General features: G+C 34.2%; 36 protein-coding genes, 2 pseudogenes and 1 riboswitch. Of the genes and pseudogenes, 5 read left to right on the forward strand and 33 right to left on the reverse strand.

The window, feature by feature from the left end; all coding sequences use genetic code 11:
* Positions 1-312: 312 nt before the first annotated feature.
* The 12 genes from ACIQZG_RS20545 to ACIQZG_RS20600 form a co-directional block, all read right to left on the reverse strand.
* Positions 313-519, reverse strand: coding sequence for a hypothetical protein (locus ACIQZG_RS20545; protein ID WP_402757367.1), 207 nt, complete (start codon positions 517-519; stop codon positions 313-315).
* 699 nt (positions 520-1,218) lie between these two features.
* Positions 1,219-1,992, reverse strand: coding sequence for a CPBP family intramembrane glutamic endopeptidase (locus ACIQZG_RS20550; RefSeq protein ID WP_402757369.1), 774 nt, complete (start codon positions 1,990-1,992; stop codon positions 1,219-1,221).
* A gap of 15 nt (positions 1,993-2,007) precedes the next feature.
* A complete protein-coding gene (locus ACIQZG_RS20555) occupies positions 2,008-2,667 on the reverse strand; it encodes a TetR/AcrR family transcriptional regulator (RefSeq protein ID WP_402757371.1) in 660 nt (219 codons plus the stop codon).
* 313 nt (positions 2,668-2,980) lie between these two features.
* Positions 2,981-4,441, reverse strand: coding sequence for an alanine/glycine:cation symporter family protein (locus tag ACIQZG_RS20560; protein WP_402757373.1), 1,461 nt, complete (start codon positions 4,439-4,441; stop codon positions 2,981-2,983).
* Between the two features lie 370 nt (positions 4,442-4,811).
* Positions 4,812-5,726 (reverse strand): S-layer homology domain-containing protein, encoded by a 915-nt coding sequence (locus ACIQZG_RS20565; protein WP_402757375.1) that lies wholly within the window; start codon positions 5,724-5,726, stop codon positions 4,812-4,814.
* Positions 5,727-5,932: 206 nt separating this feature from the next.
* Complete coding sequence (locus ACIQZG_RS20570) at positions 5,933-6,622, reverse strand: YjjG family noncanonical pyrimidine nucleotidase (protein ID WP_402757377.1); 690 nt, start codon at positions 6,620-6,622, stop codon at positions 5,933-5,935.
* A gap of 323 nt (positions 6,623-6,945) precedes the next feature.
* Positions 6,946-7,383, reverse strand: a complete 438-nt coding sequence (gene dut, locus ACIQZG_RS20575; protein WP_402757379.1) for a dUTP diphosphatase — start codon at positions 7,381-7,383, stop codon at positions 6,946-6,948.
* A 12-nt stretch (positions 7,384-7,395) separates the two neighbouring features.
* A complete protein-coding gene (gene nrdF / locus ACIQZG_RS20580) occupies positions 7,396-8,364 on the reverse strand; it encodes a class 1b ribonucleoside-diphosphate reductase subunit beta (protein ID WP_402757381.1) in 969 nt (322 codons plus the stop codon).
* Positions 8,352-10,445, reverse strand: a complete 2,094-nt coding sequence (nrdE, locus tag ACIQZG_RS20585; RefSeq protein WP_402757383.1) for a class 1b ribonucleoside-diphosphate reductase subunit alpha — start codon at positions 10,443-10,445, stop codon at positions 8,352-8,354. Before nrdE ends, nrdF begins: the two co-directional genes overlap by 13 nt.
* On the reverse strand, positions 10,442-10,801 hold the full coding sequence (nrdI, locus tag ACIQZG_RS20590; protein WP_402757385.1) for a class Ib ribonucleoside-diphosphate reductase assembly flavoprotein NrdI: 360 nt from the start codon (positions 10,799-10,801) through the stop codon (positions 10,442-10,444). Before nrdI ends, nrdE begins: the two co-directional genes overlap by 4 nt.
* Positions 10,801-11,022, reverse strand: a complete 222-nt coding sequence (locus ACIQZG_RS20595; RefSeq protein ID WP_402757387.1) for a glutaredoxin family protein — start codon at positions 11,020-11,022, stop codon at positions 10,801-10,803. The genes nrdI and ACIQZG_RS20595 overlap by 1 nt, the downstream gene beginning before the upstream one ends.
* Positions 11,023-11,140: 118 nt before the next feature.
* A riboswitch (cobalamin riboswitch) is annotated at positions 11,141-11,318 on the reverse strand.
* 381 nt (positions 11,319-11,699) lie between these two features.
* Positions 11,700-12,590 (reverse strand): PhzF family phenazine biosynthesis isomerase, encoded by an 891-nt coding sequence (locus tag ACIQZG_RS20600; protein WP_402757389.1) that lies wholly within the window; start codon positions 12,588-12,590, stop codon positions 11,700-11,702.
* 168 nt (positions 12,591-12,758) lie between these two features.
* Between ACIQZG_RS20600 and ACIQZG_RS20605 the strand changes: the two are divergent.
* Positions 12,759-12,845 (forward strand): annotated as a pseudogene (locus tag ACIQZG_RS20605) (DUF3888 domain-containing protein); the annotation flags it as partial.
* Between the two features lie 52 nt (positions 12,846-12,897).
* Here the strand turns inward: ACIQZG_RS20605 and ACIQZG_RS20610 are convergent.
* From ACIQZG_RS20610 to ACIQZG_RS20620, 3 genes are all read right to left on the reverse strand, one after another.
* Positions 12,898-13,383 carry an Imm26 family immunity protein gene (locus ACIQZG_RS20610; protein WP_402757390.1) on the reverse strand — a complete coding sequence of 162 codons (486 nt, stop codon included), beginning with the start codon at positions 13,381-13,383 and terminating at the stop codon, positions 12,898-12,900.
* A gap of 465 nt (positions 13,384-13,848) precedes the next feature.
* The gene (locus ACIQZG_RS20615) at positions 13,849-14,658 is read right to left on the reverse strand and encodes an aminoglycoside adenylyltransferase domain-containing protein (RefSeq protein ID WP_402757392.1); all 810 of its coding nucleotides are present in this window, start codon (positions 14,656-14,658) and stop codon (positions 13,849-13,851) included.
* Between the two features lie 153 nt (positions 14,659-14,811).
* Entirely contained in the window at positions 14,812-15,048 is a 237-nt protein-coding gene (locus tag ACIQZG_RS20620) for a hypothetical protein (RefSeq protein WP_402757394.1), read from the reverse strand.
* A 405-nt stretch (positions 15,049-15,453) separates the two neighbouring features.
* On the opposite strand from ACIQZG_RS20620, the gene ACIQZG_RS20625 reads away from it, so the two are divergent.
* Both ACIQZG_RS20625 and ACIQZG_RS20630 read left to right on the forward strand, forming a co-directional pair.
* Positions 15,454-16,881, forward strand: coding sequence for a serine hydrolase domain-containing protein (locus ACIQZG_RS20625; RefSeq protein WP_402757396.1), 1,428 nt, complete (start codon positions 15,454-15,456; stop codon positions 16,879-16,881).
* Between the two features lie 547 nt (positions 16,882-17,428).
* Positions 17,429-18,667 (forward strand): IS110 family RNA-guided transposase, encoded by a 1,239-nt coding sequence (locus ACIQZG_RS20630; protein WP_402757398.1) that lies wholly within the window; start codon positions 17,429-17,431, stop codon positions 18,665-18,667.
* Between the two features lie 711 nt (positions 18,668-19,378).
* Here ACIQZG_RS20630 and ACIQZG_RS20635 read toward each other — a convergent pair.
* The 6 genes from ACIQZG_RS20635 to ACIQZG_RS20660 all read right to left on the reverse strand — a co-directional run bounded on the left by ACIQZG_RS20635 (position 19,379) and on the right by ACIQZG_RS20660 (position 24,424).
* Entirely contained in the window at positions 19,379-19,864 is a 486-nt protein-coding gene (locus ACIQZG_RS20635) for a GNAT family N-acetyltransferase (RefSeq protein WP_402757399.1), read from the reverse strand.
* Positions 19,865-20,368: 504 nt separating this feature from the next.
* A complete protein-coding gene (locus ACIQZG_RS20640) occupies positions 20,369-20,728 on the reverse strand; it encodes a YhjD family protein (RefSeq protein WP_402757401.1) in 360 nt (119 codons plus the stop codon).
* A complete protein-coding gene (locus tag ACIQZG_RS20645; protein ID WP_402757403.1) occupies positions 20,721-21,062 on the reverse strand; it encodes a YolD-like family protein in 342 nt (113 codons plus the stop codon). The genes ACIQZG_RS20640 and ACIQZG_RS20645 overlap by 8 nt, the downstream gene beginning before the upstream one ends.
* Before the next feature lie 15 nt (positions 21,063-21,077).
* Positions 21,078-22,334 carry a Y-family DNA polymerase gene (locus tag ACIQZG_RS20650; protein WP_402757405.1) on the reverse strand — a complete coding sequence of 419 codons (1,257 nt, stop codon included), beginning with the start codon at positions 22,332-22,334 and terminating at the stop codon, positions 21,078-21,080.
* Positions 22,334-22,510 carry a transcriptional regulator gene (locus tag ACIQZG_RS20655; RefSeq protein WP_402757407.1) on the reverse strand — a complete coding sequence of 59 codons (177 nt, stop codon included), beginning with the start codon at positions 22,508-22,510 and terminating at the stop codon, positions 22,334-22,336. The genes ACIQZG_RS20650 and ACIQZG_RS20655 overlap by 1 nt, the downstream gene beginning before the upstream one ends.
* An 84-nt stretch (positions 22,511-22,594) precedes the next feature.
* A complete protein-coding gene (locus ACIQZG_RS20660; RefSeq protein ID WP_402757409.1) occupies positions 22,595-24,424 on the reverse strand; it encodes a DNA ligase D in 1,830 nt (609 codons plus the stop codon).
* 113 nt (positions 24,425-24,537) lie between these two features.
* Between ACIQZG_RS20660 and ku the strand changes: the two genes are divergently transcribed.
* Positions 24,538-25,356, forward strand: coding sequence for a non-homologous end joining protein Ku (ku, locus tag ACIQZG_RS20665; protein WP_402757411.1), 819 nt, complete (start codon positions 24,538-24,540; stop codon positions 25,354-25,356).
* Positions 25,357-26,045: 689 nt separating this feature from the next.
* Here the strand turns inward: ku and ACIQZG_RS20670 are convergent.
* From ACIQZG_RS20670 to ACIQZG_RS20690, 5 genes are all read right to left on the reverse strand, one after another.
* Positions 26,046-27,698 (reverse strand): ATP-dependent nuclease, encoded by a 1,653-nt coding sequence (locus ACIQZG_RS20670; protein WP_402757414.1) that lies wholly within the window; start codon positions 27,696-27,698, stop codon positions 26,046-26,048.
* The gene (locus tag ACIQZG_RS20675; RefSeq protein WP_402757416.1) at positions 27,691-27,879 is read right to left on the reverse strand and encodes a hypothetical protein; all 189 of its coding nucleotides are present in this window, start codon (positions 27,877-27,879) and stop codon (positions 27,691-27,693) included. Before ACIQZG_RS20675 ends, ACIQZG_RS20670 begins: the two co-directional genes overlap by 8 nt.
* Before the next feature lie 173 nt (positions 27,880-28,052).
* On the reverse strand, positions 28,053-29,186 hold the full coding sequence (locus tag ACIQZG_RS20680; RefSeq protein ID WP_402757418.1) for a helix-turn-helix domain-containing protein: 1,134 nt from the start codon (positions 29,184-29,186) through the stop codon (positions 28,053-28,055).
* Between the two features lie 31 nt (positions 29,187-29,217).
* Entirely contained in the window at positions 29,218-29,898 is a 681-nt protein-coding gene (locus ACIQZG_RS20685; protein WP_402757420.1) for a hypothetical protein, read from the reverse strand.
* Positions 29,899-30,220: 322 nt separating this feature from the next.
* Entirely contained in the window at positions 30,221-30,571 is a 351-nt protein-coding gene (locus ACIQZG_RS20690; RefSeq protein WP_402757421.1) for a helix-turn-helix domain-containing protein, read from the reverse strand.
* Positions 30,572-30,703: 132 nt separating this feature from the next.
* Between ACIQZG_RS20690 and ACIQZG_RS20695 the strand changes: the two genes are divergently transcribed.
* Positions 30,704-31,702 carry a DGQHR domain-containing protein gene (locus ACIQZG_RS20695; protein ID WP_402757423.1) on the forward strand — a complete coding sequence of 333 codons (999 nt, stop codon included), beginning with the start codon at positions 30,704-30,706 and terminating at the stop codon, positions 31,700-31,702.
* 270 nt (positions 31,703-31,972) lie between these two features.
* On the opposite strand, the gene ACIQZG_RS20700 is transcribed toward ACIQZG_RS20695, so the two are convergent.
* The 7 genes and pseudogenes from ACIQZG_RS20700 to ACIQZG_RS20730 all read right to left on the reverse strand — a co-directional run bounded on the left by ACIQZG_RS20700 (position 31,973) and on the right by ACIQZG_RS20730 (position 41,605).
* Positions 31,973-32,473, reverse strand: a complete 501-nt coding sequence (locus ACIQZG_RS20700) for a DUF6262 family protein (protein ID WP_402757425.1) — start codon at positions 32,471-32,473, stop codon at positions 31,973-31,975.
* Positions 32,474-32,476: 3 nt separating this feature from the next.
* A complete protein-coding gene (locus ACIQZG_RS20705) occupies positions 32,477-34,135 on the reverse strand; it encodes a site-specific integrase (protein ID WP_402757427.1) in 1,659 nt (552 codons plus the stop codon).
* Positions 34,132-36,339: a tyrosine-type recombinase/integrase gene (locus ACIQZG_RS20710; protein WP_402757429.1), complete on the reverse strand. Its 2,208-nt coding sequence runs from the start codon at positions 36,337-36,339 to the stop codon at positions 34,132-34,134. The genes ACIQZG_RS20705 and ACIQZG_RS20710 overlap by 4 nt, the downstream gene beginning before the upstream one ends.
* Entirely contained in the window at positions 36,326-37,501 is a 1,176-nt protein-coding gene (locus ACIQZG_RS20715) for a tyrosine-type recombinase/integrase (protein WP_402757431.1), read from the reverse strand. The genes ACIQZG_RS20710 and ACIQZG_RS20715 overlap by 14 nt, the downstream gene beginning before the upstream one ends.
* 136 nt (positions 37,502-37,637) lie before the next feature.
* Positions 37,638-37,976: pseudogene (locus ACIQZG_RS20720) on the reverse strand (Y-family DNA polymerase); the annotation flags it as partial.
* A 487-nt stretch (positions 37,977-38,463) separates the two neighbouring features.
* On the reverse strand, positions 38,464-40,917 hold the full coding sequence (locus ACIQZG_RS20725; protein WP_402757433.1) for an ABC transporter permease: 2,454 nt from the start codon (positions 40,915-40,917) through the stop codon (positions 38,464-38,466).
* Positions 40,886-41,605, reverse strand: a complete 720-nt coding sequence (locus ACIQZG_RS20730) for an ABC transporter ATP-binding protein (protein WP_402757435.1) — start codon at positions 41,603-41,605, stop codon at positions 40,886-40,888. Before ACIQZG_RS20730 ends, ACIQZG_RS20725 begins: the two co-directional genes overlap by 32 nt.
* Positions 41,606-42,084 lie beyond the last annotated feature (479 nt).

A 42,084-nucleotide genomic window follows, 5' to 3' on the forward strand; every position in this document is an offset into this window, starting at 1 on the left:
AGTCGCTTAAATTATACCAAAATGGGGAGGTGCCCTTTTTTTATTGTTTGAAAGCCCTTGATACCGAAGGGATCGGAATTATGAAATCAACTCAAATATAAAAATATCACTTCAAAGAATAAAGTAAGAGCATTATTAAATGAACTAAACACCATATTATTTAGAATTACGAACAAAGTATGGTCCGTAGTCCTCTTTTTCATGAGGAATAAGGGTACTTCAATTGAAACCTTTATCTACAAGCATATACAACAGAATAATCTCCTTGTTCATACCGTAAATACCCTGTATTGAACTGACTCTCCAAAATGATTAAATCTTCACTTTTTCAACTTCCGCAACAACCATGGATTCTTCCTTAATTTTTACATATAGATTCTTTGATTCCTTACTAAATCCCTCTTTTTGCAAAAAATCTTTCAGTCCTGATTTTTTAGTAAATACAATTTCCTTAGCCTTCCGCTCACCTTCTTGACCATCTATTTCTTCCCTGATCGATACCATATAAATTTTCGTCAAGCTACATCCCCCCTACAATCACTTACGTATAATTGGTTGGAAAGTTTCATAATAAAAAGCCAAACCTCATTTGAGTGCGACTTCTATGTATGGATATTAACTAGTTAACTGCCCTTCAATGACCTGATATCATTCACATTTTCCCTTCATCCATTTGCCAATCACATGTGCTGACCATTTCATTTTCAATTACCTCAGCACCAATTGAACCATCTAAACGTATTATTCTTCGCGCTAAGATTTGAATGTCCGTGAAATTTAATACGTCCGAACGATATTGCCAATAAGTTTTGCTTCAATACACTTTTCCCTTTGTTTAAAGACAATTATTCTCATTCTTTCTCCATTTGTAATAGTTATAGGCCATTTGTATAAGGAAAAGAAATACCAAAGATATAAAAATAAACTGTTTCTCATAAGAATGCATAATAATTGATGAATTTAATATAACGAATACAGGAATCATTAGAGGTAAAGACCACATAGTCCGGATCATCTTTCTTCTATAACTCAATTTAGCGAAAGCAAATGTAAATCCTTTATCAAACTTTTCTTTGTTCTTATAAATTAATGAAAGAATACCGTTAATAAACAAACTCACAACCATTAGCATTATAAAAATTAATAATATTGACATTGCTCCACTCCCCAATCTTAAAGTACCTTTTATCAATTATTATCTCAGACGTGGGAAAATCGCTATTTTTGAAGTGAATTTTTCCCTTTGATGTTATTCTTCTTTCGATATAGCTCAAATACAGTAAAAATAAACAACGCAAACAAAAGTGTAAATAGACCAGACGCGACATGTGTATCTGGAATATATACCACCCAGAATGAGTTAATTAAGGCGTGGAAAATAATGCACAGAAAAATACTTTTGGTTGATGTATAAATGACTGTCAGCAGAAAAGATAATGCCAAAGCACTTAAAGTGAACCAGAGAAAGTTCATACTCATTTGATTTGAGCCCACGACGAACCACAATGGCAGATGCCATATTGCCCAAATACCACCCACAATAAGCGTACTTGTGAATGACGACCATTTCTTTTCTAACGTAGGCTGTAAATAGCCACGCCAGCCGATTTCTTCCAAACCTCCCCCGATAATCATAATCGGGAATAAAAGCAATGCTAGATATAACGGATTCTCCGTCGATGCCCCACCCCAAAGAGTCGGCAAGAAACAAGCAGCAAACGCAAGTCCGATTGTAAACAAGTACCATGATAATGGGTGTCTAGGATTTTTTATACTATTAATAAATGATTGAAACTCTTCTTTAGAACTATATTTCTGTTTCAGCCATACCTCACAAACGGCAGGTGTAACACCGCCCATAATAAACAATATCATTGAAAATGCAGTTCCAAACTTGATCACATTTAGCTGTGTTAATACCGCTAAGCCACCCCATAGTATCCACGACGAAACAAAGGTATAGAATAGAAACCTTCTTATCTCTTTCCACATTTGTGAACCTCCCCCTTATTTAGACCCCAATAATAATAGTACGGACTTGGATAAAGTATTCATAAGACGAATTTCGTCACATTGCACCTGTTCATTTTCGAACATACCATAACATTTTTGTAAAACAACATCTCTTACAATGCCGTCAATAGATGTAATAATAAAAGTAAATATATCTTCTGGTGACACTTCTGGTTGAAAGCTCCCTGAAGAAATCCCCTGTTGAATAGTACTAAATAACTGCTCGACCAAATATTGTCCACTTTCATTTTCAGTGATATTCGATAAAATTTTCTTTTGTCTCTCTGGATTGTTCGCAAATAAGATTGTAAGTTCAAATTGAATCTTGCCAACCGTTGATAGGTTTTCTTTTATGTAGTTACCGAGAAAAGTAAATAGCTTTTCTATTTTCTCTTGAGGAGCCTTGCTATTTTCAATGATTGCATCTACGGCCTGCTTATAGTCTGCATTCGCATTAGTTTGATTAATGATTTCAACAAGTATTTCATCTAAATCCGCATAATAGCGATAAATCCCTCCTTGACTTATACCTGATGCTTTAATGATATCTCTCATCGTAATTTCATGGAGTGGCTTAACTTTACATACCGATAACGCAGCCTCTAATATGCTACTTTTCTTTCTGATTACATACTCATGACTTACCTTTGGCATAATTAACACCTCCTTTTTAAAATGACACCATTGTCATCTTTATTGTATTTCATTACCTATTACTTTTCAACAACAAAATGACACTATAGTCATTTTAACCCAATTACATTTCACCCTTGTAATTACTATCTTTCTTTTAGACATACCCCACCGTACTAACTTGAAATAAAACCATACTTGATTTAGTTATTGTGGAAGACAAGACAAATCATTTATAAAGATGTTTTTATACTATGCTCGCAAAAATATCCACCTTCCTAGCCAATAGAATCTTAAAAGCCGATGCTTGACATAGCATCGGCTTCGTTCTTAATTATTTATTTTTACGTTCTTCATTGTACGCTATCCAAAATTCTGCGCCTTTAATGCCTAGTTTTTCTGGATGGAATGTTGGATCCTTCCCTTCTTTACGCTGCGCTTCATAGTCTTTTAACGCAATCATTGCTGGCTTCACCATCAATAACATCCCTAAAATATTGACCCACACCATTAAACCAAGACCAACGTCTCCGAATGCCCATGCTAAATCTGATGTCCGCACCGTACCATAGAAAGATGTTCCCATTACAGCCGCTTTAATAAACCAAGTCGCCATAACTTCCTTCTTCCCTTTAAATAAGTAAGCCACATTTGTTTCTGCAATATAGTAATATGAAAGAATAGTTGTAAAAGCAAAGAAAAATAGAGCTATTGCTACAAATGCTGAACCAAAGCTTTGGAAATTCGGGAATGCACTGCTCACCGCTGCTTGTGTAAAATCAGTGTAAGTAATACCGGCTGCATTTTCTTGTACTAATGCCCCCGTTGCACTACCTTCTTGCACGTTATATGTCCCCATGAACAACACCATTAATGCAGTAGCTGAACATACTAGCAATGTATCGATATAAACTGAGAATGATTGTACTAAACCTTGTTTAGCTGGATGAGAAACTTCTGCTGCCGCTGCTGGGTGAGCACCGTTCCCTTGCCCTGCTTCATTTGAGAAGATTGCTCGTTTAACCCCCCATGCAATCGCAGATCCGACCATTCCCCCAAATACCGCATCAGCGCCAAATGCACTACGGAAAATAAGACCTAAAACTTCTGGTATTTGCGAAATGTTCATCACAATAATAACGAACGCCATGAGTAAATAGGCAACTGCCATAAATGGTACAAGTATTGTTGCTGTTTTCGCAAAACGTTTAACCCCACCAACGATGATAAAGCCTAAAATCACAACTAAAAATGCACCCGTAATCCATGGCTCAATGCCAAATGCATTGTCAATCGCACTAGAAATCGCATTTGCTTGTACACCTGGAATTAAAAATGCCGTTGCTAAAATTGCAGCAATGGCAAACAATGTTCCAAACCAACGCTTACCTGTTCCTTTTTCTATATAAAAGGCGGGACCCCCACGATATACACCATTTTTCTTTTCTTTATAAATTTGTGCAAGGGTTGACTCAACAAATGCTGTTGACGCACCAATAAATGCTGTCACCCACATCCAAAACACTGCACCTGGACCACCAAATGCAATTGCTGATGCCGTCCCAATAATATTACCTGTTCCAACGCGACCTGATAACGCCATTGAAAGTGCTTCAAAAGAAGAAACACCACTTTCTGATTTTTCACCTTTAAACATTAACATTACACTATCTTTAATAAGGCGCACTTGCACAACACGTGTCATAAATGTGAAAAGCAAGCCAACTGCGAGAATACCGTACACAAGCCAAGGACCCCACAAAATGCCATTCACTATCTCAACAAATCTGTCCACTGTAAAAAACCTTCTTCGCTGTAGTTTGATTATTATATATCACTATAATTTATCCACCCTAGAAACACAAGAACTTTTTTTATATTTCATCAAAAATCGAAACTAAATAAAGAAAGAACACGTACTCCCACGCGTTCCCAATACACAAAGCACTATTTAATACACATTTTTTATACCAACACCTATATTAACAATATTTTTTAGCTAGTTGTAATATCTAGTTTATTGGAAGAGTACACTAAATTTACCCTAAAAAAAATACATTCCTCCTGAAAAATACATTAATATGTCCTTTTCAGAAGAACACAAAATGATAACAAAAAAATAACCACTCATTTTTAAACATAAATGAGTGGTTATTTTACCTTTATTATAATCTTCCTGATTCTTGTAATACTTTATACAGCATTTTGGCAAATTGACCACGTGTGATCCTTTGCGTCGGCTTCATTATTTCATCATAATCAATAGCCCCTAATGCATATAGCGTTGATGTATGTTGATCTAGTTCTTCATCGAAATTCAAAATATTACTATATGGGAAAGCTTCAATTTCTTCATTTGGTACAAAGTCAACAGCATCTAACATACGACCAAGTATTAATATCGCTTGTTGGCGTGTAAGCTTGCCGTTCGGATTAAATTCGTTATGCGACTTTCCTTTCATAACATCTAATGAAGTTAAAGCCCCTACATACCCGCTATACCATGATTTTTTCGTCTCTATATCCTTAAACTGCGTTGAGCTTACTTGCTGAAGACTAAAGGCACGTACTACTAATGCACTTACCTGTGCTCGTGTTAATGTTTCGTTTACACCAAAATAATCTGGTGTTCTACCATTCACAATTCCTCGCTCCGCTAATGCTGTAATATACATTGCATATGACGAATTCGCTATATCCTGAAAATTATTTACTGGTGGATGAACAAATTGCAAATCAGCATTACCGTGAATTGTAGCAATGACACGGTCCCCTTCATCACGATACGCTACTGGCTCCATTGTTTTTTTCATTACTTGCTTTAATACACCTGTATGACCGTTTTTAAAAATCTCCACTTCTAGCGGCTGACGATTACTCACAATATTGGCTTTCACACTGAATTTCCCATCTTTTTCAGATGCTGAAATTTTTGCCCCATACTTTGAATACACAATCATATTGTCAGTTTTCGTATGTACATAATTTGTTGGCAGTTGATATGCATATGTTTGCATCGGCGCACTAATCGCTGTGCCTAGCAATGCAACCATCGCTGCCATTTGAATTGTCTTTTTCATATCTCCTCTCCCTTCAGTATGTCTATTACTATCATAATAGATTCAATTACATAAAAATATAGTATTTTTAGCGCAGACCTTTCTACTCTCTATATCAATAAGCGGCGTTTATCCGTCTATTTATGATTTCTATCCGTCACTTTTCAACTTTTATCCCTTTACACAAATAATCCCCGTAAAGTATCTTGTACACACGGGGATCGTTTTTATTTTGCTAATACAGTATGTAATTCGTACAACTTTTTAATCTCATAGTGTGGCTGAACATCACTTGTATTGTCAATGTCACGAATGTTAAACCAGCATGTATCAATACCTGCTCGTAAGCCACCTTTTATATCAGACGTCAGTGAATCCCCAACAATCAATGTTTTGTCTCTATCAAGTCCATCAATACGTGTAAATACATAATCAAAAAACTCAATCATCGGCTTTTGATAACCTGTTTGCTCCGATACAAATATATCCTCAAAGTATCCCGCTAAATTTGCATCCATTAATCGTTTATTTTGCGTTATTGTCTTACCATTCGATACGACATACAAATCATACTCTTTTGACAATCGCTCGATGACTTCGTAAGCACCCTCGACATAATAATGAGCTTCTTGCAAATATTTTTGGAACTCGCCTTCAAAATACTCACCATCTACATCAATGCCATATTCCTTAAAAAATTTCGAAAACCGTGTGTTATGAAGTACGTTTTTAGTTACTTCCCCACGTTCAAAGGCACGCCACAAGTCTTCATTAATTTCTTTATAACGTGCAAGCATTTCGGGTGTTACTGTAATATTTTCTTGTTCAAATAAACGAGTTAACGCAGCATTCTCAGCTACATCAAAATCTAGTAATGTGTCATCCACATCAAATAATAGTGTTTCATACTTACCCAATATATCTTCCTACTTTCTTTCGTACGGTCTTGCCGCCTTGCTTTCTCTATCATATCGCGTTTTCTCAAAAATAACAGTAGAAAAGTACTTGCCGTTTCTCCTTCTCCATTTGACAAAAGTAACTCTGCACTATTTATGTGCAGAGTTACTATGTACCAACAAACGCTTTTGCACCGCTTCTTGCACTTCATGTTTTAGCGCTTTCGCGGAATATCGCAACTCTATACCTTCCCGGTGCGTTATAATTCCAGTAGCGGAAATCAACTTTTCACTTTAATAGTGGTAGTAAAATTTACTTAATCAACATACCTGTTTTATTAATATTATTTCGTTCCACTCGCTCCAAATCCAGATGTTCCACGAACCGTTTGCGATAATTCATTTACTTCTATTAGTTGAACGGAAGGGACAAATTGAATAACCATTTGAGCAATACGCATTGATTTTTCAACTATAAATGATTCTTTACCATGATTAATTAAAATAACACCAATTTCTCCCCTGTAGCCTTCATCAATTGTGCCTGGACTATTTAGCACTGTTACACTATGTTTTAATGCTAGTCCGCTTCTCGGACGAATTTGGGCTTCCGTTCCTTTTGGTAATTCAATTTGTAAACCTGTTTTAATTAGTTTGGCTTCTCCCGCTGGAATCACTACTTCTTCAATTGAATAGAGATCCATTCCAGCATCACCTGGATTGGCTTGCATAGGGAGTAATGCTTCAGCGTGGATTCTTTTGATTTTTACTTCTAAGTTCATTGTTATTCATCCTTAACGATTAAAATTAAATGTGTCATCTGTAATCGGTGCTACTTTTGCTTTTGCATACGTAGAACCCTTTTGTGAAAAGAAGTCATATGTGGAGCCTTCATTGCGAATACCATTCATCACAATTGGGTTAACTTCTTCTTCTGGGAACATCGGATCAAATCCGATATTCATGAGCGCCTTATTAGCGTTATAGCGAACATACGCTTTTACCTCAGGAGATAAACCTGTTTCGGCATAGATATCATCTGTATAATTCATTTCATTTTGATATAAATCCAGTAATAATTCATAACCCCATAAATTTAACTCTTCTTGTTTTTCCTTTGAAAACTGCTTAAATAAATTTTGAGCAAAAAAGCCTACTGCCACTCCATGAATGGATTCGTCACGTAAAATAAGCGAAATGATTTCTGCACTATTTCGCAGGAAACCTTGTCCTCCTAAGTACAATGGGTAGAAAAAGCCAGAGTAGAAAAGGAAAGATTCGAGCATAACAGATGCGAACATCGCTTTCCATAAGCTCTCTGAATCTCCTTCTTCAATACTATTGTAAATATCCCCAATTTTATTCGCCTTATACTGAAGGTATTCATTTTTCTTTACCCATTCAAATAGCTCGTCTATTTCTTCGTTCGTACAAAGCGTTGTGAATATATAAGAATAAGATTTGGCATGTATCGCCTCAAATGAATCAAAAACGGTTAAAACAGCCTTTTCTTGTAAATCTGTTGTATATGCAGCAACACGATTCATCCCGATATTTGTCTGAACTGTATCAAGTAATGTTAATCCAGCAAATACTTTTTTATACGTATCTTGATGTTCAAAACTCTTCCACTGTTTAATATCTTTACTTACTGCAATTTCTTCAGGAAACCAAATTTGCTTCCATTGCTGGTCCCAAAATACTTGTGCAAGTTCACTAGTTGGCTTATTCCAATTGACCGCCTCGTAAATTAAATTTGACATGCTACACACTCCTCTAAGCTTTGTAATCGTTGGCGTACATAGTAAACGGACTTAATCCCCTTTACCCATGCATAAATGTAGATTTTAGCCAATTGTTCTGTTGTCCAATTGTCAGTCACATAAAGTGTCATCGAAATGCCTTGGTCTACGTGCTTTTGAGAAGCTGCATATAAATCGATTAAATCATAAGGATTAACATCATATGCTTCTACATATAAATGGCTATTCTCATTCGTTAAATGCGGCATTGGATAAATTGTTCGACTATCCGCATAGTCACGTACCTCTACACGCTCTGTACTTGGAGCAATTGAAGCTGTACAACTACGAATATATGAAATACTACCAGTTGGTGCAATAGCTAAACGATATGAATGGAATAAACCGTATTGCATAACATCCTGCTTTAATGTTTCCCACATCTTTGTCGTAATGATTGGAATATTACCAAGTGCTTTTAACACTACAGGAGATAATTCTTCTTCGAGTTTATTTACATATTGACCAAAATAAATGCCTGAAGCGTAATCACTATCCTCAAATCGGTAGAATGTTTCGCCACTTTCTTTGGCAATCTCCATTGATGATTTGAGTGAATAATAGTTCATCGCTTCCATAAAATGATCCATAAAATCAATCGATTCCTTCGAGCCGTACATGATTCCCTCTGTAACCAGGTGGCCATGTAGATTCATACAACCAAGCCCTACTGAATGCATTAATTTATTCGCTTTTACAACAGACGGTACATTCTTGATGTTCGTCATTTGTGACACATTCGTTAATAGGTGCATAGCTGTATCAACTAACGTTCCAAAATCATTTACTTTACTTGCTGCATGGATATCAATTGACCCTAAGTTACACGATACATCTAACCCGTATTCATTCGGTTCATCTTGGTCAGTAATTATACTTGTTTGCTGTACTTGTAAAATTTCTGTACATAAGTTTGACATTTTTACTCGACCGATATTTTTGAGTGGATGCACATCGTTGACATTATCATCAAAAATTTCAAATGGATAGCCTGATTCAAATTGTGCTTTTTTCACTTCTGTATAAAGCTTACGCGCATTCAAACGCTTAATTTTACGGATATTCGGATTATCAAGGAATTCATAGTACATCTCTGAAATCGAAATATCAGACATACGCTTTCCATATTCTCTAAATATATCGTATGGACTAAACAACACAATATCTTTATCACGTTTCATGAGTTCGAAGAAAATACTTGGGATAATAATTCCCGTTGATAGCGTTGCGAGACGAATTTTATCATCGGCATTCGGTTTTTTTGATGAAATAAAATTTTCAATGTCTGCATGGAAAATATTTAGATAGACAACTCCTGAGCCATTTCGTTGTCCGAGCTGATTTGAATAACTGAAAGAATTTTCTAAAAGTTTAGCGACTGGGATTACGCCACTTGCACGATTTAAAATCTCTTTAATCGGATCACCTAATGGACGTAAATCTGTTAGGTTTACCCCCACTCCACCACCAAGGCGTGATAGCTCCAAACAATAACCAATATTTTCAGCAATACTATTCATGGAGTCATCCATTGATAATTTAAAACAGCTTACTAATTCGCCACGTGCTTTCTTCCCACTATTTAATGCTGTTGGCGTTGCAGGTTGATATGCTTCCATCATAGCTTCTACCGAACGTTCAGCTAAGACCGTGTCACCTTGTGCTAAATATAAAGCTATGATGACAATTCGGTCCTCATATTTTTCTAAAATTTCTTCCCCATCACGACTTTTCATTGCATAGCTATCATAAAACTTACTCGCACTCATAAAGGATGGGAAACGAAAATTATAATCATAGGCTTTCTTGTATAGCTGTTTAATAAATTCCATATCATACTTGTCGATAAATTGTTTTTCATAGTAACCCTCATCGACTAAATAGCGAATTTTTTCTTCGATATCAATAAAATAACGTAGACGCACATTTACATATTCTAAAAAGTAACGGCGCGTTGCTTCACGATCCTTTTCTAACTCTAGTTGACCTGTTGTGCTATAACGATTCAGTACATCATTATTAAGCTTTAAATATGTTTTCATCCCAACACTCTCATTTCATAAAACATTTGTATTGCATCATAATCAGCTTGATATCCTCGTAAATCTAATTTACGCACTAAGGGAACATCATACGTTGCTGCAATTTTTTCTCCGGCACCGCCAAATACTGTATGCCCAAAGTTACTATTGCCACTGACAACTACTCCCTTACAAAACTCCTTGTTTTGTTCTAAAAAACGAGTCACTTTTTCAGGGACATCACCTAATCCGTCTGTGTATGTTATTAAAAGATAGGACTCATCTAACAGTAATCCTTCAGAGATTTCAATCGATTCCACCCCTAATTTAGAAACAACACTTCGAACATTCCCTGTACGACTAGCAAAAACTATCATTAGGCAATCATCTCAATTTGAGAAACTATTTCTTTTACATCTCCTATAAATGTTCCTTTTACTTCAAGAACAGGTACGCTTAAAAAGCCTGCTTCAATAATTGTTTGCTTTGCTTGTTCGTCGTGATCAATGTTCACAATTTCCGCTTCAAGTCCTGCACGTTTTAATTCCGATTTTACCCAAAGACATTTTGGACAGATTGTTTTCGTATACAGTTTCATTTAAATCCCTCTTTTCAAAATATAAAAAAGGCTATCTCTTAGAGAGATAGCCTGAAATAGAAACGTTTAAAATACCCAAAAAGGTGACGTCCCCATTTCTTATTCCCCGAAGAAATGATTGATTTGTTTTATATAGGCAGGTCTCCTGGCTTTGCTTCATCCTCTGATTTCCTTCCCATGCAGATGCACAGTGGCTTTAATCATCGTCAGCTTCACAGTTGCGGGGACAGCGTCGGTATTGCACCGAACTTCCCTTTTAAACTACATATAGTAGTACCTTGATAAAACGAACACAATATATTGTTTTTTCAATAGAACTAAGTGTACCATCCTTCAAATAAAAAGTAAATCTAGAAAAGGGAATTCCTTAAAATCAAACTATTCTATATTTTTCGTCAAATGACTCAATATAATAACTTGCTAATAATCTACTCTTTAAATCCCTATCACTCTAGTACAATGGTTCGCTAACAGCCAATATAGTATAGCATAAGCAAAAGTAACGATATATTATCGGACACCAAAACTTTATGCGAGGCCACTGACAAAGAAAGTACCTCATAAATTCCCTTATTAGAATTGTTGTCGTATACATTCTCATTTCACAAGGTAAAGCCTAGCCAACCCTGCTACCCTGATGGCAGGCGAATCTTTAAAGAATGTCCCCATATGATGGATTATTCTATTTCAATCTCAATATTCTTCACAAAAACAGCCGTACCTGAGATAGAGATGTCTAGTTGCTCTTTTTCTTCTTTTACATGTACATATACGCGTCCATCTTTATTGATTTCATGTCCTTGTTCAACAATAAGTGTCGCAGGCAAACTAATATTTTCATTTACATACTTTTTATAATACGCGCCCATCACACCTGAAGCTGTTCCTGTAATTGCATCTTCAATAGTACCCGAATAAGGAGATGAAAAATGACGAGCATGCAGATCACTTCCCTGATCTCGCACTTCAAAACAGATAGGGTGTATAGAAGCTTTTGGCATCTCAAATAATACCTTCGGAAATTCTTCGGTGTTGGGTGTCATTTTTGAAAAGCTTGATAACTCTTTAATCGGGATAATTAAAGTCCAAATGCCTGTACTTCCGTAAACAATTGGATATTCTGAATGTAAATCATCTTCTCGTAATCCAATGGAAGCTGCTAAATCAGACTTATAACCACTAAATGATTGAAACTGTGGTTTTGCATGTTGCATAGTGATTAGTAATTGATTATTTTTTTCACAAGTCTGTATCGGCAATACACCTGCATTCGTTTCAATTGTAAAAGCTGATTTTTCTAAAAGTCCATTCATTCTTAGAGCATAAATCGTTGCCATTGTCGCATGACCACATAAATTCATTTCATGTCCAGGTGTAAAGTAACGAATTCGAAAATCAGCAATGTTCGAAGAAACAACAAAAGCTGTTTCATTAAATCCAACTGTTGCAGCAATAGTGAGCATTTGTTTTTCTGTATAATCCTCGCCATTCAATACAACACCAGCTGGATTCCCTTTCTCTGGAATGGAACTAAACGCGTCAATGTGCTTTATACTTACTTTTGCCAAAATACGTACCTCCTTCAATCGTAAAAATCATGCCTTACTTTAACTATTCGATACCCCATTCTTTTACTGCATCGTAAATGACAAGAGCCAATACTATTCATTTTGAAGTATCAGCTCATTTTTTTAAACAACTTTATTTACGGTGAAACACTATTTACAAATATCCATCGAATGACCTATGAAATTTCTTCTGGACCTACAATTAAATCGATAAATCACACACACCTCAAGACGTATGAATATCAATCGGAATAATTGGCACATTAAAAGCAAAAAGACGCAAATTCAACTTCTGAAAATGTGACCTTTAGCTTAATAACTTTGATTCTGCAAGTACCCTTATGTAATCCATACCCCAAATCCCCAAGGTTTCACATTTTTCCCATTCCTCTTTTGTAATTGGTCTTATTTCTTCTAACCCTTTCATTAATTTACAATATTCAGGTTGGTAGCTTGTTTGAGAACGAAAATAATTAGGCTCAATAGAGTCTAACTCCAATGGACGGTACCCAGTGATCATACAGCCTAATCCAGTTTCGTATATGCAATTAATGTGTGCTACTCCTTGAATTAAAGTTTTTGACCCTGCAATTGCTTCTGATGTAGGAGGAACACTTTCTATCCAATCCATCAAACCAGCAAGGAAAGTCCTTGTTGGCGGGGCACTATATTCTCCCGTAACCTGTATAACCCTACCGCAAGCAAACATTCCATTATGTAAAGGAATCGCCCAGAATTGACCTGGTATCAGTTTTTTATTTGATTTTGGTTTAAAAGGATAGTTAATTTTCAAATCGATTCTCCAATCATCTTTATTACATTATAACAAGATTCTTATTCAGTTATATGGCCCTTTAATGAAAACGAGCGCTGATCCTTATTACAGAATCTCTCCCGATTGCGGAAGATAGTTTTTCAACTATAGCCCCTGTAATTGAAGTAGAAGAACGATAAAAAAATGCAGGTATACAGCTTAATAAATTGTCTCTATATACAGGTTTTTATTTTTATTTTTATTAAGATAACATACTCTGAAAAATCTCGAAAAGTCCTATCGTAGCTATGTTTATATAGCTTTACATAAAAAGCTGTATAAACAATAGTCCTCGTAAAAAGGCACGAACGTTGATTTAACAACATTCGTGCCTTTTTGGTGTGTTTCCAAACTTGCGTTTGGAAACGTTATTAGGTGTAGTTATGTATACGTTATAAATCCTTGTTGTACTAAAAACTCTCCGTTAGTTCAAGAAGCAAATACTTAATCAAAAAGGTTATTACATTCTTGAATCATAAACTCAATGTAGTTCAATGCATCTTTTCGTCTATTGAAAACGGATTTGTATAAAGACTTTTTGTTGTCATTCCGTAACCTCATAGACTCATTAATAATCTTATGCCATCTTTGAGGAACCACCTTTAATGCATATTCACCTGCTCCAACTTTCGAAGTAATATCTTTTTCTTTAAATGTATAATAAAGACGAGAAACTCCCAAAACTCCCCACTCAACCATATGTAAACTAAATAATAAACCTATGTTATTGATGGTAGGGAACCGCTTACAATCACTCCACCAACTAAGCCAATAAGTATTAAGATTATCTCTCATATTATTAATTAAGATATTCCAATCAACCGTATAGCAGACATCCTCAATTTTTTGTCCTTTTATAGTTATCCCGTATTTCTTTAATTGATAAGCGTCTATTGAGTTTTTATCGAACTCTGTAAACCCATTGAACTTTCCATCATTAAAGCGAATACATAAAATATTGACTTTGTTTAAAGACACCATATCATCCTTCTCTATATAAAACCCGTCTAAATTTGTTTTTGGGTACTCTCTTTGCATATCCTTATGAATTTCTTTAAGAATATTTACCTCTGTTTCAACTAATTTTCGGTTTATTACCGCAATAAAATCAATATCACTAAATCCATCCTTAAATGCACCTAATGAGGCTGAACCAAAAAGATAATAAGCTTCAAGTAAATTGGGTAATTTCAATTCAATGTAATCAAAGTATGTATCTAATACTTCATCAATTTTTTTAGGAATATTCCTCATCTAATTTTCTCCCTTAAAACCCACTTTAATATAATAATTACAAATTTTCTTATATTTACCAAATTGATTATACCATATTATTTTGTTCAACTATCCTGCGCCGTTCGAAGTAAAAATGTCCCCAAAGCGGTGTTTGGTAACTTTCCTGGAATTTTAGTATGAAGGTGAATAAATTCTATCTGTATCAGTATCTAAAACAAAATTAACTTTAATATCCTCTGAATAAGGGACTTGCTCAAAGTTATGAAGTCTAAAAAAAATGTTAGGAAGATTACGTGAGTCCAAGGTCAATTCTTTTGCTTGGAGGTACATTTGTTTCAATTGTTGTTTTGAACACTTTCTTCCTGTAAGTAGAGCTTGGTTAAAGAAACCGTCAATTTCAATAATCATAAATATCACTACTGATTGCTAATCAGTCATATAGCTCCGATTTTTTATATTATTTTAACACATATAGTTTCTAGATAATTTTCTAGTTAAAGAATTAACATTCCCAAACCTTCGTTTGGGAACAATTCTTTGTTTACCGTTGTAAATCCGCATAAATCTGACTAGACCCCTTATTCCACAATCTGGCCCTTTAATGAAAAAAGCACTTTCCTTATTTCAGGAAAGCGCCCGATTGTGGAAGATCGTTTTACTTATTGAACTAACGCATCCGTTCGTTATGTGTAACTCTTCACAATTACTTGATATTATATAGGTGAATAGAAAGATAAGTTAAAATTTAGTTTAGTAGTTGTAAAAATAGCTTATTTATATTATTCCCTTATAACTTTTCAAAAAGGAGGGTTTATGAAAAAGATTATTGTTTTTGTATTAACGATATTTATATTATTCTCAGGATTCGCAACACAAAGTTATGCTTTGTCAGTTTCGAAATCTGCGGCAATACAAGCGTTGCTAGATGATGCCCGTCTTATATCAGGTGTACCGGGAATGTCAATCTCAATACTTGCTGATGATGAAGTGCTCTACTTTTCTTCAGGGTATGCAGACCGTAAAAAGGGTTTGTCTGCAAGTGAAAATACACTCTATGAGTTAGCCTCGGTCAGTAAAGCTTTTACCGGTATGGGTATTATGCTATTGGAAGAGCAAGGGCTGCTCTCGATGACTGACCCTGTCCAAAAATATTTACCTTGGTTTACGTTAAAGTATCAAGGGAAACTTGTTGATATGCAAAGTCTTACACTAAATAACTTTCTTCACCATACCAGTGGTCTAACAAATATTAGACATACTCAAAATATTCCACAAGGCAATACACCGGATATGTTGCAAAAGACTGTGGAAATGCTCGTAGATGCTGAATTGGAGTTCCCTCCCGGTGAACAGTATAACTATGGAACCGTTAATTATGACGTATTGGGTTTGGTTATTGAGATTGTGTCGCGACAAAGCTATGAAGACTTTATGAAGGAACAGGTATTTCAGCCGTTAGGTCTTCACCAGACGTATGTTTATAAAGAAGATGCTCAAGCCACTGGACAGTTGGCACAGGGCTACCGTTCTTCCTTTTTTATGACAACTCCATTTAATGCTCCGGATTATGCTGGGAATAAACCCGCAGGCTACATCATTTCTAATACAAAAGATATGGCGCGTTGGATGGGCATACAGATGGGTATCGTGCAGAACATACCCGAAATATTTCAAAGGGTTATCGAAAAATCACATAGGGGTGATATGTCTGTTTCGTCTGTCAACGATATGTATTATGCGGCAGGCTGGTCGGTAAACGCCGACCAAACGATTATAGAACACACTGGGGGCAATCCAAATTTCAGAACCGAAGTAGTCATACTGCTAAATGAACGAACAGCTATCTGCTTGCTGAGTAACGGCGCAAATACCAATATAAACCTGGTACTAAAAGTTAAAGATATATTAGACGGCAATCTAACTCAGTCATATCAAATAAGCGGCACACAGCTTTTGGATATTATTTTTTCGTCTATCACAATTATTCTTTGCCTATTGGCCGTTTTGCTATTTCTTGTAGGCTTACGCAGAAGGAAAACGAATGAGCGGCATCCAATGACAAAAAAGAGAATAATCGTAACAGTTATTTTCCTGATCGCTACGATTGTCCTGGGTATACTGTGCTGTGCTTTCGATTGGTCAACGATACTTATTTGGCGAACATATAGCGTTCTTACAGCTTTGATTTCGTCAGCATTATTAACAGCAAGCATTACATGGTTTGTATACACTCACCGATAAAATACCTCACTCCCATGATAAGCATAATGTTAAGTAATTAAATTTCAATTTATCGGTATGCTTAATTTGAAAAACATAAGACACTTCGGTGTCTTTTTTAATATCATCGACAATTTCCCCAGTCAAACCTAATTACTATTGCTTCCACTAACCTGCTCTGTTCGTAGAATAAGGATTTTTAAACAACTATATTATTTTTCAAATGACTTTATTGTAAATTAAACAACTATATTATTTTTGCACAAGCGTCGTTAGGTAACATTTCTTAAAAAAGTGTTATTCCACAATCTGGCCCGTTCGTAATATGAGGTTAGCCAGATTTTTCTGGTTGACCTTTTTCTTTTAGGTCTTATTATAACGGTAGTCGGGGTAGAACGTCTGGCCCGTGGGACTTGATCCCGTCCGCAAAACTGTTCACCCCCCACTTGTATAAACATGTTTCGAGCTGGTTGGGACAAGGATCCCGTTTAACAAGCGAACCTATGACATTACAAGCAGCTTTAGGGGTTACCGACGAATTTAGTTTTCTTAAGGAGGAGATTTGATTATGAATCCAGTCGTAGGTCTGGATGTTTCAAAAGGAGAAAGTCAGGTTCAAGCCTTTTTAGATAAAGGCAAACCATATCATAAGAGCTTTAGTATTAAACATACTCTTGATGGTTTGGATGGTTTATTAGGATTTCTAAGGGATATAGAGAAAGTGGCTGATGGTAAGCAACCTTCGGTTATTTTAGAATCTACAGGTCAATATCATATGCCTATCATTCAATTTTTGGAGGAGCAACAATACGTCTATATTATTGTAAACCCACTTATCTCTCATCGTGCTAGAAGTACAAATTTACGCAAAGTAAAGACCGATGCCATTGATGCCTATCATCTATGTGAACTATATTACAAGGAAGAGTTAGAACCATATAAAAAAAGAGGCATACAACTCTTAAATCTTCGTAATCTCACTAGACAACAAGAAACCGTATCAAGTACGGCTGCACAAACAAAATTACAGCTACAATCAATATTAGATCAGGTATTTCCTGAATATAGAGGTGTCTTTGGGAATCTCTACTCAAAAATCTCGTTACAGATTCTATCAATCTTCCCAACCTCCAAAGAGGTTTTAAGTGTTAACGAATTAGATCTTACTAATAAAATTGCGGAATTATGTACAACCCGTTCAGAAAAATGGGCAAAAGAAAAAGCAATTAAATTGAGAGAAGCTGCATTACGTAATCCATTTCAAAACAACTTATACCAAAGCCATATCTTTAACCTAAGAATGTTTATTAACATTGTTCTTCAATATCAAGAGCATCTATCAAAGTTAGCAGCAGAAATAGATGCCCTCGCTAAAGAAATTGAAGAATATGAAATAATCCAGTCTATCCCTGGAGTTGGAGAAAAGATTGCGGCAACAATCATCTCCGAAATTGGAGAGATAGAGCGGTTTAATCATCCTAAAAAGCTAGTAGCATTCGCTGGGATAGATCCTAGCGTTTACTCTTCTGGTAGGTTTACTGCTTCAATAAATCGCATAACCAAAAGAGGTTCTAGCAGGTTAAGGCAAGCGTTGTTTATGGCTGTACAATGCGGTATAAGAGATGCACGTAAGCAAAAAACAAGTGATGAAATAATCCCTAGAAATAAGAAATTAAGAGAGTTCTACGTTAAAAAACGCGAAGAAGGAAAACCTTTTAGAGTAGCAATAATTGCTTGTGCTAATAAGCTTTTACATTGGATTTATGCCCTACTTAAAAGGAAGATGGCTTTCCAAAATACAGATTAAAAAGAAATAACTAATTACATTAAATAAAACCTTCCAATTTTATAGGAAGGCTTATTTGGTATACCCTTTTTTTAGTATATCATGTAGGTTTTAATTTTTTTATTGAAAAATCTTGACAACTATTAGCTGGTTTTGTTGAAGAAAAAAAAGCCCCAAAGCGATGTTTGGGAATAATGTTGAAATGCTTGTTGCAGAAAAGAACTTCGTTCGTTTTATAATTTCTATCCGAAGTTTCTATCCAAAAACAGAAGTAAATAACTACCTGCGCAAAGAAAGATGGATATTTTAGTAATAATATAAATTGAAGTTTCAAATGAATTTAGTTTTCTTTCCCTCTTAATTTTTTTAAAAAATCTATAATAGTAGAGTGAACATAGAAACAATATTATTGCCGATATTTGGAATATGTTTTCTAATAGATTAACCAAAATACTATCTCCTCACATTAATATTACAGTCTTTTCTAAATTTACTATTCTGTTTTCACTTCAATAAAGAAAGCCACTTCTCCTTCTTGAACAAAACTGCTGTATTAGTTGAGGTTCCCAAACCGTCGGTTGGTAACATACCTTAAAAAATTGTTATTCAATAATATGGCACTATTACTGAAAAAGACACCATTCCAATTCAAGGCGCCCGATTGCGAAATAGTAAGAATAGTAAAACCACCTTATCCAAACTAGAATTTAGCAGCCATTTAACTTGAGAATATTAACTTTTTAAAACCATTCGTACTGTTTTTAAAATATGTCCATCGAAATCATCATCAAACTCTTTAACAACTTCAAAACCTTTTGCTTCATAAAAAGTCTTTCCTATTTTATTGTCCTTTTCTACGTTGATATAAATCTCTTTTATACCGTCTAATTCATCGATTCCTTTTTGTAATAACGCTGAACCTATTCCTTTACCTTGTACTTCCGGATAAATATAAATAGCACCTAATTCAGCTTTACCATCTTCTCTTACTGGAGAAAAGTTAGCAAAACCCACAATTTCGCCTGCTATTTCTGCCACAAAGAGAAAAGAGCGCTCTAAACGTTGTTTCATCCTTTCATCATTGTAAGCAGTTTTTAAGAAGTTTTCTTGCACCTTTAAAGGAATTATTCCTTCATAAGTAGCATTCCAACTTGTTTTTGCTACGTCTTGTACTTGCTTTGTATCTTCTGGTTGCATCTTACGAATTGTAAAATCCATACAAGCCCCCCTGTTATTTAATGGTATAACTTATTATTCAAGATGTATCTTTTAATATCCTTTTTATTCCACAAAATGGCCCGTTTGTTGAATAGAGTTACTAACATTTTTAAAACATTTCAAACGATTTTATTGTAATTTAAACAACTTTATTATCCTCTGTACAATTACGGGCTTACTGATTACCTACCTTAGTCAAAAACTATCCAAGTCACATGTGCAAAATAGCTGCTCATCTGAAATTTTTTAGATAACCGGCTATTTCTTGGGCGTAAGACGCCGTCCGTTCTAGACAATAACAATCCACCATAAAAAAGGCCACCCCAAAATAATTTGAGATGACTTTTGCATTTATATATTAGAATAGCTCTAATGCATGCCGGTTGTCGTTTTCAACGTCCATACGTAGTGCTGTTGGAACTTCTGGTAAGTCTGCATGGCTCAGCTAGACTTCGGCATATACTTTACACAGCATGAAATCACTTCGAAGATAATCGCGAAGTTTTATTTGATTTGTTTACACAGTTGACAATGAGCCTGGTTGAGCAATTGCTCTACTTCAGTTTTAAGTGCTTGGTTCGCATAACGAAATATTTCATCTTCACCCGCTGTAGCTATACGCACATCACTAAAATATTTATCGATTCGGTGCCATCCAACAACACGTATTTTTTGTTTAGCTAGCATTCGCTTCAAATTGAAATAATCCTGTCGTACACTTTTCATTAAATTTTCCACGAAAGGTAAGTAGATTGCTTTCATCTTCAACTGCTCCAATGTTTTATAATCACATTGTAAAGACTGAATCGCTAAATCTAAAATAAGATACTGGTGTAAGAGCTGTCGTTGTTCGGCGTTAATCATAGCTCTCATCCTCTAATCGTGCTGCGTGTATTGTGTGAAATGGAATGCATTTTACAGCAGTTAGAGTCTCCAGTACTAGTTGTTGTAATTCAATATCTAATGCAGTGATTGCACCAGTCCATTGTACGTACTTAGCCTCTTGCCACGTAGTAATCGTTACTATTTTATGCTGTTTAAAGGCTTGATTAATTGTTTGTTGCAAGTCCTCTAGCTCCCATTCAAATAAAGTTCGTGGAGCTTCAGCATAAGCTTCCCTTTTCCACTGTTTTATTTTTTGTATATGTTCAGGAAGCATCATCGCCGTCCATTTAATCGATCCTCTATCTCTTATCATAAAATATCACTCCTATTATGCTAAATGACCTCCAACTAATTTATCACGTTTTAAAGCTGTACCAGCATCAGTAAATGAAACTGCTCGTAACAATGCCGTAGCACCGAACTTTCGCCTAATAGAGTCCATTGTGTGCCCTAAGATTTGGCGTTGTTCTTTTTTGACATCAAACAGATCGAGTTGAATGCTGTGTTCCGGCTCAAGATTAGATATACGTACTGAGAGCTGCCTTGCTGGCTCGCCAGCAAAATACTCATCGAGTAATTCAAGACAAACATTATACATAACAAGGGTTTCACTAGTTGGTACTTTTATCGTTTTTGATCGTTGGAAACCTTTTGTCATAGCACTACGGCTATAAGACAAACCTAGTGTAATTGTCCGACCAACATAGCCTGCTTCGCGTGTTCGTCGCATAACGTCCTCACACATTTCTAGTAACGCCACAGATATTTCTTTCCTAGTATGGTAGTCACGCATTAACATCTGGCCTTTCCCAAAGCTTAGAGCTGAGTTTTTAACTAGAGGCTCTCCAAGTGTGGAAAGGTCAATCCCATGCGCATGGTGGTACAGTTGATTACCCATGATGCCAAATTTTTTCTCTAATTCATTTAAATCAGCATTTGCTAATCCACCGACTGTTAATATCCCCATTGCATTTAATTTGGATTCCATCTGTTTTCCAATACCCCACATCTCAGATAAAGGACGCACAGGCCAGAGTTTCTTCGGCACATCTTCATAGGTCCACTTTGCAAAACCTGACTTTTTAGCTTCAAGGTCTAAAGCAAGTTTTGCCATCAACATGTTAGGACCCATCCCAATAGCACTCGGGATACGAAACTGATCATATATCGCTTTTTGAATTTCCTTTGCTGTATCTTCAGGAGGTCCCCAAAGCTTTGCTGTTTCAGTTAAGTCCACCCAATTTTCATCGACACTATAAATATGTATGCACTCTGGCGGCACATACTTTGAAATAAGACGAATAATAGCCATAGACATATCGATGAAGAAACTCATCTTCGGTTCAAATAGTTTTATGTCTGGATGCTTTGGTATTTCAAAACGACGATTTCCCGTTTTTATCTTGAATCGCTCCTTCATAGGTGGCGATGCAGCTAAGACAACGCTACCAGGTTGAGTGAAATTAGCTACGATTGCGATTGGGGTTGTCATGACATCCAAACCTTCAAGCATTGCCATGCAACTAGCGTAAAAACTTTTCATATCTATACATATAATGGAACGCTCAGGCAGATTTTCATACATTAAACGATTCCTCGCTCTTTATAGACAACTGGAACAATAGCAAAATCATTATCGATAATAAAAGTACGCTTTGCCTGATCCGGGATACACTTTTTCGTGATGACTCCAGACTTTGAAATGTATATCATGGATACTAGCTGATTGCGTTGCATCGCTTTTATTAACTGATATTTCATTGTTTTTTCTCCCTCCACAACAAAACAGAACACTTGTTTGTATATATTATACGCACAAACGTTCTGTTTTAAAAGTGGTAATTTTTATATCAGTCCTTTTAGTTGATCAAGAACTGATTTAAAATCCTGTATTCCTCCTATTTCTCGAAAGTTTCTAAATGGATTCCCCACAGTTCTTATTCGTTCCATTACAGCTGGCATTGTAAATTTATCTGGACTTAATGATTCATTTACTTCATCCCAATATAGTGGTGTTGCAATTAGACCTTTATCGTTCCCCCTAGCCGAATACGGAGCAATAATAGTTTTCCCTTCACGGTGTTGTACATAATCCAAATATAATTTATTTTTCCGATTCTTTTTCAATCGTTCTGTTGTAAACCATTCTGGATACTGTTCAGCTAAAAATTCACATACAAACTTTGTGAAAATACCTGTTTCATCATACGAAAATGTATCTAGCGGTAAGGGAATATAAATTTGCATCCCCTTACCACCTGAAGTCTTTATAAAAGACTTTAATTTAAAGTGATCAAAGATAGCTTTCATTTTCAGAGTAGCACTAACAGCTAAATGAAATTCATTAACTGAAGGTGGATCTAAATCAAAAACAATCTCAGTTGGGCTCTCCGTACGAATCGATTGAAATGGGATATGGAATTCTAATGCAAGCTGATTACCTAACCAAAGCAAAGTTTCAATATTATTGCACAGAATAAAATTAGTGTCCTCTACCCGTTTGGTTGTAACATACTCAGGAATGTTAGCTGGGCTGTTTTTCCGATAAAAACTTTCACCTGGAGCACCATGTGGAAATCGTATAACCGTTAATAGACGTTCACGTAGGAACGGCATCATGTATGGAGCTATGCTTTGCAAATACAATAAATACTTATCTTTATTAATGCCTATTGCTGGCCAAATAAGCTTGTCAGGATGTGTCATTGATACAGACTCTGGTATCGGTTGTAGCTGTCGTTGCATTTGTTGCCAATTACATTGTTTTGGGCCAATATTGAACTTAAATGCGTGGAATCTTGGCTCTCTTAATTTACTTCCATCAAAGTCAATGCACGCAATATCTACATATACTGAAGGTTCAATTGACCATGTTTCATTCACTTTTCTCCCATTGGTTTGAAAGAAAGTAACAAGTATTTTCAGCTCTTCATCCTTTAAACCATGTCTAAATGTGACAACCTCAATCAATTTATCCTCTTTATAAACACCTCCATGAAAATAACCATTCCCTTTGTCATACTTGAACACAATTACCGTAATGTATCTCCAATTCTTTATCTTGAGCCAGTTTTTTGACCGAGTATCACTAACCCATTTACTCGTCTTTTTCTTAGCAATAATTCCTTCACCGTTATTAACTTTAATCTTATTTAACAAAGGCGCACTATCCTCAAAGACATCAATTGCTTGGATTCTTCTTGTGGCTTCATAGCTGACTGAAACAGGTAGTCCAATACCACTAAAAATCTTCTCTAGTAACTGTTTACGAGTTGTTAAATACCGTTCAGATTGGTCCTCACCTTTATATTTCAAAAGGTCGAATACTACATAATGACAAGGGAATGCCTTAGCATGTTCCGAAATAACTTCCTTACTACGCATTCGGCCTCTTTGCTGGACAATAGAAAAATTACTTTGAAAATCATTTGCTAGATAGACCAGTTCGCCATCTAGGAATAAAGGTAAATGAGCTTTAATCGATTCATATATTTCAATACAAAAATCTATAATCTCGGGAAACATTTTATTCAATTCATTATCATTTCTACTTTTTAGAATAGGTACTTTTTCTACCCACTCTAATGTACACCGAAAACCATCATATTTTGTTTCATAAAGCCACTCATCCCCAACAGGAGTTTCAACCGTGTCCGTTAAAAGCATTGGTTTCATTTAAGTAAACCTCTTTTTTATAATAGTTTTTGACTAACTAACAACACTAATACATAAATTCTGCTGAAAAATTAAATAATAAGCAGATAAATAATTAAAAAAGAAGGTGCAACATGCATACAGTTTGGAAAGGCAGTATCAGTTTCGGGCTTGTAAATATTCCAGTAAAATTGCACGCAGCAACTGAAAATAAAGATATTAAGTTAAGGCAGATCCATAAGGAATGTAATACACCGATTAGCTATAAAAAAGTCTGCGAAGGTTGTAACAAAGAAGTAACTGACGAGGACATTGTAAAAGCCTATGAATATGCGAAGAATAAATTTGTTGTATTAGACGATGAAGAGCTAGAAAATTTACGGAAGGAAAATGAGGATAAGGCCGTAGAAATAATTGATTTTGTAAAATTAGAGGAGATAGATCCAATCTATTTTGAACGTACCTATTTCTTATCCCCCGATACAACAGGTGCTAAGGCATACGCATTGCTACGTAAAACATTAGAGGAATCCGGTAAAATTGGCGTTGCTAAGATTATTATACGTTCAAAAGAGCAACTGGCTGTAGTCCGTGTATATAAAGAAGCTTTGGTTATGGAGACAATACATTTCCCCGATGAAGTTAGAAGTGTTAGTGACGTCCCGAATGTACCTAGCGTTGATGCCGTCGTACAAAAAGAACTTGATACAGCACTGATGTTAGTTGAGCAATTAACAACGGTCTTTGATCCAACCAAATACACCGATGAATACCGTACAGCATTAATGGAACTAATAGAGGAAAAAAAAGCAAACAGTACAGTTACAGTTAGTGATAAACGACCTCTACCTGATAATGTGACTGATCTTATGTCTGCTCTTCAAGCTTCATTAGACAAAACTAAAAAACCTACTAGAAAAAGAACGTCTACACGAACAAAGAAAAATGCTTAATAAAAAGACCGTAATTACATGCAATTAGACATTATCAATTATTTAAGTCACTAGGATAACTTTTGAAATAAAAAACCAGGTACTCACTTGAACGTAAGTATCTGGTTGAACTTTATACTCCGTGACCACTCGCTTGTATAAACTTTGTCACTCGAAAAAAATTGCATTAATACAGGAAATGAGGCACCTGTCCCGATGCATCTAAAAGCCTTACAAGGTACCTAAATTAGTAGATTTAATTACATCTGATGAGTTAACTAATAAGCTAACATCTTTAAATACCTGTAGCTTAGATTACAGAATCTACAAGTCTTTTTTCCCGTTCGCCCAAATAACTCCTCTTTCAAAAAAGGATGTAACATTGATTGTTGAATTGGATTTCCTCCAGTTATTCATTTGTATCAAACACGGAATTTGGTCGAGGCAGTTTTCCCGAATCGCAAGATAAGTATTGATAAACATAATTATTTTAAATTATCTTCAAAAAAATCATGAATATAACGACGGTCTTTTATTTAATGTGGAATCTTCCTTTCATAGTTGAACAATATGTAGATAAAAATTAGAATCGTTGGATAACTAATCAGTTTGATGAGGTCAAATAAATTAGGATGGATAAGTTTCCTTTTCCATCCTGAAATTAATGGTTTAAGTTATTATGTCGTTAGCAACTAAATAATTCAATTTCATTAAATCTCCAAAAATTCAATCAATTTTTCAGGAAATAAATTTTCACCAAAAGTATCAATTTTATTTATTGTATCCCATATCCCTAAACTATCTTTATCATTATTATTATACCCAATCACATACTCTAGTTTAGGTATATTAAAATGAATTTGGTTAGGCTTAGATTCTTTAATTAACCTCCAATTAGTTGTAACCATTCCTTTTTTTGTTTTTTCACTTAATTCTTCACCTTTAATGTTAAATACTTTAATTTTGCTAATATCATTTTGGTAAAAATCACTGTTTTTATATTCGTCTTCAGTATTAAAATCTAATTTACTGATAAAATCTTCATTAAAATCAAAATCATTAATCACAAAGAAATCTAGACCTAAGTGTTTACATAATTTAATAAGAATTAGTGCAGTGATTTTACCATGATGTGGAATTATGGCGATATTATTAAAATTAAGATATGCATCAGCAAATTTAGCATCGCCTGTTTTTTCAAGTACTTTTTTTCTAATAACTTCTTTGTATACCAACAAATCATTAGGACCTTCTACAAGAAGCACCTTTCTACTAAAGATTATCTTATTTAAATTTGGTTCAATAATTTTAATGTAATTGTTATAGTCTCTAACTTTTTCTACTAACTCATTATTTTCAATCTCAGAAACTGTAACTTCTGATGAAAAAGCCAAGCTATGATTATTATATTTTACTTCGGTTTGCTTCTTATTCTCATCGAATTCTAACTCTTGATGATTTTCATGTAAAAAACTTTCAGGCTCTTCAAATAAAAATAGGCACTTATCTTCAGAATTATCTTCTGCTATTGCTTGTATCACAGCCATTACAAACATTGATATGTAACCATCACCAAAATGTTCGATTGGTATTAAGTTGTCGGAATCGCCATTTAACCCAATTTTGAACATCATTTCTAAAAAAATATCTTCATATTCTGGCAATCCAAAATCAATATTACAATTGTTATCTCTAAGATTTTTTGAATAATTTGATTGGATTTTTTTTATAAATGTATTTAGTTTGGAATTTGTAAGAATTCTTTCAGTAGACTCTTTTATTTCATCTTTAAAAAAGTTTTTTTTGTTTAGCATTTCTATATCGGAATCTACAATACTTTTAATATGTTTTGCGAGGAATGAAGTAAGATTTCCCCAGCTGGTTTTTTTAGTTGAAATTTCCTTTTTTATCTCATGGAAATTAATATAGAAAATCTTATAGTATTTTGAGGCTCCAAATGCATTCCAATTTTTCTCGTTTTGATCGTAATCTTTGAATGATACAATTTTTGCACCTTCAATCTCTGTTCCATCTAAATCAATGTTGAGAAAATGATATCCTGTTAAATCAGCACATTTACCATCACTTTTCATTTCTACACTACTATCTAATCCTGTAAAAATATTTGGTATATTATTAAACTTTCTATTATGAAAATCATCTCTAGTAAAAGTATTCTTGCTGACGTATTTCTCAGTAATACCATATAATATAGCGTTTAATAAATTAGTTTTCCCTGAATTATTATAACCCACAATTGCAATAGGTTTTTTATAATCTTCTTTTGGAAATACAATACTCTTTCTTTCTCCAAAAGAACGATAATTTTCGATTGATATTCCATTTATTCTAATATTACTCATACAAGAACCTCCATAAATTCTGCTGGGAGCTTTGAAACAATTTCATATGTGCAAAGTTCTTCTTTGCTACAAAGCCAACATCATAACCGTTCGTGGCTAATTCCTTTAATAATGAATTTTTGTCCATCGATTGTACTTGCTCTTGCTGTTCTGCCAGTACTTCTGTTTCTGATTGCCCCATATATCTTCCTCCATTCTCCAAACAGAAAATATCCAATACTACAATATTTCAAATTCTAATAAATGATTTTCAAAAAGGGGTCCCTGCTCTCTTCTAAGAATTTTAACAATACGACTATACGCTTATCCTATCAAGACAAAAAACCCCGCTTTTAATAAGAGGACTTTGAATCATTACCTTTGAACTAATCTAATGGTTGGTTCTGGTTCCTTAAAATTCAAAGTACCTTTATCCAAATTACACAACATTTCAATGTACTCTTGTGGTACTGAAACTTCTTGAATAAGTTGCAATTCATTTTTCACATCATTTTCAAGTAGCATCAGAATACTTTTCTTTAGTACAACAGGCTCCTGTAAAGGAAAAACATCATCTAATGGCTCTTTTGTCCTCATTTTTTTCATAGATATTTGCTTTTGTAAAGACGTATATCTGCTTTCATCTATAAGGTTCAACTCCTTGCATCTGTAAATCATAGCCCCTATAGATACCTGCCAGTATTTTTTTAACTCTACAAAGTGCAACAACGAAGTAGATGTTACTGTCTTAGTAAATGCATCTGCAGGTAACAAAAATGAGGAAGCAAAACGATTTGCTTGATATTCTAAAATTTTATTTTCTTCTCTGTTTAGGATTTCTTGATTGTCTATATCAGCATGCATTAATATATGCCCTAACTCATGTCCACCATCAAATTGTCTTCGGAATGCTGACTGCTTATCATTCCCAAGGAATACAAATGGCCTACCAGTTCGATGCTGACAATATGCATCCACTTTCTGGCTATCTGTATCAACAGAAAAAACCATAATTCCGTTCCGTTCTAATAAATGGACAATATTAGCTATTGGTTTGTCCCCAATACCCCATTGTTCTCTCACTCTTTTTGCTAAATTTTCTATTAAATCGTTATCCCAATCCGCATTAGCATATATATTATCTGGAAGATTCAATTCAGGAAACTCAATAAAATCAGATAGATAATCATAGATGTATCCTGCCAACATAGACTTATTGTATTGCATCTCCTTACTCTTTTTCGTAGCAGTTGCATTTGCACGAAAAAATGTGTTTCCAACATATTGTTCTTTAAATTCTTTATAAAAAAAGTTCTTGGGAAACTGTAAAGTATTAATAATAGCCATCATTGTTTCTGATTTAGGTGTATGCTCACCCAGTTCAAATTGAGAAATGGCTTGCTTTGTAATTCCAATTTTGTTAGCAAGATCACTGATAGTTAGACCTCTTATTAATCGTGCCTCTCTTAATCTTTTAGGGTTAAATATCGGTTCCTTACTTACGTTCATTTTAACTACTCCTAACTAAAATATAGTATCTCTAAGATGATGCTTTACTTTTTAATTTAACTACAATTTCATCCTCTATAGGTGCTTTAAGCGGTGTCTGAATGTCAGATAACTGATAATTATTTAATGGTACAAGAGTTTTGGTAGAGATGTTAATAGAATCTGTTATGTCCTCTTTATAAATCCAATCTTCTTGGTCTGGTCTTAATGCACCTTCATAAACGATATCATTTTTACTGTCATAGCAAACTATTATGCCAAATGGTTGGTTTTCAATTCCAATAGGTAAAGAATACTGGTAAGGTGTATCACCATATATTTCTTCCAAAGGCACCCCCAACTCAAAAAGACGATCTGCATTAGACGATGCAAAGTCTCCCCGATATCCACTTGGATTAAAGATATATCTATCCTTCGGTAATTTAGATATCAATATAAAAACGTTCCTAATAGTATCATGAATGACTATATAGGGATGAAACCCTGCTTTTTTAGAAAAAATCTTCATTTGAGTATGTGGGTTGTCCTCAATCTGTTTAGTGACATGTGTATTTACTAAATCCGATAGTAAAAAAGGAGAATATTTCTTGGTTACTGTTTCTGGAAGTAAGGTATTAAGCTCCTGATATTCTTCTTTCCCCTGCTTAATCCCTTTAATAATCAAAGATCTTTGTTCGTTAGAAAGCATACATTTCCCTATTATAGGATTCATCAAATAACCTCCAACACCATAATATACCAACATTATTTACTTTTTATTAATAATTGTCAAGTAAAGAGGAATTAATTAGTATTTTTTTAAAGTAATGATGGTTATTTCTGATATTTTGTCAAAATGACTTGTACCGGGTGCAAAACAATTCTAATAATATAAAAAAGCTGTGCTAAAAAATCCAATGAGAATCTGATTTTTCGGCACAGCCATTTTTATTAATTAATAAATCAAACTAACTCCAACCATGTGACAGCTTCACAATGTGGTAAGTGTCGAGCCTATATGAAGGAAAGATTCCGCAAACTAACTACTATATTTTTCATTTACCATACGTAGTAAATACCTCAGTAGCAATCTTTAAAATTAAACGAACTTCTTCTTCACTTCTGCCTTCAATAAGGTTTTGTAGTAACATAATCAAATCTTTCTTCTCATAATACTCACTATCAATATTTACATTCTTGAAATTTACAATAGTACTGGGCGTCTCTTCTAAACCTTCGATAATTTTTTGTAGTGTTTGCAATGTAATGTTTCTGTCTCCTCTTTCAACACCTGCTAAATACGATGTCTGTAGCCCACATTTCTCTGCTAAATCTTCTTGAGTTAGTTTTTTTAACTTACGCATTTCTTTTATGTTATCGCCTACTAATTTTACTAAACTATCCATAAAATCACCTCACATTAAGACTATGTGAGGTTCAAAACACCTTACAGATACATATAATATAACTTTATTTGATTTATGTACTTATAAGTACTATAATTCTTTAGTACTAAATTTGATAAGGAGTTTTCTATAATGAGTAATTATTTACCTTCAAATATAGCAATAGAAAATGTAGTTCAATCAAAAATGAGGGGACGAGTTACCTACCAAGGGTTCGTATCATCACAAATTGCAGTGAACTTCTCTTATTCCAAACTTTACAATGATTCATCTGGCAAAGGCTATCAACGTCCTATTAACAATAAACGTTGTAAAGATTTTGCACATTACTTGGCTCAGGGAGAAGATTCTTTATATACACCTATTTTGTTAAATGCAGGAGGAAATTGGGAGTTTTATGCATACGATAAGCAACACCCAAACTTAGGAAGATTAATATGTACAAAAAAAGCTACCCTAATGGATGGGCAGCATAGATTAGGAGGAATAAAAGAATATATTAGTACAACATCCAGTACGTTAAATGTCCCCTTTTTAGCATTTCATTATTTAGATGATGATGAAGAAATCAAATTGTTTGATGTGATTAACACGAAGGCGAAAGGAATCGGTACATCTTTAAGTCGTTATCTTAATCGAGAAAACGATGATATTAGCTGGGTAGCCACTAATTTAATCTTGAAGCCAGAAAGTCCTTTTTACAACAAAGGAACCCTTACTGGTAAAAGAAGCAAAGAGAGGAACATCACATTACAAAACCTCTATAATATTGTGAAGCTGTTAACAAAGAAATCAGATTTAGAAAAACTCTCCAAAGAGAAAAAGTTTAATTTATGCTTATTCTACTTCAATTTAATTAAGGAGCTTTTTCCAGAAGAATGGGACGATAATAAATTGTATAGAATGACACATATTACATGCCTGAATGCATTAGCAATAGCAGGAAATAAGATTATTAATGAAAATTATTTAGTTAAATCACAACAGCCCGATTCAGTCAAGATAGCTAAACTATTAGTTAATTTAAAAGATATTGACTGGCTTTCTAGCGGAAATTTGAAATATATTAAAGGTGCTGCTGGATCTAAAATGTTGGCTGAAGATATTTTAAATTGCATTAATAGTAAATAACTCACAAAAAGATAAATCAATACTATTTATAACTTTTTTGAAAACCCCCGTTTTCCGATAAGAAACTCACATGATTAAACACTCAAACCCGGGATGAAAATTGATTCACCCGGGTTTTTCCTTTTGTCATTTGCCCATATTAATTAATTGTATGGGAAAGTACATTTACAAGCTCTTTTATAATAGTTCTTCCATGAAAAAGTCTAATGCAGGACCACATAATGAAAGAGCGCGTAAGTCTCGTATTTTTATTTACAATACCAAATACAATTAATTAAACTCCTCTAAATCAAGATCTTTTAAATCTATTCCATGAAGATGAAGTTTTCGAAGGATACGAAGATTATGATGAAGTAACTGTTGATAGCGTTCTTTTAATTCTTCATAGTCTTGTCGATAGACACTAGCACGCATCTTTTCATTATCGCACCCTTTCTTTAAACGTGAAATCTCAGCATAACTTTTTTCTAACTTACTTTTTAAAAGAGATACATCCAATTGAAGCTTTTCATTATCTTGATGATAGCGATTTATTTCCGAATTGATTTCCTCCCCCACATCCATTTTTATATAATTCAGATCCCATAAAGGACGCAGATGAGATTTGTATAATGCAGCACGACTAAGACCAGTAATATCGACTAGTTTAATAGCTGTAATTCGACAGTGGTCTCCTTCTAAATCACGAAGATATTCGATTGCCCACTCTACACGTTCGATACTTTCTTCACGTTTTTTTTGTTGAAGCTCTCTTAATCCATCGTTTCCCATATGCTACTCCCATTCATATAATTTGGTATGTTTTTTAATTTCTAGATGATTTAATTTAGCTTCTTTAAATTGTTCAATTCCATTTTCACAGATTGCAATAATTCTTTCAAGATAGCTAAGATTTCGAACAGCATTTTCAAAATGAGCAACTCGTTGAGGATCTTTACTTGTGCGTTCAACTATCTCCTGCCAATAATCATATTCTCTTTTATAGTCATCGTAGTATTCTAACTTCGGAACAAACCAATCACAAGCATAACATTCAAAATGAACAGGAGTGCCTTTAGGGTTACAACCTGAAATATCACTACAAATCCCAACACCTTTTTTGCCATTAGCTTCCCAAGTTAGATAACGTTTTGGATTTTTAGATAGTTGTTGAATTGTACGATTATCTAGATTCAAAATTTTACCTCGAAATTCACACGGACTATTTTTAGGGCTACGCAGCCCAGAAATATTCAAATGAATTTCCTTATGTTGCTTAATAAGTTGATGTGTATAGTATTTTGTCATTGCCTCATTTTTATGACCAGTTAGACGACGAATTTGCTCTGTAGTATATCCCACGACATATTGGCGATCTGTTACGGCATTATGACGAAATTGATGAGTAGTAGGGATTATTAACTCATTATTATCGTCAAGAATATTTAAAATTTCAGCAATTTGCTTTAGTAATCTATTTATTTTCACACCTGTCCAATTTGTCACTTTTCCTTTATAACGTCGGTCGAATCGAATTCCGATGTCTCCACTGTTATTAAAGAATATCCAATACTGAACTACAAAAAGATACTCCTTATTAACTTCCGGCGATGATGGAAAAGTAGCAAGTTGTTCAGTCTGAAGCTGTAATCTTTTTATTAAATCAATTACATATTTACCATGTCCACTATAAATAACAGGAATGAGCTTTGATTCACCCCTATCGTAGCCACCATTTTGCTTAAATGTGGGAATACGAATAACATATTCACTATAAAAAGATTTTAGACAATCTCGTTCCATCGATAATATTTCTGTAATTCGATTGGGAAAGGATCGCAAAAGCCAATACAAAGTACGAAATTCAAGTGGAATATTAAGAGATTCATCTTTGAAAGCCCTATCCCATTTCCTAACGACATTTTCAGGTATCATTTTATCATCATGTTTTTTTGACTCTTGACGAAAAGGATTGATATTCCTAGTAGGTATTGTATTTGGCATTTCACTAAAATTCGATAACTGTGAAAAAAAATCTTGTATAGAAGAATAAATAAACTGTTTATTATTATTCGACCTATCCGAAAGCTTCAGTTCGTATTCAAATGCATTAACATGTTGCTTATTTATTTTATCTATAGAAAGTCCTGGATAATGTGCATGAATAAATTTCAAGAGTTTTGCTATATTTAAGCATTTTTTATTTGTTCTACTTACAGAAGATTCGCATAATAACGCATAGTACTTAACCCAAACTTTATATAAGTCAGGAACTTGATAAAAAGTAAGGGTGTAACTCCCTTTGGTTAAGGAATCTTTATGCCTTTTTCTACAGTACCAAGAATCATCTGTAAAACTAAAGTCTCCTAATTGACGTAATCTACCTAATAATAACTTTTTTAAATTTTTATTGTTGTCATTTAATACATTTATTTCAGGAAGTTTTTTTATCATAGACTAGTCCTTTTCTTAATAAAGTTTTCAATTTTGGATATGGTACTCTCATACAATGTCAAGAGATGTCTTTCAGCTTGATAATCTCGGTAATTTTCATAATCAGTAATCCCTTGTGCCTTCATTAGAATAATCATTTTATCGAGATGTGCTTGCTGCTCTGAATAAAGCTTTTTCCACATAGGTAATTTCTGTGGACCTGTTAATAATAGTGAGCAACCTACACAGGAACTCTTTTTACAAGGTCCAAAAGAAACGTGCTTCACACAACTTCCATGTCCTTCTGGTGTCTCTCGTGCACCAGTCATTATTTCCACTTTCAACTGCTCTAATTCAACAGGGTTATAGGAACTTTTAGTTTTTTCATCGATAGTGTCAAACAACTGTTCAAAGAGTTTTTGATCTAATTTAGCGATTTTCATAGCATCTATATCTTGATAATATTCACGAGTTGTTTTTTCTTCCATATGACCAAGAATTTCTCCAACTTCTGAAATGGAACTCCCCTCGCCAAGTAAATTCACAGCTATAGTTTTCCTGCATTGATGGTTAGTATAATTCCAAATTTCGCCATTACCGTTTTTAATTTTATGGCGCTTGATACAATTATTAATACAACTTGCGATGGTTGATGCTAGATGTCTAGTAACATTTTGTTGACTATTTAATCGACTATTATTAAAAATTTTCAAAAAAATATAGCTTGTTTCACCTATAAGGCGAAGCTGTTTAGACTCTTGAATTTGTTGTTTAATTATCTCAATAACAGCTAAATTGAGGAGAGGGATAGTTCGATAATCATCGAGGCCTTGACGTCTTCTATGCTTTAATGTCTTAGAAGATAGATGGTTTAGATAATATATACCCTCTATTTCGTTAAAATTTAAACAATTTTCTTCTAAATTTAAAACTTCAGAAACTCTAAGCCCCGTATTCATCATAATAAGCCATATACGTTGTACATAAAGAGGGCTATCACTAATGGCTATAGAAAGTTGTTCAATAACTTCCTCCGGAATATATTCAGTATTTTTCACATAAGAACTAATATTGTTGAATTTAATTTGACGAAAAGGATTTTTTAATGATTCTAATGAATTTTGTTGCTTTAACCAGTCAAAAAAAAGACGTGCTTCAGATATCGAACCTTGGATTGTTTTTAAAGTGTACTTATTACGTCCATCTTCCCTTTTTAATTGTTTAAGATTATCATATATTTGTAATACCTCCACATAGTGCAAACTCAAAAAAGAAGTACAATCCGGCATAATCGCCTGCATACAAGAAGTTACTCTAAATAAGTGTGAAAACCTTCTTGTTAGACCTTTTACATTTTCACCCTTTTTAAACATAAAAATCAGGTATTCCTGAAATTCAATTTTCAATTGATAATTTATATTAGAAAAGTCTAAAATAGTTAAACGAATATTCTGAATATCAAGGTAAGGGAGGACCCACTTAGAGCTTCCTTTGTTCATTTGAAATTCTCTATTTCCCTCAAAATACTTATTTTTCCAATAATCTACAACCTCCATAACTAGGATAAATTGTGTTTTTTCAAAATGGTTAGTTGGTATTGCCCTAGTAAATGCCAACTTACATAACCCGGTAAAGCTAATCCCTCCCCCCTTTTCTAAACATTTCTTTGCACAGAAATGGAGATAACTAACAAGATAGTGATGAGGTAACTTTTCCGTTGCAAGGTAAAAAAAACTTTTATAGTGCAATGTTTTATATACGTTATATACTTTTAATTTCGATCTTTGGTTAAATGCAATCCTTAAATAGGGAAGTGCAATCTCATTGTAAAAATTTTCCATTGCATTATGAAGAAAACTATCGAAAATATTATTTGTTATGGGACTTCCTGGAGAAATAAAATCATAGAATTTCTTAATCGAATAAAATTCACCTTTCTCCAAAAACAAACTCCCGTATTTATTATAACAATTGTAAAACTCTTCTTGAAACGCACTTTCAGATAGCTTAAGAAATAAATGTAAAGCTCTAGGTCCATATTTACCGGGTAGATATCTAATTGCATTAATATTTTGAGTTACCAATAACTGTTCACACTCTAATATAAATTCCCGTAATAATCCGGAGGGAATTAAATTGCTTTTTATGGTTATTTCCACATTATTAATTGATATAATACAACATTTTCCACTCCCGTTATTTATCGAAAACTCAATTATCTCCATTTTCACTTCCCTCTTTTGCTGATTTTATAGTCACCGGGCTAATACGTTCCATAATTTTTCGCTTTTGTTTCATCGAGTACCCTTTTTCGTATGCTTTGATACTACGTTCACTTCGCCATCCTAATTCCTCATCAATGAATGTTTTGGTAATTCCTATTTCAGGTTGATCTCTCATTAACTCTATAAGGTGTTGCGCACGTGTACTTCTTCCACTATGAGTCCGTATTTCAGACCTTAAAAGACCACTTTTTTCACCAGCATCTTTTAGTATTCGGAGAAAATTTCTTGATTTTAGCGGTTTCCCTTTATGAACTCCCCTAGCATTTAAAAATAAAAAATCCGAATAAAAAATATCTACTTCTTCTCGTTCCGTACTAATATATGCTTGAATCATATCTGCAAGAGATTGATAAATGTATAAGGTACGTTCCATAGTTTTGGCTTGAGCACGATTTTCAATATTTGGCTGGCGGACTACTTCCAAAGATGATTCCAATGGATTAAAATGGTCCAGTTTTAATCCTAAGATTTCTCCAATACGCATCCCAGTTTCAACGCTAATAGAAAAGATTAGCTTGTCTCTTAAAGTAGGTAGTTCAGAAAGTATATTGTTAATTTCTTGTTCTGTGTACCATTTTAGATGATTATGCTTTTTCCTATATAACACTCTTGATAGGATAGATTCCTCCAAATCAAATTGCCATATTTGTCCATAAAGTAGTTTTGTATTAACTAGAGGTGCTTGCTTGCTCCGTTTACTATTAAACATGACAGGATTTACTGTGACTTTCTTTTCATCTTCTAACCAATGATAAAATCCTTTTAACACAGTTATATATGTATTTAAAGCCGTAAACGTCATGCGACTTTCATAATTAATTACTACTTCATTTAATCCTAAAAGATCTTTAATATATTCTTCCACGACCTTTTTACTGGTTATTTCTCTATAATGTAATTTATTAACTTTTAAATAACGAAAAAATCGTAATAGAGCATATGCATAACGTTCACCTGTCAAATAACTATTCATACTTACAAAATCTAGCCATAAGCAAGCATCTTGAATAGGAATCCCTTCCTCAGTTATCATGTACCTTAAATCATCACCATTTTTCGCAATTCCCACCCTAATACCATAATCTTCTTGTTTATTCCTCAAAAAAACACCCCTATCTTAAGAAATAATAATCGTATACACAAAGTATATCTGTCTATCATTAAGATATCCATTATTCATAAACTTCGCACATATATTGTAAACTATTATTCTATAGTTTACACAATGATAACAGAACATCTACGCTATATACATGAATCGCCTCTGCAGGTACATACTGTGAAATAAGACGGGTAATAGCCATAGACATTTCAATGAAGAAACTCATCTTCGGTTCAAAAAGTTTTATGTCTGGATGCTTTGGTATTTCAAACCGGCGATTTCCAGTCTTTATCTTGAACCGCTCCTTCATAGGTGGCGATGCAGCTAGCACCACGCTACCTGGTTGTGTGAAATTAGCTACGATTGCGATTGGGGTTGTCATGACATCTAAACCCTCAAGCATTGCTATGCAACTAGCGTAAAATGACTTCATGTCTATACATATAATGGAACGCTCAGGAAGGTTTTCATACATTCAATGATTCCTCGCTCTTTATAGACAACTGGAACAATAGTAAGAACATTATCGATAATAAAAGTATGCTTTGTCTGTTTCGGGATACACTTTTTCGTGAGACTCCAGACTTTGAAATGTACATCATGTATATTAACTGATTGCATTGCATCGCTTTTATTAACTGACCTTTCATTATTTTTCTCCCTCCACAACAAAACAGAACATTTGTTTGTATACATTATACGCACAAATGTTCTGTTTTAGAAGTGGTAATTTTTTGTAGCAATCATTTTAGTTGACCACGTACTGATTTAATTCTTGATAAGTAAAAGTATTCTCAGGTAATGGAATGAATATTTGCATTCTCTTCCCCCTCAAGGTTTTTATAAAAGATTTCAGATTAAATTGATCAAAGATAGCTTTCAAGTTTTGCGCTTCTTTCCCATAAACAATCCCCTATAGTAGACAGACTTTTGTGTCTTCCATAGGGGAACCATATCATTATTTAATTTTCTTTTAATGCACTTAGAAGATTAACCCTTGCTGCAATATAGGATGGTATAATTGAGGCAATTAGAGATAATACTATCCCGGCCGTAATTGCCAAAACTACATTGCCCCACGGGATAATAAATGGCATATGCATTGCAGAGGTGTTTGAGATAGAGTTTAAATATACTACAAATAGGCCCAATAAAACCCCCATAATTATTCCTGCCACACCTACTACTAAACCTTCTCCTATAATCATTGTTCTGACTTGTTTAGTGGTAAACCCGATCGCACGAATCGCACCAATTTCCCCCACTCTTTCCATCGTATTCATCAATAATGTATTACTTATACCTATACTGGAAAGGGCAATCACAATTATCAATAAAAATTGCATCACTTCATTCATTCCATCAAAGGAGCTTTGAGAAGATTTAATTTGATCTTCTACTAATGTAACAGTAGAAATGTAAGTTGCAAAATCAGCGTTTAATTTTTCACGCAATGTATAAGGAGCCCCCGAATCACTGATATTAATCATAATTGTATGAATTACATCCCAGTTAAAACCTTCTCTAAACTCATTTTCTGATATAAATCCAACATATCCTCCATCTTGAGAAGTATTAACTTTCCCTATTACCTGATATTCTCTTGTACCGGAAGGAGAATTAATAGTAATGTAATCATTCATTTCCCCACCCCATTCATCAAACGCTCTTTCACCTAATAGTATAGCGTTGGATGAAAGATTAATGCCTGGGTCTTCAAAGAGTTGATATTCTTCAGTATTTTCAGACGGTGTACTCATAACATAGAACTCTCTATACTCATCTTCAACGGTTTTCCAGGTTACCATTGTTTCTCTGAACCATTCAACCCCTTCTACTCCAGCGTAACTATTTACCTTATTAATAATTTCTTCATTTACTGGTTCTTCAAACTGTACTTGAATATCCCCTCCAAAAGTCTGGCGAATCTCCTTTTCGAATCCAGAAGGGATTGATTCTAAAGCTGAACCTAAAAAAATTACTACAGCAATACTTATTGCTAACATCGCTGATGTATTAGCGTTTCGATTAGTATTCACTTTTATGTTACTAACAGATAATTTTCCTGGATAGCCAAGCATTGTTTCTATCATTGGTGCAAGAATTTTTGCAAGGATCCTCATCACCAATGGATATATGAATACCACCCCAAACAATAAGGATATATAACCTAAATAACTATCAACAAAGCTTAGTAATATAAGTATAATACCTAATAAATACCTAAGAATTTTCACTCTAAATCTAGAAGTTTGATTTGTATTTCGCATTGCGTGTACTATAGGAGTTTTAAAAGCAATATACATGGGTATTCCAGAAATCATTATTGGAAATAAGACTCCGATTAATCCTGATAAAATTGTTGCGCTTTTCCAATTGAGAGTGTAAACCATAGTATCTTGAAAGATTCCTAAAAGCATCTCTACAAACAAATCTGCGAATAAAACACCAATTGGTAATGCAAAAGCAGTACCTAAAAGAGAAAGTAACAAGACTTCAATCAAAACTAGTTTAAATACGTTAAAATTTGTATATCCAAGACTCTTCATAACAGAAAATTCTTTTTTTCGTTCAATTACACTTGAATAAATCATATTAAATATTATGAATCCACTTATAAAGAGGGAGAGAATACTTACTAGATAAAAGACCGCGTATAGACCTTCTACGTCATTATTCCTTAAATCATCAATAACAACAGGTTGAACATATAGTGATGTCCCTCGTAATAATTCTTGATAATTCGATAACCAATTTTCATTATCGCGATCTTTATGCTGTAATCGTATATAACTTATTTGATTATCTTGGTTAGTCCAATCTTGAAGAGTGTCTAAATCCATCATAACTCTAAAGGATCTACCTTTAGCATCATTCCAATTATTAGGACTAGCAAGCCAAGATGTAAAGCCAACAATCCCCGTTACTTCTATTTTACCCAACCCTTTAAATGTTAAAGTGTCTCCTATATCTTTACCCCATAGTTTTGCTGCAGTCTCAGGTATAATTATACCGTTACCTTTCAAACTCCCTTTTATTAATGGGAGCTTTAAAAGGTTACTTTCTATATCACTGACACCCGTTATTCTAACTGACGTTTCAGCCGGAGCTTTAGTTTGATTTATTTCCACCAATGCTTGTTTATCAAGGACACTTAAGCTATCTGATACTATATCCTGCTGCTTTATTTCTTTTACCTCATCTTCGGAGAAAGAATAATTTTTGCTTAATATCCAATAATCAGCATCCCCTGCATAGATTTCTTCATAATACCTAAATGTATCTTTAATAGTGTTATTAGCAACCAGCATACTAGTTGTTAAGAGGATACCAAGCATTACTGCAATGAGTGTAAAGAAAAACCTTTTTTTATTTTTTGTTAAGTTACGCCAAGAAACTAGCCAAATATTCAGCATAGCCATGATCCTCCCTAGTTACTTCCGTTTCAATTAATCCATCTTTGAACAAAATAATTTTATCTGCATAACCAGCTGCGAAAATATCATGGGTCACCATAATAATTGTCTGTTTTCTTTGTTTGTTGAATTTAGCTAATAAATCCAGTATTTCCTTGGCTCGTTTCCTATCTAGGTTTCCTGTTGGTTCATCAGCTAATAGTATTTTCGGCTCGTGGATCAAAGCTCTTGCTATAGATACCCTTTGCTGCTGTCCTCCGCTTAAAAGATTAGGGGGTTTCTTTTCAAAACCTTCTAAACCAACTTCTTTTATAATTTCCCTTATTTTCTCTTTAATGTTTTTGTCTTTCCTACCATCTGCATGAAGTGGAAAACCGATATTTTCTTCTACAGTTAACGTAGGCAATAATTGATAATTCTGAAAAATAAATCCGATATTTTTTCTCCTTACGATAGTTCTTTGCTTTTCAGTTACTCCAGAAAAATCTTTCCCCTGGATTTTCACCTGGCCAGATGATGGTGTATCTAAACCACCTAATAGTTGTAGTAGCGTACTTTTACCCGAACCACTAGGCCCCATTATTGCTATAAACTCACCTTCCTTTATAGAGAGGTCAATACCTTTTAGCACTTCTATCTTTTGTTGACCTTGTTCAAATGATTTAAATAATCGATTAACTGAAATCATAATTGTATCTCTCCTTCAAACTCCAATAATAAAAATCTTCAATTATCGCACTTGGTCCGTTATCACAAGCCGTTAGATATATTTCTAATTCACTTTTATCGCTTGGTAGGAAATTAACATTGGTACTTGGAGATCCCCACAACATCTTCTATCGACTCTTTATTAACGCTTCCCACCTTTTCTCATGACAGATTGTTTTAACATAAAATAAACCTCCTTACGCCAATCATACAAAATGACGTAAGGTCATTTTCAACCTTTACGCAGTATTATGTTGAAATTAGTAGAAAGTGACCTTGCGTCACTTTTACTTTATTATCAATTTAGAAGTAGGGAATTTTTGAAGAAAGAAGATAGGATCATCTATGCTTGAGTTATTATTGGAGCAGCATTCCTGTTTGAAGGATGTTCGAGGTCTTGAAAGAAAAGGAGCCCTCTAGTATGATGCATGAGTGTCAACGACCATTGACCCATCATCA

Source organism: Lysinibacillus sp. NPDC096418 (genome assembly GCF_044762775.1).
Taxonomy (GTDB): Bacteria; Bacillota; Bacilli; order Bacillales_A; family Planococcaceae; genus Lysinibacillus.

What these genes read in the sequence shown, in the direction of transcription:
- ACIQZG_RS20595 (WP_402757387.1), bottom strand. Translation starts at nt 11,022, where the DNA reads ATGAAACTGTATACGAAAACAATCTGTCCAAAATGTCTTTGGGTAAAA.
- ACIQZG_RS20705 (WP_402757427.1), bottom strand. Translation starts at nt 34,135, where the DNA reads ATGATAAAAAAACTTCCTGAAATAAATGTATTAAATGACAACAATAAA.
- ACIQZG_RS20730 (WP_402757435.1), bottom strand. Translation starts at nt 41,605, where the DNA reads ATGATTTCAGTTAATCGATTATTTAAATCATTTGAACAAGGTCAACAA.
- ACIQZG_RS20620 (WP_402757394.1), bottom strand. Translation starts at nt 15,048, where the DNA reads ATGATTATTGAAATTGACGGTTTCTTTAACCAAGCTCTACTTACAGGA.
- ku (WP_402757411.1), top strand. Translation starts at nt 24,538, where the DNA reads ATGCATACAGTTTGGAAAGGCAGTATCAGTTTCGGGCTTGTAAATATT.
- ACIQZG_RS20700 (WP_402757425.1), bottom strand. Translation starts at nt 32,473, where the DNA reads ATGGGAAACGATGGATTAAGAGAGCTTCAACAAAAAAAACGTGAAGAA.
- ACIQZG_RS20710 (WP_402757429.1), bottom strand. Translation starts at nt 36,339, where the DNA reads ATGGAGATAATTGAGTTTTCGATAAATAACGGGAGTGGAAAATGTTGT.
- nrdE (WP_402757383.1), bottom strand. Translation starts at nt 10,445, where the DNA reads ATGAAAACATATTTAAAGCTTAATAATGATGTACTGAATCGTTATAGC.
- ACIQZG_RS20565 (WP_402757375.1), bottom strand. Translation starts at nt 5,726, where the DNA reads ATGAAAAAGACAATTCAAATGGCAGCGATGGTTGCATTGCTAGGCACA.
- ACIQZG_RS20615 (WP_402757392.1), bottom strand. Translation starts at nt 14,658, where the DNA reads ATGAGGAATATTCCTAAAAAAATTGATGAAGTATTAGATACATACTTT.
- ACIQZG_RS20680 (WP_402757418.1), bottom strand. Translation starts at nt 29,186, where the DNA reads ATGAACGTAAGTAAGGAACCGATATTTAACCCTAAAAGATTAAGAGAG.
- ACIQZG_RS20725 (WP_402757433.1), bottom strand. Translation starts at nt 40,917, where the DNA reads ATGCTGAATATTTGGCTAGTTTCTTGGCGTAACTTAACAAAAAATAAA.
- nrdI (WP_402757385.1), bottom strand. Translation starts at nt 10,801, where the DNA reads ATGATAGTTTTTGCTAGTCGTACAGGGAATGTTCGAAGTGTTGTTTCT.
- dut (WP_402757379.1), bottom strand. Translation starts at nt 7,383, where the DNA reads ATGAACTTAGAAGTAAAAATCAAAAGAATCCACGCTGAAGCATTACTC.
- ACIQZG_RS20660 (WP_402757409.1), bottom strand. Translation starts at nt 24,424, where the DNA reads ATGAAACCAATGCTTTTAACGGACACGGTTGAAACTCCTGTTGGGGAT.
- ACIQZG_RS20555 (WP_402757371.1), bottom strand. Translation starts at nt 2,667, where the DNA reads ATGCCAAAGGTAAGTCATGAGTATGTAATCAGAAAGAAAAGTAGCATA.
- ACIQZG_RS20550 (WP_402757369.1), bottom strand. Translation starts at nt 1,992, where the DNA reads ATGTGGAAAGAGATAAGAAGGTTTCTATTCTATACCTTTGTTTCGTCG.
- ACIQZG_RS20655 (WP_402757407.1), bottom strand. Translation starts at nt 22,510, where the DNA reads ATGAAATATCAGTTAATAAAAGCGATGCAACGCAATCAGCTAGTATCC.
- ACIQZG_RS20690 (WP_402757421.1), bottom strand. Translation starts at nt 30,571, where the DNA reads ATGGATAGTTTAGTAAAATTAGTAGGCGATAACATAAAAGAAATGCGT.
- ACIQZG_RS20695 (WP_402757423.1), top strand. Translation starts at nt 30,704, where the DNA reads ATGAGTAATTATTTACCTTCAAATATAGCAATAGAAAATGTAGTTCAA.
- ACIQZG_RS20635 (WP_402757399.1), bottom strand. Translation starts at nt 19,864, where the DNA reads ATGGATTTTACAATTCGTAAGATGCAACCAGAAGATACAAAGCAAGTA.
- ACIQZG_RS20625 (WP_402757396.1), top strand. Translation starts at nt 15,454, where the DNA reads ATGAAAAAGATTATTGTTTTTGTATTAACGATATTTATATTATTCTCA.
- ACIQZG_RS20645 (WP_402757403.1), bottom strand. Translation starts at nt 21,062, where the DNA reads ATGATAAGAGATAGAGGATCGATTAAATGGACGGCGATGATGCTTCCT.
- ACIQZG_RS20675 (WP_402757416.1), bottom strand. Translation starts at nt 27,879, where the DNA reads ATGGGGCAATCAGAAACAGAAGTACTGGCAGAACAGCAAGAGCAAGTA.
- ACIQZG_RS20670 (WP_402757414.1), bottom strand. Translation starts at nt 27,698, where the DNA reads ATGAGTAATATTAGAATAAATGGAATATCAATCGAAAATTATCGTTCT.
- ACIQZG_RS20650 (WP_402757405.1), bottom strand. Translation starts at nt 22,334, where the DNA reads ATGTATGAAAATCTGCCTGAGCGTTCCATTATATGTATAGATATGAAA.
- ACIQZG_RS20630 (WP_402757398.1), top strand. Translation starts at nt 17,429, where the DNA reads ATGAATCCAGTCGTAGGTCTGGATGTTTCAAAAGGAGAAAGTCAGGTT.
- nrdF (WP_402757381.1), bottom strand. Translation starts at nt 8,364, where the DNA reads ATGTCAAATTTAATTTACGAGGCGGTCAATTGGAATAAGCCAACTAGT.
- ACIQZG_RS20685 (WP_402757420.1), bottom strand. Translation starts at nt 29,898, where the DNA reads ATGAATCCTATAATAGGGAAATGTATGCTTTCTAACGAACAAAGATCT.
- ACIQZG_RS20640 (WP_402757401.1), bottom strand. Translation starts at nt 20,728, where the DNA reads ATGATTAACGCCGAACAACGACAGCTCTTACACCAGTATCTTATTTTA.